The organism is Halopseudomonas sabulinigri, from assembly GCF_900105255.1.
Classification (GTDB): Bacteria; Pseudomonadota; Gammaproteobacteria; order Pseudomonadales; family Pseudomonadaceae; genus Halopseudomonas; species Halopseudomonas sabulinigri.
Window position 1 is genome coordinate 3926784 of the sequence record NZ_LT629763.1, and the last position, 56989, is coordinate 3983772.

47 protein-coding genes and 5 tRNA genes (2 of these 52 only partly in view) are annotated in these 56989 nt (G+C 60.7%); 35 read left to right on the plus strand and 17 right to left on the minus strand.

The annotated features are described in order from the left end of the window. Nucleotides 1-100, plus strand: partial view of an outer membrane protein assembly factor BamD gene (gene bamD, locus BLU26_RS17975; protein WP_157719402.1) — the 3' portion only. It extends 512 nt beyond the left edge of the window; the window shows 100 of its 612 coding nt (coding positions 513-612); the start codon falls outside the window, past its left edge; its stop codon occupies nt 98-100. 352 nt (nt 101-452) lie between these two features. Here the strand turns inward: bamD and rdgC are convergent, their stop codons facing one another. Then, the gene (gene rdgC / locus BLU26_RS17980; protein WP_092288207.1) at nt 453-1370 is read right to left on the minus strand and encodes a recombination-associated protein RdgC; all 918 of its coding nucleotides are present in this window, start codon (nt 1368-1370) and stop codon (nt 453-455) included. Nucleotides 1371-1562: 192 nt separating this feature from the next. On the opposite strand from rdgC, the gene BLU26_RS17985 reads away from it, so the two are divergent. The 3 genes from BLU26_RS17985 (at nt 1563) to BLU26_RS17995 (ending at nt 2592) form a co-directional block, all read left to right on the plus strand. After that, nucleotides 1563-1638, plus strand: a tRNA-Val gene (locus BLU26_RS17985). A 15-nt stretch (nt 1639-1653) separates the two neighbouring features. Continuing rightward, nucleotides 1654-1730 (plus strand) — tRNA-Asp (locus BLU26_RS17990). A gap of 163 nt (nt 1731-1893) precedes the next feature. Next, nucleotides 1894-2592 (plus strand): FKBP-type peptidyl-prolyl cis-trans isomerase, encoded by a 699-nt coding sequence (locus BLU26_RS17995; RefSeq protein WP_092288208.1) that lies wholly within the window; start codon nt 1894-1896, stop codon nt 2590-2592. Between the two features lie 288 nt (nt 2593-2880). Here the strand turns inward: BLU26_RS17995 and BLU26_RS18000 are convergent, their stop codons facing one another. From BLU26_RS18000 to BLU26_RS18010, 3 genes are all read right to left on the minus strand, one after another. Further along, complete coding sequence (locus BLU26_RS18000) at nt 2881-3615, minus strand: substrate-binding periplasmic protein (protein ID WP_092288209.1); 735 nt, start codon at nt 3613-3615, stop codon at nt 2881-2883. Nucleotides 3616-3664: 49 nt separating this feature from the next. Continuing rightward, on the minus strand, nt 3665-5467 hold the full coding sequence (locus BLU26_RS18005; RefSeq protein WP_092288210.1) for a GGDEF domain-containing protein: 1803 nt from the start codon (nt 5465-5467) through the stop codon (nt 3665-3667). A gap of 143 nt (nt 5468-5610) precedes the next feature. Further along, nucleotides 5611-7704: a carboxy terminal-processing peptidase gene (locus tag BLU26_RS18010; RefSeq protein WP_092288211.1), complete on the minus strand. Its 2094-nt coding sequence runs from the start codon at nt 7702-7704 to the stop codon at nt 5611-5613. Between the two features lie 98 nt (nt 7705-7802). Between BLU26_RS18010 and BLU26_RS18015 the strand changes: the two genes are divergently transcribed. After that, a complete protein-coding gene (locus BLU26_RS18015) occupies nt 7803-8756 on the plus strand; it encodes an NAD(P)H-quinone oxidoreductase (RefSeq protein WP_407920334.1) in 954 nt (317 codons plus the stop codon). 81 nt (nt 8757-8837) lie between these two features. Here the strand turns inward: BLU26_RS18015 and BLU26_RS18020 are convergent, their stop codons facing one another. From BLU26_RS18020 to minC, 5 genes are all read right to left on the minus strand, one after another. After that, nucleotides 8838-10133 carry a M18 family aminopeptidase gene (locus tag BLU26_RS18020; RefSeq protein ID WP_092288213.1) on the minus strand — a complete coding sequence of 432 codons (1296 nt, stop codon included), beginning with the start codon at nt 10131-10133 and terminating at the stop codon, nt 8838-8840. Between the two features lie 25 nt (nt 10134-10158). Further along, nucleotides 10159-10794, minus strand: coding sequence for an RluA family pseudouridine synthase (locus BLU26_RS18025; protein WP_092288214.1), 636 nt, complete (start codon nt 10792-10794; stop codon nt 10159-10161). Nucleotides 10795-10837: 43 nt separating this feature from the next. Next, nucleotides 10838-11095, minus strand: a complete 258-nt coding sequence (gene minE / locus BLU26_RS18030) for a cell division topological specificity factor MinE (RefSeq protein WP_092288215.1) — start codon at nt 11093-11095, stop codon at nt 10838-10840. Continuing rightward, entirely contained in the window at nt 11096-11905 is an 810-nt protein-coding gene (gene minD, locus BLU26_RS18035) for a septum site-determining protein MinD (protein ID WP_092288216.1), read from the minus strand. It abuts the gene before it with no gap. A 147-nt stretch (nt 11906-12052) separates the two neighbouring features. Next, nucleotides 12053-12817, minus strand: a complete 765-nt coding sequence (minC, locus tag BLU26_RS18040; protein ID WP_092288217.1) for a septum site-determining protein MinC — start codon at nt 12815-12817, stop codon at nt 12053-12055. 108 nt (nt 12818-12925) lie between these two features. Between minC and BLU26_RS18045 the strand changes: the two genes are divergently transcribed. Next, nucleotides 12926-13882: a lipid A biosynthesis lauroyl acyltransferase gene (locus BLU26_RS18045; RefSeq protein WP_092288218.1), complete on the plus strand. Its 957-nt coding sequence runs from the start codon at nt 12926-12928 to the stop codon at nt 13880-13882. Then, nucleotides 13879-15093 carry a patatin-like phospholipase family protein gene (locus BLU26_RS18050; protein WP_092288219.1) on the plus strand — a complete coding sequence of 405 codons (1215 nt, stop codon included), beginning with the start codon at nt 13879-13881 and terminating at the stop codon, nt 15091-15093. Before BLU26_RS18045 ends, BLU26_RS18050 begins: the two co-directional genes overlap by 4 nt. A gap of 12 nt (nt 15094-15105) precedes the next feature. Here the strand turns inward: BLU26_RS18050 and rapA are convergent, their stop codons facing one another. Next, on the minus strand, nt 15106-17946 hold the full coding sequence (gene rapA / locus BLU26_RS18055; RefSeq protein ID WP_092288220.1) for an RNA polymerase-associated protein RapA: 2841 nt from the start codon (nt 17944-17946) through the stop codon (nt 15106-15108). A gap of 246 nt (nt 17947-18192) precedes the next feature. Between rapA and BLU26_RS18060 the strand changes: the two genes are divergently transcribed. The 19 genes from BLU26_RS18060 (at nt 18193) to BLU26_RS18145 (ending at nt 36425) form a co-directional block, all read left to right on the plus strand. Next, nucleotides 18193-18447: a hypothetical protein gene (locus tag BLU26_RS18060; RefSeq protein ID WP_092288221.1), complete on the plus strand. Its 255-nt coding sequence runs from the start codon at nt 18193-18195 to the stop codon at nt 18445-18447. Between the two features lie 80 nt (nt 18448-18527). Further along, nucleotides 18528-18710: a hypothetical protein gene (locus BLU26_RS18065; protein WP_092288222.1), complete on the plus strand. Its 183-nt coding sequence runs from the start codon at nt 18528-18530 to the stop codon at nt 18708-18710. A 111-nt stretch (nt 18711-18821) separates the two neighbouring features. Further along, complete coding sequence (gene ccoM, locus BLU26_RS18860; RefSeq protein ID WP_331457161.1) at nt 18822-18941, plus strand: cytochrome c oxidase subunit CcoM; 120 nt, start codon at nt 18822-18824, stop codon at nt 18939-18941. Between the two features lie 57 nt (nt 18942-18998). Further along, nucleotides 18999-19625 (plus strand): tRNA-uridine aminocarboxypropyltransferase, encoded by a 627-nt coding sequence (locus BLU26_RS18070; protein ID WP_092288223.1) that lies wholly within the window; start codon nt 18999-19001, stop codon nt 19623-19625. A 198-nt stretch (nt 19626-19823) separates the two neighbouring features. Continuing rightward, nucleotides 19824-20636, plus strand: coding sequence for an SDR family oxidoreductase (locus BLU26_RS18075; RefSeq protein WP_092288224.1), 813 nt, complete (start codon nt 19824-19826; stop codon nt 20634-20636). Between the two features lie 228 nt (nt 20637-20864). Further along, complete coding sequence (locus tag BLU26_RS18080) at nt 20865-22049, plus strand: thiolase family protein (protein ID WP_092288225.1); 1185 nt, start codon at nt 20865-20867, stop codon at nt 22047-22049. Between the two features lie 196 nt (nt 22050-22245). Beyond that, nucleotides 22246-23238: a GlxA family transcriptional regulator gene (locus BLU26_RS18085; protein ID WP_331457162.1), complete on the plus strand. Its 993-nt coding sequence runs from the start codon at nt 22246-22248 to the stop codon at nt 23236-23238. A gap of 74 nt (nt 23239-23312) precedes the next feature. Next, nucleotides 23313-24527, plus strand: a complete 1215-nt coding sequence (locus tag BLU26_RS18090) for an aspartate aminotransferase family protein (RefSeq protein WP_092288226.1) — start codon at nt 23313-23315, stop codon at nt 24525-24527. A 17-nt stretch (nt 24528-24544) separates the two neighbouring features. After that, nucleotides 24545-25564, plus strand: a complete 1020-nt coding sequence (locus tag BLU26_RS18095) for an arginine N-succinyltransferase (protein WP_092288227.1) — start codon at nt 24545-24547, stop codon at nt 25562-25564. Between the two features lies 1 nt (nt 25565). Then, a complete protein-coding gene (astA, locus tag BLU26_RS18100; RefSeq protein ID WP_092288228.1) occupies nt 25566-26576 on the plus strand; it encodes an arginine N-succinyltransferase in 1011 nt (336 codons plus the stop codon). A gap of 208 nt (nt 26577-26784) precedes the next feature. Then, complete coding sequence (gene alaS, locus BLU26_RS18105; protein ID WP_092288229.1) at nt 26785-29406, plus strand: alanine--tRNA ligase; 2622 nt, start codon at nt 26785-26787, stop codon at nt 29404-29406. Between the two features lie 96 nt (nt 29407-29502). Then, a complete protein-coding gene (locus BLU26_RS18110; RefSeq protein ID WP_092288230.1) occupies nt 29503-30738 on the plus strand; it encodes an aspartate kinase in 1236 nt (411 codons plus the stop codon). Nucleotides 30739-30889: 151 nt separating this feature from the next. Next, entirely contained in the window at nt 30890-31075 is a 186-nt protein-coding gene (gene csrA / locus BLU26_RS18115) for a carbon storage regulator CsrA (RefSeq protein WP_083724804.1), read from the plus strand. A gap of 60 nt (nt 31076-31135) precedes the next feature. After that, nucleotides 31136-31226, plus strand: a tRNA-Ser gene (locus tag BLU26_RS18120). A 97-nt stretch (nt 31227-31323) separates the two neighbouring features. Beyond that, nucleotides 31324-31400, plus strand: a tRNA-Arg gene (locus BLU26_RS18125). A gap of 163 nt (nt 31401-31563) precedes the next feature. Next, the gene (gene mgtE / locus BLU26_RS18130; RefSeq protein WP_092288231.1) at nt 31564-33003 is read left to right on the plus strand and encodes a magnesium transporter; all 1440 of its coding nucleotides are present in this window, start codon (nt 31564-31566) and stop codon (nt 33001-33003) included. Between the two features lie 188 nt (nt 33004-33191). Beyond that, nucleotides 33192-33449 carry an OadG family protein gene (locus tag BLU26_RS18135; RefSeq protein WP_092288232.1) on the plus strand — a complete coding sequence of 86 codons (258 nt, stop codon included), beginning with the start codon at nt 33192-33194 and terminating at the stop codon, nt 33447-33449. Nucleotides 33450-33499: 50 nt separating this feature from the next. Next, the gene (gene oadA, locus BLU26_RS18140; RefSeq protein ID WP_092288233.1) at nt 33500-35278 is read left to right on the plus strand and encodes a sodium-extruding oxaloacetate decarboxylase subunit alpha; all 1779 of its coding nucleotides are present in this window, start codon (nt 33500-33502) and stop codon (nt 35276-35278) included. Nucleotides 35279-35288: 10 nt separating this feature from the next. Continuing rightward, on the plus strand, nt 35289-36425 hold the full coding sequence (locus BLU26_RS18145; RefSeq protein ID WP_092288234.1) for a sodium ion-translocating decarboxylase subunit beta: 1137 nt from the start codon (nt 35289-35291) through the stop codon (nt 36423-36425). Between the two features lie 94 nt (nt 36426-36519). On the opposite strand, the gene BLU26_RS18150 is transcribed toward BLU26_RS18145, so the two are convergent. Continuing rightward, a complete protein-coding gene (locus BLU26_RS18150) occupies nt 36520-36846 on the minus strand; it encodes an Arc family DNA-binding protein (RefSeq protein WP_092288235.1) in 327 nt (108 codons plus the stop codon). A gap of 325 nt (nt 36847-37171) precedes the next feature. On the opposite strand from BLU26_RS18150, the gene BLU26_RS18155 reads away from it, so the two are divergent. After that, nucleotides 37172-37248, plus strand: a tRNA-Arg gene (locus tag BLU26_RS18155). Between the two features lie 165 nt (nt 37249-37413). Here BLU26_RS18155 and BLU26_RS18160 read toward each other — a convergent pair. Beyond that, nucleotides 37414-38082: a pentapeptide repeat-containing protein gene (locus tag BLU26_RS18160; protein ID WP_092288236.1), complete on the minus strand. Its 669-nt coding sequence runs from the start codon at nt 38080-38082 to the stop codon at nt 37414-37416. Between the two features lie 47 nt (nt 38083-38129). Next, nucleotides 38130-39986: a quinoprotein ethanol dehydrogenase gene (gene exaA, locus BLU26_RS18165; RefSeq protein WP_092288237.1), complete on the minus strand. Its 1857-nt coding sequence runs from the start codon at nt 39984-39986 to the stop codon at nt 38130-38132. 404 nt (nt 39987-40390) lie between these two features. On the opposite strand from exaA, the gene pedF reads away from it, so the two are divergent. The 8 genes from pedF (at nt 40391) to BLU26_RS18205 (ending at nt 53853) form a co-directional block, all read left to right on the plus strand. Then, entirely contained in the window at nt 40391-40801 is a 411-nt protein-coding gene (gene pedF, locus BLU26_RS18170; RefSeq protein ID WP_231702091.1) for a cytochrome c-550 PedF, read from the plus strand. A gap of 4 nt (nt 40802-40805) precedes the next feature. Next, on the plus strand, nt 40806-41690 hold the full coding sequence (locus BLU26_RS18175; protein ID WP_092288239.1) for a substrate-binding periplasmic protein: 885 nt from the start codon (nt 40806-40808) through the stop codon (nt 41688-41690). Between the two features lie 153 nt (nt 41691-41843). Further along, entirely contained in the window at nt 41844-43892 is a 2049-nt protein-coding gene (locus BLU26_RS18180) for a TonB-dependent receptor (RefSeq protein WP_092288240.1), read from the plus strand. A gap of 168 nt (nt 43893-44060) precedes the next feature. Beyond that, nucleotides 44061-45839, plus strand: coding sequence for a PQQ-dependent methanol/ethanol family dehydrogenase (locus BLU26_RS18185; RefSeq protein ID WP_092288241.1), 1779 nt, complete (start codon nt 44061-44063; stop codon nt 45837-45839). 152 nt (nt 45840-45991) lie between these two features. Beyond that, the gene (locus BLU26_RS18190; protein WP_092288242.1) at nt 45992-48550 is read left to right on the plus strand and encodes an insulinase family protein; all 2559 of its coding nucleotides are present in this window, start codon (nt 45992-45994) and stop codon (nt 48548-48550) included. 166 nt (nt 48551-48716) lie between these two features. Beyond that, nucleotides 48717-49883, plus strand: a complete 1167-nt coding sequence (locus tag BLU26_RS18195) for a porin (protein WP_092288562.1) — start codon at nt 48717-48719, stop codon at nt 49881-49883. 249 nt (nt 49884-50132) lie between these two features. Beyond that, the gene (gene nosP, locus BLU26_RS18200; protein ID WP_092288563.1) at nt 50133-51245 is read left to right on the plus strand and encodes a nitric oxide-sensing protein NosP; all 1113 of its coding nucleotides are present in this window, start codon (nt 50133-50135) and stop codon (nt 51243-51245) included. Continuing rightward, a complete protein-coding gene (locus BLU26_RS18205) occupies nt 51229-53853 on the plus strand; it encodes a NahK/ErcS family hybrid sensor histidine kinase/response regulator (RefSeq protein WP_092288243.1) in 2625 nt (874 codons plus the stop codon). The genes nosP and BLU26_RS18205 overlap by 17 nt, the downstream gene beginning before the upstream one ends. 108 nt (nt 53854-53961) lie before the next feature. On the opposite strand, the gene BLU26_RS18210 is transcribed toward BLU26_RS18205, so the two are convergent. The 4 genes in view from BLU26_RS18210 to BLU26_RS18225 are tightly spaced (each overlapping or abutting the next) and all read right to left on the minus strand, a layout consistent with a single transcriptional unit that may run on beyond the window. Next, nucleotides 53962-54684, minus strand: coding sequence for an LrgB family protein (locus tag BLU26_RS18210; protein WP_092288244.1), 723 nt, complete (start codon nt 54682-54684; stop codon nt 53962-53964). Then, entirely contained in the window at nt 54681-55022 is a 342-nt protein-coding gene (locus BLU26_RS18215) for a CidA/LrgA family protein (RefSeq protein ID WP_231701976.1), read from the minus strand. The genes BLU26_RS18210 and BLU26_RS18215 overlap by 4 nt, the downstream gene beginning before the upstream one ends. Further along, complete coding sequence (locus tag BLU26_RS18220) at nt 55019-55534, minus strand: DUF934 domain-containing protein (RefSeq protein WP_092288245.1); 516 nt, start codon at nt 55532-55534, stop codon at nt 55019-55021. The genes BLU26_RS18215 and BLU26_RS18220 overlap by 4 nt, the downstream gene beginning before the upstream one ends. Beyond that, nucleotides 55531-56989, minus strand: the 3' portion of a protein-coding gene (locus BLU26_RS18225; protein ID WP_092288246.1) for a nitrite/sulfite reductase. The gene runs 212 nt beyond the window's last position; only the last 1459 of its 1671 coding nucleotides appear in the window; its start codon lies off the right edge, out of view; it ends in the stop codon at nt 55531-55533. Before BLU26_RS18225 ends, BLU26_RS18220 begins: the two co-directional genes overlap by 4 nt.

The window sequence follows — 56989 nt, forward strand, 5'->3', positions numbered from 1 at the left end:
GCGCGAGCGCGGTGAAGCACGCTTGCGTTACCTCATCAGGTATTACCCGCGCAGCAAGGCCGCGGTGGAGGCGCAGCACTGGTTGGGTACAACGGATTGAATGGGTTATCTGGGCGCTGCCTTAGGTCAAGCGCGCGGGCCGAGGTCAAGTGTTTTTGCCGCTGAAAAAGCGGCTTTTTTTGCTCTTGTTCGGGGCGCCGTGCCTTGACATTGTGCACAGATACGGGGCGAGCCGTAACAGAACGGTAAGATAGCGCTGTAAGTGCTTGAAATACGGTGTCGAATTTTTAACTTGTTGATTTAATTGAATAAAAATACAGGTTAAAAAATGATCATTTTGAACTCTTGCCCCACTAGGCTTGGCCCCGCGCGCTGTTCATACAAGCTATCCACAAAGTTATCCACAGATATTGTGGATAGCTTTTTGCAAACCGCGCTGGGGCTGGGCTGGTTCAGATTCCCTGCGGAATGTCCTCGCCGCCAAGGGCGTTGGCAAGGGCTGGAATCAATTCGCTGAGCGTGCTTGACATGATGCTGAAGCTGGCGTCCAACTGGCTGGCCATGTCGTCGCCGGCGTTGTCGTCCGCTTCGTCGCGCAGCAGGTCTTCAAATTTCAAGCGTTTGACGGTGAGCTTGTCGTCCAGGCTGAAACTCAACTTTTCCTGCCACTGCAATGCCAGCTGGCTGACCTGCTTGCCCGCCGACAGGTGCAGTTGAATCTCATCGCTGGCCAGATCCTGACGTTTGCAGCGTACAACGCCGCCATCCTCGCTGGTATCGCGCAACTCGCACTCGTCACCAATCACCAGTTGCTCGGGCGCAGTGCCTTCCTTGACCCACTGGGTCATGCACGCGGCGGGGGCCGTCTTCACATTGAGTGGGCGCACGGGCAGGGTGCCGGTGCACTCACGCAGCAGGCTCAGAAGGTCCTCTGCGCGCTTGTGGCTGGAGCTGTCGACAGCAATCCAGCCTTCAGCCGGGCAGAGGCAAGCGTAGGTGGTCTGGGTACGGGTAAAGGCACGTGGTAGCAGCGACATGATGATCTCATCCTTGAGGGTATCGCGCTCCTTCTTGTAAACCTTGCGAGCGTCGCGGTTTTCGATCTCTTCGACCTTCTCTGCCAGTGCCTCCTTGATCACGCTGCCGGGCAGAATGCGCTCTTCCTTGCGCAGGGCAATCAACCAGTAGCCGTTGCTCGACTCAAGGCGGTTTTCCGAATGCCGCCCGTAGGGCGTGGTCCAACCCAGGGTATGGGTTTCCTGGCTGGCGCAGGGGCGTGACGGTTTCTGTTCCAGCGCCTCGAGCAATTCGGTTTCGCTGAAGGGTGTGGGTTGGCTGAAGCGGTAGAGAAGCAGGTTACGAAACCACATGATGCTGTCCTTCTGTTGTTGCCTGGGGCTGGTTGGCCCGAGAAAACGAGCAATATTGCCTGAGCCCATGCGCAACAACCAGTGTTTACGGGGCTGATGAATAAGATATTGAAATAGGCTGATTTTTTTTTGAAAAAGGTATTGCCATAACCGAAAAAGCTGCCTAGAATGCGCCCCACTTCGAGAGCAAACGGGTGATTAGCTCAGCTGGGAGAGCATCTGCCTTACAAGCAGAGGGTCGGCGGTTCGATCCCGTCATCACCCACCACTCGAGGTATATAGCGCAGCGGTAGTTCAGTTGGTTAGAATACCGGCCTGTCACGCCGGGGGTCGCGGGTTCGAGTCCCGTCCGCTGCGCCATTTCCCCCTCAGTTTTACCTCATTATTTTTCCTAATCGTGTAGCAGTTATCACTGCATGATTCTGTCTGTTTCTTTGTCTTCGAGCCAGTAGCCTGACCTTTCAAGCCCTGTTAAGCTGATCGCTTTATTCCGCCCAGCTTGGGCCTGTCGATTGAGGTAAGCATGAAGCGTAATCTGCTGGCAGTCAGTGTTGCAGTCGGTGTTCTTGTATTGGCCGGTTGTGAAAAGGAACCAGAACTCACTACCCCCATCCAGCAAGCCTCCTATGGTATTGGTTTGAACATGGGTCAGAGCCTGCTGCAGGATGGTCTGGATGACATTGACGCACAGGCGCTCGCGCTGGGCCTTGAAGATGCACTGGCCAAGGCTGAGCATCGCGTAGGCGACGAAGAGCTGACTGCCGCCTTCAACACCCTGCAGGAGCGCGCTCAGGAGCGTGCCAAGAGCCTGGCTGACGAAGCAGTGCAAGCCAACCAGAAGTATCTGGAAGAGAACGCTGCCAAAGACGGCGTCACCACCACCGAATCAGGTCTGCAATATGAAGTGCTGAACGCTGGCGACGCCGAAGGCCCGCAGCCAGCGGCGGACGATGTGGTGGTCGTGCACTACGAAGGCAAGCTGGTTGATGGCACCGTGTTCGACAGCTCGGTTGAGCGTGGCGAGCCGGCTGAACTGCCAGTCAACGGCGTGATTCCCGGCTGGATGGAAGCACTTCAGCTGATGCATGTCGGCGACAAGTGGAAGGTCACACTGCCAAGCGAGCTGGCTTACGGTGAGCGCAGCCCGAGTCCGGTTATCCCGCCGAACTCCATTCTGGTTTTCGAGATGGAGCTGATCTCCATCAATCCGCGTCAGGAATAATTGCGGTAACACGTCCCAATGCCCGAGGCAAGGCCCTCGGGCATTCAAGTGTTACCCTTATGCACAATTTGCGGTAACACTTTCTGTTTACTTCCCGGTTTTTTTATGATCCTCGGCGTTCATTGTAACTGGCTGAAAAATATCAATTTTTTCTCTGGTTAAAAACTATCCTGTTTGTCTGCAGCCGCTTTCTTACGGGCGTTTGAGACACTTTTCCTGTTTTTTTGCACAGACTTATCCACAGGTTCTGTGGGTAAGCGGACGCAGACCGCAGAAACGCTGGGTGCGTCAGTCAAAGCGTTTAACTATCTGCTGAATCTGGCCGTTGTTGATCATCTCGTTGATCTGTCTTACCAACTTCTGGCTAGCTCGGTCGGCGGGGTTGGCCACGGCGCAGCGCAGCGCAAAGTGTTCCACCTCCCACTGGCTGATGCGAAAAGTCGCCTGATTCTCGGGCAGTACGTGAGACACCGCGCGGCGCAGGTCTATTACCGCGTCCAGGCGTTCGCGTTCCAGCATCTTTAGCCGCGTGGGCAGATCGCGAACATCATGGCGAACCATCGCCTGCTGGTTGAACGCAGCCGTGATAGCAGGCGAATAGTGATAGCCCAGAGTGGTGCCGATGATGGCGCCTTGCAGGTCGCTTACCGAGTGCGGGGCGGGTTGCGCCAGGCGAGTAATCACGACGTCGGCATCTTCGTACAGGCTTTGGCTCCAGAGCACTTGGTCCGGTGTGTTCAGCCAGGCGGGCAGGGTGTTGCAAATGATCTGGATGCGGCCATTTGCCAGGGATTCGTCAATCCGGTTGTTTGGTGTGGCAACAAAGCTCAGGTCACGCCCTGAAGCGGCTGCAACGGCCTCGCCAATGGCACGGGTTAGCGAGTGCTGGAGTTCGTTAGCCTGGACCTCCACATAAGGTGGCGGATCCGATGGCGAGAAGCCCCAGAGCAGAGGCTCGCTCAGGCAGGGTGGTGCTATCAGGCTGAGGCCGGCCAGTGCCAGTCGAAACGTCGTTGGTGTCACAGCAAACCCGTTATCAGTCGCGCTGGTGTCAGCTTAGCCTATTGCCGCGTCAGCGGGATTGGCAATGCAAATCGACGGGCTCTTCAGGGCTGCTGCGGTCGATGTGCTGCAGAGCATTGGAGAGCGCGATGCTGAAACCGCGGGTTTTCTTGGCTTCATGCTTGGCGCGAGACGCGTGCTCTGCCAGTAGCGCAGGGTCCAGCTTGCGCTGCTGCTGACCGCGTAGCTGCAATACGCCAATAGAGAGATTCAGCAGGTCGTGCTTGCGCCAGCGGCCTTCGCGGTCGGGTGCGCTGAAACCCTGACCCTCGATGTGCTCCGGGCGATAAAGGCTGTGGCATAGCTGCTGAAAGCGCTGGTCCAGCTGGCTGAGGCGTTGGCGCCAGTCTTTGCTGCGCATGACCAGCATAAAGTCATCGCCGCCAATGTGACCGACAAAGTCCTTTTGCGGGTCGCAGAGCTCGCGCAGCAGCTGTGCCAGGGCGAGCAGCAGTTCATCGCCCTTGCCGTAGCCATAGAGATCGTTAAAGGGCTTGAAATTGTCCAGGTCGACGTAGCACAGCTGGGCGTCCACCTGTTGCTCCAGCAGGCGTTCCAGGCACTGCTGGATGGGGATATTACCCGGTAGCAGTGTCAGTGGGTTGGCATGTCTTGCCTGCTGCAACTTGAGTTCGGTGATTTGTCGCAATACATCGATGCCGCGTCCCAGGCCTTTGTAAATGCCCTGGTCAATGATGATGAAGTCATCTTCCAGGCGCTGACGAGCGCGGCTGGTCAGCAGTCGACTGACGCGTTGCAGGCTCTGACGAATATCGACCAGCAGGCAGTCGGCATCCATCAGTTTGCGGATCGGCTTGCGGTTGTAGATCTCCTGCGCAAACGGTTTGAGCATGGTCTGGCTGAGCGCGTGCCGCTGGATGGCGCCGATGGGGCGTTGATGGTCGTCAAGAATGGCCAGCGTATTCAGCATTGGCTGCTGTTGAAAGCACTCGAGTACCTTTTGTACTGGGGTGCTTTCATGCAGACCGGGGATCGGCAGCAGCAGGCTATGAATGGGTGCGTCATCGTTGCTGCCAGCGCGGTCCTGGTTCAGGCGTTGTGCCAGCTGTTCGGGATTGATATCGGGAATATTCGCCGGGCGTCCCAACCAATAGCCCTGTACCCAATCGATGCCGATTTCCTCCAGCACCGCCAGCTCTTCCGCCTGCTCTATGCCCTCGGCAATGACCTGAGCGCGTGAGGCTTTGGCCATTTGCAAGATGGAGCTGACGAATTCACGCTTGATGGGATCTTGATGGATGCTGTCGACAAAGTGGCGATCAATCTTCACGTATTCCGGCTGCAGTTCCGACCACAGTCGCAGGCTGGAATAGCCGGCACCAAGATCGTCCAGCGCGATGGAAAAGCCCATGTCACGGTAATGGTGCAGGGCGGTTTGCAGCAGGCTGACGTCGTCAATGGGAGCTTGCTCGGTGAGCTCGATTACCACGCGATCAGGGGTCAGTCCGCTGGATTCGAGCAGGGCGAGGGTGCCGCCGGAGTAGTGTTGTTGCTCAAGCAGGCTTTCCGGGGAGATGTTCAGAAACAGCTTTCCCGGCAGGCCCAAGGCGCAAAAGCGACTGATAGCACGGCTGCGGCAGAGCATCTCAAGCTCGGTGAGCATGCCGTGATGGCGCGCGGCAGCAAACAGCGTCAGGGGTGAATGCAGAGGGCTGTCGGACGGGCCGCGGCTCAGTGCTTCAAAGCCGATTACCCGTTGCTCCAGACTGGAGACAATTGGCTGGAACAGGGTGGAAACCGCGCCGCGGTTGAGAATGCTGAGCAGCGCTTGGCGTTGTTCGGAAACGGTCATTGGTGATCCCAGGCGATGGATTGTTGCCGTCCTGGCAGCCCGCGATGCGCTGATTGGGCACACTGGCGGGCAGTTGTCCTGACCGGGGCAGTGTGCCATCAGTAAATGACACAAAGGTGACAGCGAGCGCTGTCAGGGAGGGTTCAGTCCGCTTTGGCGACCTGATGTTCCAGTTGCAGCAGGTCGACCAGAATCTGCCCGGTTTCGACCAGGAAGGCATCGGGTTCCTTGTCTGCATCGTTGGTGTTCAGCGCCACCTCGTCAGCCGGATCGTCCTTCTCCAGCGATGCCAGAGGCTCTTCGCCCTTGGCGTTGCGGCGGGTGTTTTCCATGACCAGCAGGCGCGACTCATAGTCATTGAGCTGCTGCTTGCGCTTGGCTTCGTTCAGCGGCAGGGTCTCACGGCCCTTAATCTCGTCGTCCAGCCCCAGGCGAGACAGCGTGTAGATGAAATCGGGGTCCTTGGCAGCACGGGTCTCATGGCTCTTTTGCAGTTGTGCGACAAAAGGCTTGAGCTGTTGGCTGCTGCTGTAACGCGCCGGCGGAATAGTATCCCAGGGCATGGCATGCGGCAGGGCGCTTTCGCCGATTTCCTTGCTGTCCAGCAGCGAGGGGTAGCTGATGTCGGGTACTACACCGCGGTGCTGGGTGCTCTGACCGGAAACCCGGTAGAACTTGGCCAGCGTGAGCTTCAGCTCGCCGTGGTTGAGTGGCTGAATCGACTGTACCGTGCCCTTGCCGAAAGTGGGCTCGCCGATCACCAGAGCGCGGCCATAATCCTGCATGGCGCCAGCGAAAATCTCCGACGCCGAGGCTGACAGCCGGTTGACCAGAACCGCCAGTGGGCCGTTATAGGTGACGCCGGATTCGGGGTCGTCGAGTACCTGTACGTCACCCTCGGTGTTACGTACCAGTACGGTGGGGCCCTGGTCGATAAACAGGCCGGTCAGCTCGGTAGCCTCTTGCAGGGAGCCACCGCCGTTATCGCGCAGATCAAGTACCACGCCGTCGACCTTCTGTTTTTCCAGCTCTTCCAGCAGGCGGCGGACGTCACGGGTGGTGCTGCGGTAATCGGGATCGCCCTGACGATAGGCCTTGAAATCAAGGTAGAAGCCCGGCAGGTCAATCACGCCGATGCGGTAATCGTGGCCCTGATTCTTCAAGTCTATAATCCGCGATTTGGCGGCCTGGTCCTCAAGCTTGATAGCCTCTCGGGTGAGGTTGACTACTTTGCTGCTCATGTCGCCCGGCGGGTTGCTGGCCGGAATGACTTCCAGGCGCACGTTGGAGCCTTTGGGGCCGCGGATCAGCTTGACCACTTCATCCAGGCGCCAGCCAATCACGTCAACCATTTCGTCTTCGGCCTGGGCAACGCCGACGATGCGGTCGGCTGCGGCGAGCTGCTGGCTGCGCTGGGCGGGGCCAGCTGGCACCAAGCGCATGATCTTGGTGTATTCGTTATCACTTTGCAGCACCGCGCCGATCCCCTCCAGCGAGAGGCTCATATTGATGTCGAAGTTCTCGGCATTTTCCGGTGAGAGATATTGGGTGTGCGGGTCGTAAACCTGCGCCAGCGCGTTGATGTAGTTCTGGAAGATGTCTTCCGAGCGGGTCTGGCTGACGCGAATCTGTTGGCCCTTGTAGCGTTTGACCAGCAGGCTCTGAATATCCTCGAGGTTCTTGCCGGACAATTTCAGGCGCAGTACTTCATCCTTCAGTTGCGCGCGCCAGAGTAGATGCAGGGCATCGTCATCCTTCGCCCAGGCAGCGTCCTCACGATCAACCAGAATGTCCTGGTCAGTAGAAAAGTCGAGGTCGGACAACTGGTTTTGCAGCAGCTCCAGTGAAAAGTCCAAACGCTGTTCCAGACGCTGTAGCTGGCGTTTGTGCATGGCAAAACCGACACTCAGGTCTCCGCTGAGCAGGAGGTCGTCCATGCGCAGACGATTCTCGGCAAAGCTGTCGATGTCTTGCTGGGTAAACAGGCTGCGCTGCGCATCCAGGTGCTTCAGGTAGGTGTCATACACCTGCGCGGAAAGCGCATCGTCAAGGCGGGTACGATTGTAGTGATGACGGCGCAGTAGCTCGACCGTGTTAAGGCTGGCGACCACCTGATCCCGCGTGGGCTGCAGCTGATCAAGATCAAGCGGTGCTGCCTTCTCTGCGGCAAAGGTAGTGGCGCTGAAGGTCATCAGAGCTATCAGGCAGGACTGGCGCAGGGTGTTGGAACCTTTCATCTGGGGTATCGTATCCGGAGAGAGTATGCTTTATAGAGGTTGTGCGGGGCACTGAGTTCCCGCCTGTATTCACCTATTGAATGAACTATGGAGGCAGTGTGAGAGGATTGCAAGCCGAGGGCGGAGCACTGGTTTGGCAGCAGCAGACATCGGAAAAGCTGGAGCCGGGTCAGGTTCGCGTCAAGGTCATGGCAGCGGGTTTGAACCGCGCCGACCTGTTGCAGAAGGCCGGTATGTATCCGCCACCCGCAGGTGTCACCAGCGTATTGGGGCTGGAATGTGCAGGTGAAGTCGTTGAAGTCGCCGAAGGCACCCGCTGGCACGTGGGTGATCGGGTTTGCGCGCTGCTGGCTGGTGGCGGCATGGCAGAGGAGGTGGTGGTCGATGAGCGTCACCTGCTCTCGGTGCCCGCCAATCTGAGCTGGGCAGAAGCGGCTGCCATCCCGGAGGTGTTCAGCACAGCCTGGCTCAACATTTTTGAGCTGGCCAACGCCCGCGCGGGCGAAAAAGTTCTGATTCATGCGGGCGCCAGTGGTGTGGGTACCGCCGCGATTCAGTTGTGCAAAGCGCAAGGCAACCCCTGCTGGGTGACCGTGGGCAGTCAGGACAAACTTGATGCCTGCATCGAGCTAGGTGCCGAAGGCGGTGCGCTGCGTCAGGGCGGCATTGCTGCGCTGCAAAGTGACGGCCCCTTTGATGTGGTGCTGGATCCGGTTGGCGCCAACTACGCCGCGGACCACCTTGACCTGTTGGCAGTTGATGGCCGCTGGGTGCTGATTGGTCTGATGGGCGGCCGCGAGGCCACACTGGATCTGGCCAAGATGCTGGTCAAGCGCACGCGCCTGATTGGCTCGACGCTGCGAACGCGCGATGCCGATTTCAAGGCGACCCTGCTGGCAGATATGGAGCAGCGCCTGATCCCGTTGTTCGCCAAGGGCGAACTCAAACCGCTGGTGGCCAAGACCTTCAGCTTTGAGGATGCCGCTGCGGCCTTCGATGAGCTGGCCAGCGACCAAGTGATTGGCAAGGTCATCCTGCTGCGCGAAGTCTGATCCGGAAAAAGAAAACCCCGCCGCGCTCCGAGAGCGCGGCGGGGTTTTTTGTTGTCGCCAGAGCCAGAGCGGCAACAGTCCCTAGATAAGCTGCGCACTGTTGAAAAAGTGCCGCAACACCTCGGTCAGATACCCTGGATCGCGGCTGCCGGCCAGCTCACGGATCGAGTGCATGGCAAAGGTCGGGGCGCCGATGTCCACGGTGCGCACGCCGAGGCGGCTGGCGGTGATCGGACCAATGGTGCTGCCGCAGCCCATGTCGCTGCGTACCACAAAGCTCTGTACCGGTACCTTGGCCGCAGCGCACAGCTGGCGGAAGAAGGCGGCGGTTTCGCTGTTGGTGGCGTAGCGCTGGTTACTGTTGATCTTGATCACCGGGCCGGCGTTCAGTTTCGGGCCATGATTTTCGTCGTGGCGTGCCGCGTAATTGGGGTGCACGGCATGGGCGTTGTCGGCCGAGACCAGCAGCGAGCGCTGAATGACCTGCACCCGCCGAGTGGCATCGGGTATCAGGCGGCAGAGCACATCTTCAAGAAACGGCCCATCGGCGCCGCAGCAAGAGCTGGAGCCGATCTCTTCATGGTCAGTACAGACCAGTAGACAGGCTTGCTCGGGGCTGGCGTCGAGCAGTGCGGTCAGGCCGGCGTGGCAGGACAACAGGTTGTCCAGCCGGGCAGCACTGAAAAAATCGTTGTCCAGGCCGATGGTGGCCGGTGGCTGGGTATCGTAGAAGCTCAGCTCGTAGTCGAGCACGGTCGCCTCGGCGCAATCGGGGTGTTCGCGCTGGAGCTGCTCGGCCAGCAAACTGCGCAGATCGCGCACCGGATCGAGGCTGTGCGCCAACACCGGCGGCAGATCGGTCTGCGCGTTGATCGGCTGGCCGTCGTTGACGCCGCGGTTGAGGTGAATCGCCAGATTGGGGATCACCGCAATCGGCCGTTTGAAGTCGATCAGGCGGCTGGCGATACGTCCTGCGCCATCGCGGAAGCTGACGCGACCCGCCAGCGACAGGTCGCGGTCGAACCAGGGCGCGAGCAGGGCGCCGCCATAAACTTCCACGCCCAGTTGCCAAAGGCCCTGCTGGTTCAGTTCCGGCTGCGGTTTAACCCGCAGGCATGGGCTGTCGGTGTGTGCGCCGACCAGACGAATGCCGCGCTCGAAGTTGTCCGCATCGCCCAGCTGAAAGGCAATCAGCGAGGAGTCATTGCGCGTTACCAGGTATTTGCCGCCAGCCTCGAGTTGCCAGTCTGAGCGCTCATCCAAAGCGGTATAACCCGCCTCCAGCAGCCTCTGGCGCAGGCTGGCGGTCGCGTGGAAAGGTGTGGGTGACTGGCTGATGAAGTCGGCCAGATCCTGATTCAAGGCGGTGTGCGACATGCCGGACTCCTGAATGGCAATTGGTTCAAAACGGGCTGGGGCACTCGAAGGCCATGCGCTCGCCACTTTCCGGGTGGCTGATGACCAGCCGCGCTGCGTGCAACGCCAGGCGCGGACAGGCCTGCAGCGCTGGCTCATGCGCGTAAAGGCGGTCGCCCAGCAGCGGATGGCCGATGGCGAGCATGTGCACACGCAACTGATGCGAGCGTCCGGTAATGGGCGTCAGCTCGACGCGGCAATAATCCTGATACCGCTCGGTCACCCGCCAGAAGGTCTGCGCATGCTTGCCCAGCTCGTGATCTACGATGTGTCTTGGCTTGTTGGGTGGATCATAGCGCAGCGGCAGGTCGATGTGCCCGGAATCCGTTTCCGGTTGCCCCCAGCACAGCGCGATATAGGTCTTCTCGGTCTCGCGGTCGTGAAACTGGCGAGACAGCTCGCGATGCGCGTCAGGATTGCGGGCGATCACCAGCAGGCCGGAGGTTTCCCAGTCGAGGCGATGTACGATGCGCGCCTCGGGGTAACCATTGTCCTGCAGGCGAGTGATCAGGCAATCCTTGTTATCCTCGGCGCGGCCGGGCACAGACAGCAGTAGAGTAGGTTTGTTGACGATCAGAAAGGCCGGATCCTGATGCAGGATGCCGATATCGGTCAGGGGCATGGGGGTTCCGCTGCGCCACCCTTGATCGGGTGGCGCATAGTCTTCAGGGGCGTTCGGGCAGGGTGATGTTCAGCTCGAGGATAGAGCAGTCATCCTGGTTGTCGAGCGCCACATGCACCTGTTCACGATCAATCTGCACGTACTTGCTGATCACGTCGATGATTTCCTGCTGCAACTGTGGCAGGTAGTCGGGCTGGTTACGCTGGCCACGTTCGTGGGCGACTATGATCTGCAGGCGCTCTTTGGCGATAGAAGCCGTCGCCGGCTTCTTGCGGTCGCGGAAGTAGTCGAAGATGCTCATTTAGCGACCTCCGAACAGGCGCTGCAGCAGCCCCTTCTTCTGCAGTTCGAGGAAGCGGTGTGGCATATCCTTGCCCAACAGGCGCTCTACGGCATCAGCGTAGGCCTGACCGGCGTCGCTCTTGTCGTCCATGATCACCGGCACGCCCTGGTTGGAGGCTTTCAGCACCGCCTGGGACTCTGGGATTACGCCCAGCAAGGGGATCGACAGAATATCTTCCACATCGCTGACCGAGAGCATTTCGCCGTTTTCGACGCGCTCTGGGTTGTAGCGGGTCAGCAGCAGGTGTTCCTTGATTTTCTCGCCGCCTTCGGCGCGCTTGGACTTGCTTGCCAGCAGCCCCAGCATACGGTCTGAGTCACGCACCGAGGAGACCTCGGGGTTGGTGACTACAACGGCTTCATCGGCAAAATACATAGCCAGGTGAGCGCCTTTCTCGATACCAGCAGGGGAGTCGCAGACGATGTAATCGAAGGTTTCCTTCAATTCGTTCAGCACGCGCTCGACGCCCTCGGGGGTCAGTGCGTCTTTATCCCGCGTTTGCGAGGCCGGCAGGATGAACAGGTTGTCGGAGCGCTTGTCCTTGATCAGGGTCTGATTCAGGTTGGAGTCGCCGTTGATCAGATTGACGAAGTCATACACCACGCGCCGTTCGCAACCCATGATCAGGTCAAGGTTACGCAGCCCTACGTCGAAGTCGACGATGACTGTCTTGAAGCCGCGCAGTGCCAAACCGGTACCGATGGCGGCGCTGGTGGTGGTTTTGCCCACCCCGCCCTTGCCTGATGTGACGACGATGATCTTTGCCAAAATGACCTTCCTGTCGAATTTCTCTAATGGTGGAGTGCGGCGCTGAAAACGATGCTTGCAACGCGAAAAAGTGCTGTCTTGGGGGAGCCCAGATGTTGGCCAGAAGCCACGTTTGGCGGGCACCCCCGAATGGCTGAACAGTATCTGTTAAAGGCTGGTGATCTTCAAGCTGTCACCGGCCAAAGTGATATGTACTGCCTGTTTCCAGTGTTGCTCTTTGCGCAAATCTTCTGCGACCTTGTATTGCCCGGCGATAGACACCAGCTCAGCCTCAAGGTTCTGACAGAAAATGCGCGCTTCGCTGTTGCCCTGCACGCCGGCCAAGGCGCGGCCGCGCAGGGGGCCGTAGACGTGAATGTGACCATCGGCCAGCAGTTCGGCACCGGCGCTGACCGGCGCCATCACCACCAGATCGCCACCGCGGGCGTAGACCTGCTGCCCGGAGCGAACCGGCTCGGTAATCAACTTGCCACCGCCGAGTACCGGCTGTGGCGCTTCGATTGAGGGCGCGGGCGCCGGCTTGGGCGCCGGCTTGGGTGCCGGGGCCGGAGTCTCGATCACTTTCTCACGCTGGCGCCCGACCGGCACCAGGACCATGCCGGCGCTTTGCGCCAGCGGGCGGAAGTCTTCGCCACCGCGCAGCGCGACTGGCTGCAGGCCGTGCTGACGGCAGGTAGCCAGCAGGGTTTTCAAGGCCGCGGCGTCGATCTTGTCGGCCAGTTTGTCGAGCGCGATCACCACCGGGGTATCAACAAAGAAGTTGGGCGCTTGCTCGACCTTTTCGGCCAGTTGACGCGCAAAATGGTCGTGGGACAGGCGGGCCAATTCGACAACCGTCATGGTCAGCATGCCGCCCTTGAGGTGAAATACCGGGTCGTTGTCGAGCAGGTCCAGCGTGGTGTCAGCAGTCATGATCTTTCCGTTTCGCATTAATGGGCACACTTATATAGATTGACTACGCTGATCGCAAGCCGTGTGCGGCTTGGTTAGAATGTGGCTTTTGCACAAATGGATATCTCAATGGATCACGCGGTTTTTACCCGAGCCCTGTTGCACCCTCGTTATTGGCTATTGTGGCTGGGGCTTGGGCTGTTGTGGCTGGTTGTTCAGCTGCCGTATCCATTGTTACTGGGGCTGGGGCGCGTGCTCGGCAAGCTCATGTACTGGTTCATGGCCGATCGCCGTGAGGTGGCGCGGGTCAATCTTCAATTATGCTTCCCGCAGATGAATCAGCTGCAGCGCGAGCAGTTGCTGCGCGAGAACTTTGCGTCGAACGGCATCGCTCTGTTTGAAATGGCGATGGCCTGGTGGTGGCCCAAGCGCCGGCTGGCTCGCCTGGCGCACATAGAGGGTATCGAGCACCTGCAGAACGCGGCGGCCAAGGGGCAGGGTGTGGTACTGATGTCGTTGCACTTCACCACTCTGGAAATTGGCGCGGCGCTGCTTGGGCAGGTGGTGACCATCGACGGCATGTACCGCGAGCATCGCAATGCCGCGTTCGATTATGTGCAGCGTCGTGGTCGCGAGCGGCATAATCGCGATGCCAAGGCGGTTGAGCGCGAGGACGTGCGCAGCATGATGCGCTCACTGCGCAGCGGTCGGGCTATCTGGTATGCGCCCGATCAGGATTACGGGCGCAAGGCCAGTGTGTTCGTTCCGCTGTTTGGCGTAGAGGCGGCGACCGTGACGGCCACCAGTACCTTCGCGCGGCTCGGCAAGGCGCAGGTGGTGCCCTTTACCCAACGCCGCCTGCCCCATGCGCAGGGCTATCAATTGACTATTCATCCGCCGCTGCAGGACTTCCCGGGCGGCGACGATACCGCCGATGCGGTGCGCATCAATCAGTGGGTTGAACAGGCGGTGGCCGCGCAGCCCGAGCAGTACATGTGGGTGCATCGCCGCTTCAAGACGCGCCCGGAAGGCGTTGCCCGGCCTTACGCCAAGCGCCGCCGGCGGCGTCGGCGCAGCCGCCGATGATGCATATGCAGCGGCCGAGCGATTGCACCGGGCTGATCCTCTCCGGCGGCGGCGCGCGAGCGGCCTATCAGGTGGGCGTGCTGTCGGTCATTGCGGAGTTGCTGCCGGCGGGTGCGAGTAACCCTTTTCCGGTTATCTGCGGCACCTCGGCTGGTGCCATCAATGCGGTGGCGCTGGCCAGTCACGCGCGTGATTTCAGTGTCGGGGTGGCTCGGTTGCAGGAGGTCTGGTCGTCCTTTCATTGTGCGCAGGTGTATCGCAGCGACTGGCTCGGCGTCACCGCACAGGCATGGCGCTGGGCCCGGGCCAATCTGCTCGGGATGCCCAGCAAGCAGCCAACGGCGCTGCTTGATAATGCACCGCTGCGTGATCTGCTGGAGCACACACTCAAGTTTGGCCAGATTGACGACAGCCTGAGCGCTGGCGTATTGCGGGCGATTTCGGTCAGCGCCTTTGGTTATCAGTCGGCTGACTCGGTCAACTTCTATCAGGGGGTGGAGCGCATCTCGCCCTGGGCGCGGCACCGCCGCGTTGGCGTACAGACACGGCTGGGGCTGGAGCACCTGATGGCGTCCTCGGCCATTCCGCTGGTGTTCCCGCCCGTGCTGCTGAACCGCGAATGGTTTGGCGATGGCGCCGTACGCCAACAGGCGCCGATCAGCCCGGCGCTGCACTTGGGCGCCAACCGGGTACTGGTCATTGGTGTTTCCGACAACCTGTCGAGCCAGCCGGCCGGCGGTCGCCGTGGCCCGCGCCTGCGCGCCGCGCTGCCACCGACGCTGGCGCAGATTGGCGGTCACCTGCTGAGCAGTACCTTTGTGGATAACCTGGAAGCTGATGTCGAACTGCTGGAGCGCATGAATCGATTGGCGGGCTATCTGCCGACTGGGTCGCGGCACTCCGGCAAGGGGGTGCGCCAGGTAGAAGTGCAGATCATCTCGCCCAGCGAACCGCTGAACCTGATTGCTGCGCGTCACCGCAAGGCCATGCCGCGCAGCCTGCGCGCTTTCTTGCGGGGCAGTGGTGCGACCCGAGCGTCAGGCGGCAGCGTGCTCAGTTACCTGCTGTTCGAGGCCGAGTATTGCCAGGAGTTGATTGAGCTGGGGCGCCGCGATGCGATGGCCAAGACGGACTCGCTGCAGCGCTTTCTCGGTCTGGTTTGCCCGCTGCAGGAACCGGCCGAAACCGACTCCCACGCGGGCGGCGCCTGAGCCGCGAGGGCGTCAGCCTACTACCAGCACACGAATGGCATCCAGGCGCAGCTTGGCTTGCTGCAGCACGTGGTTGCCCTGTTCGTACTGGCGCTCCAGCGCGCTGATTTCATCGTCACGTACCAGGGGATTGACCGCCTGCAGGGCCTTGAGTCGCTGGATTTCCTCATCCAGTTCACGGCTGAAACGCGCTCTCGCGTCCTGCACCAGTTGCTGGTGCTGACCCTGCGCCGCTGCCTCGGCGTGTTTGAGCAGGTTTTCTACCGGCTCACGCTGGGTCTTGGCGATCTTGGTGGCCAACTGACGCGGCAAGGATTCCACCTGCGCATCCAGGGTATCGAAACTGACCTTGGCGGCCAGGTCGTTGCCGTTGGTGTCCAGCAGGCAGCGAATCGGCGTAGGCGGCAGGTAACGTTGCAACTGCAGGGCGCGCGGTGCGATGGCCTCGCAGACGTAGATGCACTCCAGCAGCATGGTGCCGGGCTTCAGTGCCTTGTTCTTGAGCAGGCCCACGGAGCTGTTGCCCATACTGCCGGACAGCACCAGATCCATGCCGCCCTGCAGCATGGGGTGCTCCCAGGTAAGGAATTGCATGTCTTCCCGGGTGAGCGCCGTCTCGCGGTCGTAGGTAATGGTCACGCCTTCGTCATCGCCGAGCGGGAAGCCGGCATCCAGCATGCGCTCGCCGGGGCGCAGTACCAGGGCGTTATCGGAGTGATCATCGCTGTCGATGCCAAAGACGTCAAACAGCCGCTCCATATAAATGGGCAACTGAAAATCGTTGTCCTGCTGCTCGATGGCGTCAATCATCTGCTCGGAATCCTGGTGGCCGCGCGAATGCAGTTCCAGCAGGCGGTCACGCCCGTTGTGCAGCTCCTGTTCGGTCGCCAGACGCTGGTTGCGCGCAGTGTCCAGCAGCGCTTCCCAGGCCTTGGCATCCGGATGATCCAGTTGCTGCAGCAGGGCACCGCCGAACTCGTGTTGCAGTGCGTTGCCGGCAGGGCAGGTGGCCTGGAAGGCGTTGAGCGCGAGGTGATACCACTCGAACAGGCGCTGCTGCGCGGTATCTTCCAAATAGGGCACGTGCAGCTGAATAGTTTCACGCTGACCGATGCGGTCCAGGCGGCCAATGCGCTGCTCCAGCAGGTCGGGGTGGCTGGGCAGGTCGAACATCACCAAATGGTGTGCAAACTGGAAGTTGCGGCCTTCGCTGCCAATCTCCGAACAGATCATCACCTGGGCGCCAAACTCTTCGTCGGCGAAGAAGGCGGCGGCGCGGTCCCGCTCGATGATGCTCATGCCTTCGTGGAATACGGTAGCGGGCACGCCGCTGCGCACGCGCAGGGCGTCTTCCAGGTCCAGCGCGGTTTCGGCGTGGGCGCAGATTACCAGCACCTTGCTGCGCTTGAGCAGTTTCAGGGTGTCTATCAGCCACTCTACGCGCGGATCTTCCAACCACCACAGGGTGTCGGCGGCATCAAAATCGGCCTGCAACGGTTGCTCTGGGTAAAGCGCGACCCGACCTTCCAGATCCTGGTACAGCGCAGGGCAGGGTAGCGGGTAGGCGTGCAGTTGACGTTCGGGGAAGCCGGAGATGGCGGCGCGGGTGTTGCGGTACAGCACGCGACCGGTGCCATGGCGATCAAGCAGTTGGCGCACCAGGCTGTCGCGCGCCTCGTCTGCCGCTGCGCCGGGCTGGCTCAGGGCGGCCAGCTGCGCTTCGGCGCCATTGCCCAGCCAGTCGACGATGGCGCTGTGGTCGGCGTCGGTCAATTGATCTGCTTCGAGCAGGTGCTGAACCGCATCGGCGACCGGCTGATAACGCTCGGCCTCGGCGATGAACTCGGGCAGGTTGTGGAAGCGGTCGGGGTCGAGCAGACGCAGGCGGGCAAAGTGACTGGCCTGGCCCAACTGTTCGGGGGTGGCCGTCAGCAGCAGTACGGCGGGAATCTGCCGCGCCAGACTTTCGACCAGCTGGTACTCGGGGCTGGGTTTGTCTTCATCCCAGACCAGGTGGTGCGCTTCATCAACGACCAGCATGTCCCAATCGGTCTGCTGCAGGTAATCGCTGACCTTGTCGTTCTCCAACAGGTATTCCAGGGAAATCAGTGCGAGCTGTTCTTCCTCGAAAGGGTTCTCTTCGGCGCCTTCACAGCGGTCGGGGTTGAACAGGGCAAATTGCAGGTTGAAGCGGCGGCGCATTTCTACCAGCCACTGGTGCTGCAGGTTCTCCGGTACCACGATCAGTACGCGGCGGATGCGCCCGGTCTGAATCTGGCGGTGCAGCACCAGGCCGGCCTCGATGGTTTTACCCAGGCCCACCTCGTCTGCCAGCAATACCCGTGGTGCCATGCGGTCGGCCACATCGCGGGCGATGTGCAACTGGTGACCAATCGGTTGGGTACGTACCCCGGCGAGGCCCAACAGTGGCGAGCGCTGTATGCGGCAGAAGTGGCGCAGACTCTCATGACGCAGGCTGAACCAGGGGAGTGCGTCGATCTGGCTGGCGAACAGCCGGTCACTGGCAAGGCGGAACTGGATGAAGTTGTCGAGCATGGTTTCGGCGAAGGTTGCCTCGCTGCCATCCTCGCGCAGGCCGCTGTAGACCAGCAGGCCATTCTCTTCACCGACATCGTTGACGGTAATGCTCCAGCCCTCGTGGTGGCTGATGTTGTCGCCGGGGCTGAAGCGCACCCGGGTGAGCGGCGCATTGCGCAGAGCGTAGTGACGAGTCTCGCCGCTGGCGGGATATAGCACCACCACCAGTCGATCGTCCTGAGAGAGGACTGTGCCCAGCCCCAGTTCCGATTCGCTGTCACTTACCCAGCGCTGTCCCGGGATAAAACCTGCCATGCCTCTCTCCTGACCGTGCGAAAAAAAGGGCGCACATCTTACCCGATCACCCCGCCGGCAGAAACCTTGGGTTTGTGCGGCTGGGGCCCTTTTCGCCTTTACAGCTGGTTAAAAAACATTCAATTATGTGGCGTAGATCACAGTTGTTGCAGTAAAGGCGCGATCTTTGCAGTCGATACAGTGTAGACAACTTTGCTACAGAGCCGCTGACAGGGTGTCGAGTCGGCTTTCACGAGGCTACACATTATGCTGATTCCAGGGCTTCCCCCCGCGGGGGCGCAGCATGACCCGGTCAAATTCAAGCGGCAGGTGGAACCGACGCGCGAATCGACCGCGGTCGATCAAACCACGGCTGCACCGGTTGAGCGTCGTCAGCGCGACAAAGGCCGCTGGCCTGAGCGGCGGCGCAAGCGTCGGCGCTTCACGCGTCAGGAGCAGGCGCCGGAGGAGCGCAACTTCGACCTGCCAGAGAAGGGGCTGCTGGTTGACATAGAAGTCTGATGCGGTGATAGGCTGAGCGAATGAAGCAACCCTTGTGCGCCATCGCACCCCAGTGAGGCCTCCGGTCAGAGGTGTAATGCATGTCTGATAAATCCGATTCTGCCGTGGTTATTGATCTTGCCAAGGCGCGCCGTGAGCGCATTCACGATATTCACGATGCCAAGCTGGATGCAATGCGCAGTGCGTTTGCCAAGGCCTTGCCGTTAGCCAACGCCAAGGCGGCGAGCAAAAAAGGCAAGAAGCGCAAGAAAAAGCCACGCTGATAAGCGGCGCCAGTCGCCTGCCGGTTAGATTGTGGTTTCGTTGATACCGGTCAATATTTCCCGTTGGGTGTCGGCATAACCTGTGTACATGGATAACGCAGGAGGTGCCCCATGTACATTGATGCAGCGGTAATAGCAGGTTTGATTACAGTCGGCCTGATACTGGCTTTTTTTGGTGGTGTTGGCCTATTCATCTGGAAAGATATCCAGAAAACCAAGAACAAGCCCTGAGTCAGGCTGCCATAAGTTGAGGCATAATGAGCGCTCTGTGTACAAAGGCGGCTCATTATGTCCAGCTCCAGCCCATCGGCTGCTCGCCCGCGTTGCGAGCGTTGCTTGCGTTCCGCGCAGCAGTGTTTGTGCCCACTGATCCCCAATCTTAATAGCCACACCCGGCTGCTTATCGTGCAGCACCCATCCGAGCGGCATCACGCGCTCAATACCGCCAGACTGCTGGCGCTCGGGCTGCAGCAGGCCGAGTTGCTGGTCGCCGAATCCCTTGCCGAGCACCCGCAGTGGCTTGCCGCCCTGCAGGACCCGCACTGGCGTACCGAGCTGTTGTTTCCCGGCCCTGACGTGCCGCTGGTCAGTGCGCAGCCTGAGGATTCGCGGCCGCGACGCCTGGTATTGCTCGATGGCACCTGGCGCAAGGCGCGTAAATTGATGCACGTGAATCCGGCTTTGCAGGCGCTGCCGCGGGTTAGTCTGCCCGCGTCGCTGCGCAGTCGTTACCGGCTGCGCAAGGTGCCGCACCCAGGGGCGCTGTCGACTATCGAAGCGGGCGTCGAGGCGCTGCGAATTCTGGAGCCTGGCCTGCCTGTAGATCAATTGCTGGCGCCGTTCGATGCCTTGATTGATGCCCAGATCAACGCCATGGGCGCTGATCTTTACGCGCGTAATTACCGCACGCACTGAGGCGCTTCGCAATGCAGTATGTGGACCATCGTGCAGTCGTGTAGTGTGCTTGATTCATGCCGTTTATAACGCGCTTTTCTCCCTTCCTGTGCCCCCGCTTGTCGCTAGACTGAGGCCACGAGCCATCTGCTCGCCGTGAACAAAACAACAAAAACAGCGGTATTCGATAGTTAAGGGACTCTCATGGAATCAACAGGCATGCAGTCAACAGGACAACGGGTCGTTATTACCGGCGCCGGCAGTGGGCTGGGGCGCGAACTGGCGCTGCGCTATGCCCGAGAAGGCGCGCGTCTGGCGCTGGCCGACATTAATGACGACGGCTTGAAAGAAACTCGCCAGTTGGTGGCGGATGCCGGCGGCTGGAGCTTCAGTCAACGCTGCGATGTGCGCGATTTCAGTCAGTTGGCGGCGCTGGCGCAGAGCTGTGAAGAGCGCTTTGGTGGTGTGGATGTGTTGATCAACAATGCCGGAGTGGCCTCGGGTGGCATGTTCTGGGATCTGAGCCTGGAAGACTGGGACTTTCAGATCGGCATCAATCTCATTGGCGTGGTCAAGGGATGCAAGGCTTTCATGCCGTTGCTGCTGGCCCAGGGTAATGGCCGCATCATCAATATTGCCTCGATGGCGGCGCATATCCAGACACCGGGGATGAGCAATTACAACGTTGCCAAGGCGGGCGTGGTGGCGTTGTCGGAGAGTCTTCTGGCTGAGTTGCAGCCGCTGGGCATCAAGGTCAGTGTGGTTTGTCCGTCTTTCTTTCAGACCAACCTGCTGGACTCCTACCACGGGCCGGATCATCAATCGAAAAACGACATGGCGAAGCTGCTGGAAAGCTCACCCATCAGTGCCGCCGATGTGGCCGACATCACCTATCGCGAAAGCGAGGCAGACCGCTTCATGATTCTGCCGCACGAACGCGGCCGCCTGGCGCTGGAGCAAAAGCGCGCCGACCCGCAGGTGATCTATCAGGAAATGTTCAAACTGGCGGCGCGGCGCCTGCAACAGGGCTGAGCTGCAGGCATGCGCCTGACCGATCAGTCGCGGCTGGTGGTCGGGCGCTGCGCTTCAAATGGCGCTTTATCACGCCGGTCTATTGTGTTTACCCCGGCCCTTCGGGTCATTATGCTTGTTCGCCTCTGGTAGCCGCGGCGGGTGTCGCGCGCAGCCTTTTTCCACGAATACTCGGCCTGCACGGCAGTCGGTATTCGTTACACCCCCTGCTGATGTGAGGTTACAAGCATGCGTGACGTCGTTATTGTCGACAGTGTACGGACCGGTCTGGCCAAGTCATTCCGTGGCAAGTTCAACATTACCCGCCCGGATGACATGGCGGCGCATTGTGTCAACGCGCTGATCGAACGCACCGGTATTGATCCCAAGATGATCGACGACTGCATCGTTGGTGCCGGCTCCAATGAAGGCGCACAGGGCCACAACATCGGCCGTAACGTTGCCGTGCTGTCCAAAATGGGTATCGACGTCGCTGGCATGACCTTGAACCGTTACTGCTCCTCGGGTCTGCAATCCATCGCCATCGCGGCCAACCAGATTGCATCGGGCTGCTCCGATGCCATCGTTGCCGGTGGTGTTGAGTCCATCACCATGACCGCCAAGAGCCGTAACACCGATAACTTCGTCAACCCGATTCTGGAAAAAGACTTTCCGGGTATCTACTACCCCATGGGCCAGACTGCCGAGATCGTTGCGCGTCGTTACAACGTCACCCGCGAGCAGCAGGATGAGTACGCGCTGCAGAGCCAGCAACGCACCGCGCGTGCCCAGGCTGAAGGTCTGTTCGACGACGAAATCGTACCGATGAACGTCAAATACCAGGTGCAGGACAAGGCCACCGGCGAAGTCAGCGTGGTTGATGGCGTGGTTGACCGTGACGAGTGCAACCGTCCGGAGACCACCCTGGAAGGTCTGAACAGCCTCAAGCCGGTCTTCGCCGAAGACGGTTCGGTAACTGCTGGTAACGCTTCGCAGCTGTCTGATGGTGCGTCCATGACGCTGCTGATGAGCCTCGACAAGGCGCTGGAGCTGGGTCTTAAGCCGCTGGCTTACTTCCGCGGTTTTGCGGTAGCCGGTTGCGAGCCCGACGAAATGGGCATCGGCCCGGTCTACTCGGTGCCCAAACTGCTGAAAGCACGCGGTCTGACCGTGGAAGACATCGACCTGTGGGAGCTGAACGAAGCCTTTGCTTCCCAGTGCCTGTATGCGCGCGACTTCCTCAAGATCGATAACGAGAAGTACAACGTCAACGGTGGCTCTATTTCCATCGGTCACCCCTTTGGTATGACCGGCTCTCGCCAGGTTGGCCATCTGGTACGCGAGCTGCAGCGTCGCGGCAAGCGTTACGGTGTGGTAACCATGTGTGTTGGCGGCGGCATGGGCGCAACCGGCCTGTTCGAAGCCTACCAGTAACACCGCAATCACAGCCGGCCAGCAGGCCGGCTACGTTGCCAGGGCGTGCCATGTGCACGCCTTTTTTGTGCGCGCGATTTTTGCTGCTGGTGGGCTGTGTCAGGCGCGCGGCGCTGTGGCACAATGCGGAGACTATTCAGGGGACAGGATCGCGGCGGCTCAATGCGCGGGTTTCAGCTTATCAGCAGGCTTTGCCATGGCGACTGACGTCCGCCGGGTCGGTTTTGTGCTGCTGCCCGGCACGCACCCGGGCGCGGTCATGCCGGCGTTGTCGGTGCTGCTCTCGGCCAATCGCATGGCCGAGCAACAGTGTTACGCGGCTGAAAGTTATACGCTGGACGATGGGCTGCTGCAGGCGGACGATGGTCTGAGCCTGGCGGCGGCGCCTTGGCAGGCGAACGTTGAGGGCTTGGCGCAATTGTGGTTGGTGGCCGACCAACTGTCGGCGGTCGACTTGCTGTCTGCCCAGTTGCTCGGGCAACTGCGACAAGTAGCGGCGACCGGTGTGTTGCTGGGCGGGCTGGAGGCGGGAGCGGCGGCCCTGGCCCAGGCCGGGTTGCTCGACCAGCACCGCTGCGCTGTGCACTGGCGCATGCTGGACGAGTTTCGTGAACGCTTTCCGCAGGTGGAGGCCACAACGCACTTGTTTGAGCTGTCGGGCCAGCTGGGTTCCAGCAGCGGCGGGCATGCCACCACGGACCTGTTTCTGACGCTGGTGGCGCAGGAGCAGGGGCAGGATCTGGCCGCGCTGGTGGCCGAGGACCTGGTGGTCGAGCGCATTCGCGATGGTAGCGAGCGTCAGCGCATGCCGCTGCGTAACCGGTTGGGCAGCAGCCACCCGAAGCTGACCCAGGCGGTCATTTTGATGGAGTCGAACATCGAGGAGCCGCTCACTACCGATGAAATCGCGCGCCACGTGTGCGTCTCGCGGCGTCAGCTTGAGCGCATTTTCAAGCAGTATCTCAACAGCGTACCCTCGCAGTATTACCTTGAATTGCGCCTCAACCGGGCGCGGCAAATGCTGTTGCAGACCAGCAAGTCGATCATTCAGATCGGCCTGTCCTGCGGTTTTTCGTCGGGGCCGCACTTTTCCAGTGCCTACCGCAACTGCTTTGGCGTCACACCGCGAGAGGATCGCAACCAGCGCCGCGCCCAACAGGCCGCCGAGGGCGCGGTGAAAGAACCCTGAAACCCGGCGGGTGGCGTCGGGTGACTAACGAATTTAACGCGCGTCACTGAAGACGCGCCCTGCAGAGAAAGGAGATGACAGTGTCAGCAGAGATCGGTCGGTCTGATTTTGATCGGGTTATGGTGCCCAATTATGCGCCGGTGAACATGGTGCCCGTCCGTGGTGCCGGTTCGCGCCTGTGGGATCAGCAGGATCGAGAATATGTTGATCTGGCTGGCGGCATTGCTGTCAACGCGCTGGGGCATGCTCATCCAGCGCTGATCGAAGCGCTGACCGAACAGGCCGGGCGTCTGTGGCATGTCTCCAACATCATGACCAACGAACCGGCGCTGGTGCTGGCCGATAAACTGGTAAAGGCTACCTTTGCCGACAAGGTCTTTTTTGCCAACTCGGGCGCTGAGGCCAATGAAGCGGCGTTCAAGCTGGCGCGGCGCTGGGCGCACAACCTGCACGGTGCGCAGAAGCACCAGATCATTGCCTGCAGCAACAGTTTTCACGGGCGCTCGTTGTTTACCGTCAGTGTCGGCGGTCAGCCCAAGTACTCCGAAGGCTTTGGCCCGGCCCTGGGTGGCATCAGCCATGTGCCCTACCAGGATATCGCCGCGCTGGAAGCGGTGATGTCGGAGCACACCTGTGCGGTGGTGCTGGAGCCGGTGCAAGGCGAGGGCGGGGTGATTCCCGCCAGCGACGACTACCTGCGCCAGGTGCGGGCGCTGTGCGACAAGCACAACGCGCTGCTGGTATTTGACGAAGTGCAGAGTGGCATGGGCCGGACTGGCAAGCTGTTTGCTTACATGCACAGTGGCGTGCAGCCTGACATTCTCACCAGTGCCAAAAGTCTGGGAGGCGGCTTCCCGGTGTCGGCCATGTTGACCACCGCGGCGGTGGCCGAACACCTGGCCGTCGGCACCCATGGCAGTACCTATGGGGGTAACCCCTTGGCCTGTGCAGTTGCCGGTCGCGTGCTGGATATTGTCAACACGCCCGAGGTGCTGGACGGCGTGGTGCAGCGCAATGCGCTACTGGTGAACGAGCTTGAGGCCATGGCCAGCGAGTTCGGGGTTTTTTCCAGCATTCGCGGGCGTGGTCTGCTGCTGGGCGCCGTGATGGCTGAGCAGTGGCGCGGTAAGGCCAAGGATATTCAGGTGCTGGCGCAGGAAGAGGGCTTGCTGGTGTTGCAGGCCGGGCCGGATGTGATGCGGCTGGCGCCCAGTCTGATCATCGATGAGGCGGATATTGCCGAAGGCATGCTGCGGCTGCGTAATGCGCTGCAGCGGCTGGTCGGCTAGCACACGGAGAGTACGCGATGTTGATCTTGCGATTGGCCAAACGCAGCGATTTGCCGCAGATCGAACGACTGGCGACTGCCAGCCCGGTCGGCGTCACCTCATTGCCGGCCAACCGTGAGCGTCTTGAGGAGATTCTCTCCGCTTCCCAGGCGTCGATGGCCGAAGAGGTAACTTTCAGCGGTGAAGAGCGCTACTTCTTCGTGCTGGAAGACACCCTCAGCGGCGAGCTGGTTGGCTGCAGCGGTATCGTTGCGGCCTCGGGGTTTCGTACGCCGTTTTACACGTTCCGCAATGAGATGTTTGTGCATGCCTCGCGCGAACTGGGCTTGCACAACCGCATCCACGTGCTGTCGCTCTGTCATGACCTGACCGGTCACAGCCTGCTTGCCGGTTTTCACTTGGCCGCAAGCCAGACCGACCCGGCGGCTATGCAGCTGACGGCGCGTGGTCGACTGCTGTTTATGGCCAGCCACCCGCAGCGTTTCGCTGAGTCCACTTCGGTAGAAGTAGTCGGCGTTAGCGATGGTGAAGGCAATGCGCCGTTCTGGGACGCGGTTGGGCGCCACTTCTTCGCAGTCAGTTACTCCGAAGCTGAGCGCATTGGCAGCGAGCGTGGGCGCAGCTTTCTGGCGGAGTTGATGCCGGGTTATCCGATCTACGTGCCGATGCTCTCGGATGAAGCGCAGGAGGTGATCGGTCAGGTCAATCCGTCGGTGCAGGATGTGTTCGATATCCTGATGAACGAAGGATTCGAGACCGACAACTACGTCGATATCTTTGATGGCGGCCCGGTGGTGCACGCCAAGACCGCGCTGCTCAATAGCGTGCGCAACAGCGCGCTGGCGCAGGTACAGATCGGTCAGGTCGCACCCGGTGGCGAGCTGTGGCTGGTGGCCAACACCCGCGTCTGCGAGTTCCGCGCTTGCGCGCTGCAGCTCGACTGGCAGCCGGGTCAGCCACTGGTGCTGGATGCTGAGTCAGCGGCCCACTTGTGTGTAGCCGAAGGCGATCAGCTGCGTTTGGTCAGGGGGGATTAGGATGCTGGTGCGCGCTGCGGGAATGCAAGATCTGGATGCGCTGCTGGCGTTGGCGGCCAGCGCTGGCTCAGGGCTGACCACGCTGCCAGCCAGCGAAGACCGCTTGGTTGAGCGCCTGCAGCGTGTCGAGCAGAGCTTTCGTGGCGAGGCGCCGCAGGCCGACGCCGACTATCTTTTTGTGCTGGAAACCGCCGAGGGTCAGGTTGTCGGGACCAGCGGCATGCTCGGTGCCGCCGGTATGCGTGAACCCTGGTACAGCTACCGGATGGGGCTGACGGTGGCAGCGAGCCGCGAGCTCGGGGTCTACCGCCAGCAGCCGACGCTGTTTCTGGTTAATGACATGACCGGCGCGACCGCGCTCTGCTCCTATTTTCTCGATCCGGCGTATCGACAAGGCGACAGCCCGCGGTTGTTGTCCAAAGCGCGCTTCATGTTCATGGCTGATTGCCCTCAGGACTTTTCCGCACGGGTGATTGTCGAAATGCGCGGCGTCTCCGATAGTGCCGGGCGCTCGCCGTTCTGGGACAGTCTGGGACAGCACTTTTTCCGCATGGATTTCGCCCGTGCCGATTACCTTACCGGGATCGGCAACAAGGCGTTCATCGCCGAAATGATGCCCAAGTTTCCGCTCTATGCCTGTTTTCTCAGTGATGATGCACGTGCCGCCATCGGCCAGGTACACCCTGACTCCGAGGCCGGGCGTGCGGTACTGGAAGAAGAAGGCATGTGCTATCAGGGTTACGTGGATATCTTCGATGGCGGCGCGACGCTGGAGGCGCAGCGCAGCCAAGTGCGCGCGATTCGCGACAGCCGCACCCTGCTGCTGGCCGTGGGCACACCTGGCGATGAGGCGGTTCCCCATCTGATCTATAACCGGCTGCGCGACAATAGCCGCATGATCGCGGCGCAAGCACGCGTTGCGGCAGGCACGCTGGTCGTGTCGGCGGCCTCTGCCGAGCTATTGAAGCTGCGTGCCGGCACACCGGTGCGGGCGGTTGCGCTGCAGGGTTGAGCTGGCGGCTACCGTCGCGCGCTGATCGTCTATGGTGAACATAGAGAATATCAACCGTACAGATAATGCATCCTGTGGGCTGATGCCTATATAATGCCGCTCTTTGCCTAGCTTCAGCAGCTCTCCGGGTAATCACCCTCTCACGCGGCGCAGACCGCGAAGCACCCTCCGATCTGCAGCAGGCCGACCAGTTTGTGGTAAGGGACTTATGAAAAGCGCAGAAATCCGTGAAGCCTTCCTCCGTTTCTTTGAAGAAAAGGGACACAGCCGCGTTGCCTCCAGTTCGCTGATTCCGGCGAACGATCCGACTCTGCTGTTCACCAATGCGGGCATGAACCAGTTCAAGGACTGCTTTCTGGGTCTGGAGAAGCGTGCCTACACCCGCGCTACCAGCAGCCAGAAGTGCGTGCGGGCCGGTGGCAAGCACAACGACCTGGAAAACGTGGGCTATACCGCGCGTCACCACACCTTCTTCGAGATGCTCGGCAACTTCAGCTTTGGTGACTATTTCAAGCGTGATGCCATTCATTACGCCTGGGAGTTTCTGACTTCCAGCCAATGGCTTGGCCTGCCACAGGAAAAGCTGTGGGTCACCGTGTATGCCAGTGACGATGAAGCTTACGATATCTGGACCAAGGAAGTCGGCGTGCCGGCCGAACGTATGGTGCGCATTGGTGACAACAAGGGCGCGCCTTATGCATCAGACAACTTCTGGGCCATGGGCGACACCGGACCGTGCGGCCCCTGTACCGAGATTTTCTTTGATCACGGCGCCGACATCTGGGGTGGCCCGCCGGGCAGCCCGGAAGAAGACGGCGACCGTTACATCGAAATCTGGAACAACGTCTTCATGCAGTTCAACCGCACCGCCGATGGCGTGATGCATCCGTTGCCGGCGCCCAGCGTGGATACCGGTATGGGCTTGGAGCGCATCAGTGCGGTGTTGCAGCATGTGCATTCCAACTATGAAATCGACCTGTTCCAGAGCCTGCTTGAGGCTTCGGCCAAGGCGATCGGCTGTGCCCAGGACAACGCCGCTTCCTTGAAAGTGGTGGCTGACCATATTCGGTCCTGCAGCTTCCTGATTGCCGATGGTGTGCTGCCGTCGAATGAAGGGCGCGGCTACGTGCTGCGTCGCATCATTCGCCGCGCCTGTCGGCACGGTAACAAGCTGGGCGCCAAGGGTGTGTTCTTCCATCAGATCGTAGCGGCACTGGTTGCCGAGATGGGCGCAGCCTTCCCCGAGCTGAAGACCCAGCAGGCGCATATCGAGCGTGTGCTGAAAACCGAAGAAGAGCAGTTTGCCAAAACCCTGGATCAGGGGCTGAAAATTCTTGAGCAGGATCTGGCAGAGCTGCAGGGCAGCGAGATCCCTGGTGAGGTGGTGTTCAAGCTGTATGACACCTACGGCTTCCCGGTAGATTTGACTGGCGACATCGCCCGTGAGCGTGAGCTGACCATCGACGAGGCCGGGTTTGAAGCCGCAATGGACGCACAACGCGAGCGCGCCCGCTCGGCCAGCCAGTTCGGTCTGGATTACAACAGCTTGGTCAAGGTCGACGCCGAGACCCGCTTCCAGGGCTACGCTGGCACGCAAGGGCAGGGCAGCGTGGTCGGGTTGTACTGCGACGGCCAGGCGGTTGAACAATTGAAAGAAGGCGAGAGCGGTGTTGTCGTGCTGGATCAGACGCCGTTTTATGCTGAGTCGGGCGGCCAGGTGGGCGATACCGGGTACCTTGAATTCGATGGCACGCGCTTTGAAGTCAGCGATACCACCAAAGCCGGCAATGCGCACCTGCATCACGGCAAGGTGTTGCAGGGGGTTCTCACTAGCGGCGCGACCGTACAGGCGCGAGTCGACGATAGCGTTCGCCAAGCGACGGCACTGAACCACTCCGCCACCCACCTGTTGCACGCGGCTTTGCGCCAGGTGCTGGGTGATCACGTGCAGCAAAAAGGCTCCTTGGTCGACAGTCAGCGCCTGCGCTTTGACTTCAGCCACTACGAAGCAATCAAGCCCGAGCAGCTGCGTGAGCTGGAAAATCTGGTCAATGAGCAAATCCGGCAGAACTCTGCCGTCGATATTGAAGTCACAGATATCGAGACCGCCAAGGAAAAGGGCGCGATGGCGCTGTTTGGTGAAAAGTACGGCGACGAAGTTCGCGTACTGACCATGGGCGGCGGTTTCTCTGTTGAGCTTTGCGGCGGGACCCATGTGCAGCGCACCGGCGACATTGGGCTGTTCAAGATTCTCGCTGAAAGCGGCATCGCTTCCGGTGTGCGGCGGATCGAAGCCGTAACCGGTCAGGGCGCACTGGCCTTTGTAGCCCAGACTGAAGAGCGTTTGCGCGAAGCAGCCCAACTGGTGAAGGGTGGCCGCGACACGTTGATCGACAAGCTGTCGGCACTGGTAGAACGTACCCGTCAGCTGGAGAAAGACGTCGAACAGCTCAAGGCCAAGGCAGCCAGCGCAGCTGGTAGCGATATGGCCGCAGAAGCACAGCAGGTCGGCGAGCGTACCGTATTGGTCAAGCGCGTTGACGGCATGGACGGCAAGGGCCTGATGGCACTGGTCGACCAGTTGAAGAACAAGTTGGGCTCAGCCGCTATTCTGCTGGGTGGTGAGGCCGACGGTAAGGTTGTATTGGTGGCGGGCGTGACCAAGGATCTGTCAGGTCAGGTCAAGGCTGGCGACTGGATCCGTACCACCGCCCAGGCGGTTGGCGGCAAGGGCGGCGGTCGGCCTGATATGGCGCAGGGCGGTGGTACCGACATCGCGGCGCTGGATCAGGCGCTGAAGGATGCGGTCAACTGGGTTGGCCAGCAATAAGGTCTGCTGTTACTGCAGATGATTATGGAGGCACCTTAACCGGGTGCCAGGCAATGGTCGGCTAGCCGATCTCCGGGTGAGGATAGACGTAGCAAAATGGCGCTTATTGTCCAGAAGTTTGGTGGTACCTCGGTTGGCAGCGTTGAACGCATCATGCAGGTCGCCGAGAAAATCAAGGGCTTCAAATCCAACGGGCATGATCTGGTGGTGGTGGTATCGGCCATGAGTGGCGAGACCAACCGTCTGATTGATCTGGCCAAGCAGATTCAACCCGAGCCGGATGCGCGCGAGATGGATGTCATCGTGTCGACCGGTGAGCAGGTCACCATTGGCCTGCTGGCCATGGCGCTGAAAGCGGCTGGTGTGCCAGCGGTCTCCTTTACCGGGTCGCAGGTGCGCATTGTTACCGACAGCTCCCATGGCAAGGCGCGCATACAGCAGATTGATGACGATCGCTTGCGCGCCGAGTTGGCTGCAGGTCGCGTGGTTATTGTGGCGGGCTTTCAGGGTGTGGATGAAAACGGCGCCATCACAACCCTGGGTCGCGGTGGCTCGGACACCACCGGCGTGGCACTGGCTGCAGCGCTGAAGGCAGATGAATGTCAGATTTATACTGATGTGGATGGCGTCTACACCACTGATCCGCGGGTTGTTGAGAGTGCTCGCCGTCTGGACAAGATTACCTTCGAAGAAATGTTGGAAATGGCCAGCCTGGGCTCCAAGGTGCTGCAGATCCGCTCGGTCGAGTTCGCCGGCAAGTACAACGTCCCCCTGCGGGTGCTGCACAGCTTCAAAGAAGGCCCTGGTACCCTTATTACCCTTGAGGAAAATGTGTCGATGGAACAACCCGTCATCTCCGGCATTGCATTCAACCGTGATGAAGCCAAACTCACCATTCGTGGCGTGCCGGACACCCCCGGTGTGGCTTTCAAGATTCTGGGGCCGATTAGCGCGGCAAACATTGAAGTCGATATGATCGTGCAGAACGTATCGCAGGATAACACCACCGATTTCACATTCACCGTGCATCGCAATGACTTCCGCAAGGCAGAGACTATCCTGAAGGAAACGGCCACCAGTATTGGTGCCCGCGAAGTGGCTGCCGATGACAAGATTGCCAAGGTATCCATCGTCGGTGTGGGTATGCGCTCTCACGCTGGTGTGGCCAGCAGCATGTTCGAGGCCTTGGCCAAGGACAGTATCAATATCCAGATGATCTCTACCTCTGAAATCAAGGTATCGGTGGTGATCGACGAGAAGTATCTGGAGCTGGCAGTGCGCTCGTTGCACACTGCCTTTGGCCTCGACGCGGAAGCCGCGCAAGAGGCTTGAGGTTTACCTGATTCTCGCAGGCCGGTAACGGTCTGCGTGCAAGGGCACGGTCTCTGGCTGCCGTGTCCGCCTGTGACCCTTCAGGGCCGGAGGCAGCAAGCCGGTTTTTTTGCAGACTGTTGTGTCCTGATCATGAGCAAGGAGAAAAGGAATGCTGATACTCACTCGACGGGTTGGTGAAACCCTGATGGTAGGTGATGAAGTGACCGTGACCGTTCTGGGTGTCAAGGGCAACCAGGTACGAATCGGCGTGAACGCCCCGAAAGAAGTGGCCGTGCACCGTGAAGAGATTTACCAACGGATTCAGAAAGAAAAAGACGAAGAACCAAATAACTAATTTTATTGGGTTTTTCCTTGCATTACGCAAAGCGCGCAGTTAATATTCTGCGCGTGTTACGGAGAGGTGGCCGAGTGGCCGAAGGCGCTCCCCTGCTAAGGGAGTATACCTCAAAAGGGTATCGCGGGTTCGAATCCCGCCCTCTCCGCCACTTTGTGGCTTATGGGTTGTCAAGCGTTAGTTTCTGAAATTTAAAGAAAAAAATGTTTGACAGGTTAAAAAAACAGCCTATAATTCGCACCCACAATGCACTCGTAGCTCAGCTGGATAGAGTACTCGGCTACGAACCGAGCGGTCGGAGGTTCGAATCCTCCCGAGTGCACCAAACAGAAAAACCCACTGATTTCAGTGGGTTTTTTTTTGCTGTCACAAAAGTACAGCTGAGTGCGCTGGCAAAGCCTGCTAGGCTGGAGCGCAACCCCATTGGCGCGATCTGCGTGATCCGCTTGTGCTGAATCCCGCGCCGCGGGGCTGCCAGGAATGCTGCCATGCCGGACCTCAATCGAAAGTCTCCCGAAAGCCTGCAGGATCGCCTTGAGCAAGTGCAGGAGCTGTTGAGTCGTCAGCGCCTGGTCGAAGGCTTGGTACACAAGCAGGAAGGGCAGCACCAGGAGCTGGTGGAGCATCTGGTGCATCAGCAGAATCTGGTCAAGCTGCAGCGCAAGCTGGACGAACTGCATCCCGCCGACGTCGCCTATATTCTTGAATCGCTACCGCTCGGCGAGCGCCTTGCCGTGTGGCAATTGGTCAAGGTCGAGCGCGACGGCGAAATCCTCCTCGAAGTCTCTGACGCGGTGCGTGAAACGCTGATCGCCGACATGGACAGCCACGAAATCATCGCGGCGGCCAATAGTCTGGACGCCGATGAGCTGGCTGACCTGGCGCCGGACTTGCCGCGCGATGTTGTGCGCGAGTTGATGGATACCCTGGACGCGCAGCAGCGTGACCGCCTGAAATCGGCGCTCTCATATGACGAGGATCAGGTCGGTGCGCTGATGGACTTCGACATGATCACCATCCGTGATGATGTCAGCCTGGAAGTGGTCAGCCGCTACCTGCGGCGCTTCGATGCATTGCCCGATCACACCGACAAACTCTTCGTGGTAGACACTGAAGGTCTGCTGAAAGGGGTGTTGCCGATCAAGAAGCTACTGGTCGGTTCGCCGGATGACATGGTCATTGATGTCATGGCAGACGACCCGGTGGTATTCGACCCGGCTGACGATGCCGGTGAGGCTGCGCAGGCCTTCGAGCGTTACGACCTGGTCTCGGCACCGGTGGTGGATACGCTGGGGCGCCTCTGCGGCCGTCTGACTATCGACGAGATGGTTGATTACATCCGCGAGGAAAGCGAAGCAGAGGTGCTCAACGCAGCGGGTCTGCGCGAAGAGGAAGACATCTTTGCCTCGGTCTGGAAGTCGGTACGCAACCGCTGGGCTTGGCTAGCGGTGAATCTGTGCACCGCGTTGATTGCATCGCGGGTGATCGGTCTGTTCGAGAATGCCATCGAGCAACTGGTGGCGCTGGCGGCGCTGATGCCCATTGTGGCGGGTATCGGCGGCAACTCCGGCAACCAGACCATCACCATGATTGTGCGCGGGGTGGCTACCGGCCAGGTTCAGGTGGCCCATGGCAAGCGGCTGCTGCGCAAGGAGGCGAGTGTTGCGCTGATCAATGGCGTGTTCTGGGGGGTGGTGCTTGCGGGTATTGCCTATGCGCTCTATGGCAGCGCACCACTGGCGATAGTGCTGATGTCGGCCATGACCCTGAATATGTTGCTCGCCGCCTGTATGGGGGTATTCATCCCTTTGATTCGGCTGCGTCTGGGTGGCGATCCCGCGCTAGGCTCCAGCGTATTGATCACGGCGATCACCGATAGCGGCGGCTTCTTCATCTTTCTTGGGCTGGCGACTATCTTTCTCCTGTGAGGTTGTGACGGTCCGCACGGGCGGTGTCGCCTTGATTGCCAAAAATGTCACATCAGGATACATTGAGCCGTTTTTCCGTGTGGGAAGGCTGCCCGATGGCCGTCAATTGACGCCAGCGCCCACTGACGCTTTTCAACTAACTATAAGCAGCATGGCCTCAACCCATGCCCAGAGCTGCAGGAGATAAAATGGAACCGACCAACATGGTTGCCGAAGGAGTGGAACTGATGTTCCTTGGGATGGGATCCGTTTTCGGGTTTCTGATTCTGCTGGTCGCCTGTACCAGTGCGATGTCCTTCATCTTGTCGCGTTATTTTCCTGAGGCGCTGCCCGCGCCGAAAAAGACAGCACGTAAGCCCAGTGCAGCCCCTGCCAGTGTTGACCCGGATGTTGTCGCCGCCATCGGCGCTGCGCTCAAGCAGCATCGTGCGCGTCGCAGTTCCTGACACCCCTTTCGCGGTTTTCACCATTAAAAAAATATAAAGGCCATACCACTATGACCGATAGCAAAAAGCCCCTGGGCATTACCGATGTGATCCTGCGCGATGCGCATCAATCCATTCTGGCTACCCGTATGCGACTTGACGATATGCTGCCGATTGCCGGCAAGCTCGATCAGGTTGGTTTCTGGTCTGTTGAATCCTGGGGCGGGGCGACCTTTGATGCCTGCATTCGTTATCTTGGCGAAGACCCATGGGAGCGCATCCGCGCGCTGAAGCAGGCGATGCCGAACACGCGCCAGCAAATGCTGCTGCGCGGCCAGAATCTACTCGGCTACCGCCATTACGCCGACGACGTGGTAGAGAAGTTTGTCGAACGTGCTGCCGTCAATGGCGTAGACGTATTCCGCGTATTTGACGCGATGAACGACCCGCGCAACCTTGAGACCGCACTCAAGGCCGTCAAGGCGCAGGGCAAGCACGCTCAGGGCACCATTTCCTACACTACCAGTCCGGTACACACGCTGCAGATGTGGGTGGACTTGGCCAAGCAGATCGAAGACATGGGCGCCGACTCCATTGCGATCAAGGATATGGCCGGCATTTTGAACCCCTATGTGGCGTTCGATCTGGTCACCCAGCTCAAGAGCACCCTGAGCATCCCTGTACACATGCAGTGCCACGCTACTGCAGGCCTGTCGACCGCCGCGAACATGAAGGCGGCCGAAGCCGGTATTGATAACGTCGACACCGCCATTTCGTCCATGTCGATGACCTACGGGCACTCGCCAACCGAGTCAGTGGTCGCCATCTTCCAGGGCAGTGAGCGCGACACCGGGTTGAATCTGGAGTTGCTCGAAGAAGTGGCAGCCTACTTCCGTGAAGTACGGAAGAAATACGCCAAGTTCGAAGGCAACCTCAAAGGGGTTGATTCACGCATTCTGGTTGCTCAGGTGCCCGGCGGCATGCTGACCAACATGGAGAGCCAGCTGAAAGAGCAGGGCGCCAGTGACAAGTTTGACGATGTTCTGGCTGAAATTCCGCGCGTGCGCGAGGATCTGGGCTTCATTCCGCTGGTTACCCCAACCTCCCAGATCGTAGGGACTCAGGCGGTCATCAACGTGCTGACCGGTGAGCGCTACAAGTCGATCACCAAGGAAACCGCGGGCATTCTCAAGGGTGAATACGGCGCGGCGCCGGCTCCTTTCAATGCCGAGCTGCAGGCCCGTGTGCTGGACGGCGCTGAAGCGATCAGCTGCCGCCCGGCAGACCTGCTGGAAGCCGAGATGGACAAACTGACTGCCGAGCTGAAAGGCCTGGCCAGTGAGAAAGGCATCAAGCTCGCCGACAATGAAATAGACGACGTGCTGACCTATGCACTGTTTCCGCAGATTGGCCTCAAATTCCTGGAAAATCGCGGCAATCCGGACGCCTTCGAGCCAGCCCCAACAGGTAACGAGCTGCCTGCTGCGGCCAAGGGTGCAGGCCCTGAAGCCTACACCGTCAGCGTCAATGGCAAGGAGTATGTGGTTCAGGTGACCGACGGTGGCGACATTTCCGGCATCAAGCCAATCGGTGACAGCGGCGCAGCGCCTGCAGCAGCCGCAGCGCCGGTAGGCGAGGGTGATGCACAGGGCGCACCGCTGTCCGGCAACATCTTCAAGGTGCTGGTCAATGTGGGTGATCAGGTTGACGAAGGTGAAGTTGTGATGATCCTCGAAGCCATGAAAATGGAAACCGAAGTGCGCGCTGTTCGCGGCGGTACTGTCGTCTCCATCGACATCAAGGTTGGCGACGCAGTAGCGGTCGGCGATACCTTGCTGACCATCGGTTAAGGGGAAGTCAATGGATAAGCTCCTCCAACTGTGGCAAACCACGGGTATCTATCACATGGCTTGGGGACAGGCGGTGATGATCGTGGTGTGCTTTGGTCTGATCTATCTGGCCATCCGCAAGGGCTTTGAGCCGCTGCTGCTGATCCCCATCGGCTTCGGCGGTATTCTGGCCAACCTGCCGGTGGCCAATATGGCGCAGGGCAGCGGTATTCTGCACCTGATCTACGAAGTAGGTTTGCCTACCAGTGTGTTCCCGCTGCTGATCTTCATGGGCGTGGGTGCGATGACCGACTTTGGCCCCATGCTGGCCAACCCCCGCACGCTGCTGCTGGGTGCGGCTGCGCAGTTTGGTATTTTCGGCACGCTGCTTGGCGCCCTGGCGCTGACGTCGGCCGGTATCCCGGGCTTTGAGTTCACCATGAAGGAGGCGGCCTCCATCGCCATTATCGGCGGCGCGGATGGCCCCACCTCGATCTTTGTGACCTCCAAGTTGGCGCCAGATCTGCTAGGTCCCATTGCCGTAGCAGCCTATTCCTACATGGCGCTGGTACCACTGCTGCAACCGCCAATCATGCGTGCGCTGACCTCGAAAAAAGAGCGTGGCATCGTCATGACCCAACTGCGTGTTGTCAGCAAGGCCGAGAAGATTATCTTCCCCCTGTTGCTGCTGATGCTGGTTGCGCTGCTGCTGCCTGACGCGGCCCCATTGGTGGGTATGCTGTGCTTCGGTAATCTGATGCGCGAATCCGGTGTGGTAGAACGCCTGGCCGATACTACCCGCAACGCGCTGATCAACATCGTGACTATCGGTCTGGGCCTGGCGGTTGGCTCCAAGCTGTCTGCAGAGTCCTTCCTGCAGCTGAAGACACTGGGCATTCTGGTGCTGGGCATGCTGGCTTTCTGTGCCGGTACGGCGGCAGGCGTATTGATGGCGAAGCTGTTGAACCTGTTCAGCAAAACGCCGATCAATCCGCTCATTGGTTCAGCCGGCGTGTCTGCGGTGCCTATGGCGGCCCGGGTATCGAACAAGATTGGTCTGGAAACCAACCCGCACAACTTCCTGCTGATGCACGCGATGGGGCCAAACCTCGCGGGTGTGATCGGCTCGGCGGTAGCGGCCGGTATCCTGCTCAACTTTGTTGGCTAGGTTGACGTCAAGGCACAAAAAACCCGCTCAGTGAGCGGGTTTTTTATTGGCCAATTTCCGGTGTAATCGGGGCCGGAAAAAACGAGTGTGAAGCTTACTGCTGCTCGTTAGCCAGCAACGCCAGCAGTGCGTTTTGCTGTCGGCGGCTCATTTCACGGAAGCGCACCAGCAATTCCTGCTCTGGCGAAGACAGGCCGTCGAGCTGCTGATCATTCAGTGCCTGGCGGGAGGGCTGCGTCTGCTCGGGCAAAATCGGCAGGTCGAGCAGGCTGTGCTCCAGACGTGCAATGATTTCGGAGTTCATGCTGCGGTGATGCTGCTTCGCGACGTCGGCAATGCGGTCGCGCATGCCCTGCGGCAGACGTACCACAAACTTATCTGCGGTGCGGCTGGTGTAGTGTTGTTGGGTAGCAGTTTTCATAGGGCAACAGTAATCGCTTGTATGAAGTGAATCGATACCTGCCAGGCTACGAAATGCTCTGAACTGCGTGCGGCAGGCACGGGACGCGGTTGAATAATAGTAGTTATAGACAACATATTCCCGTTTAGTTGCCTTAGTTAAACCTGTTTTTTAGCAGTATGCCAGTATGCGACAAAAAAATGTCTTCGTTTTGTGACGGATTTACGACGAATGGCGTTTTGCCATGCTTTTTTGCGTAGTGGTCAAGGCTGCTCAAATTCAGTTAACATGCGCGTCATCTCATTGAATTCAACGGGTTGGCGCTGCCAGCTCGGCACTTTCTTACGCGCTTGTAGCTCAGCTGGATAGAGCAACCGCCTCCTAAGCGGTAGGTCCCCGGTTCGAATCCGGGCTCGCGCGCCAGTAAAAACAAAGGCTTGCACGGTGTTAATCGGCAAGCCTTTTGTGTTTCTGTGATTTGGTCCCTCTTTTGCTCATGCGGCTTTTTGGTCCTCATGTTGCTCATGCTGTGGTGCTGAATAGGTGCCTTTTGGTGACCTGCCGAGCCCGCAACCTGGGCAACGCTAGCTATTCCCAGTCTGTTGGGCAGGCGGTGCAGCCTTGCATGGTGACGTTCAAGAAATTGCCGTAATGCAACCGCGCGCCGCTGAGGTCGGCGTCGCTCAGGTTGGCATGGTTGAGCTTGGCTTCCTGCAGGTTGGCATCCCGCAAGTCGGCGCCGGCCAGATTGGCCTTGGGTAGCCAGGCCATCTCCAGATTGGCGGCGTGCAACACGCTGCGCTGCAGGCTGGCGCCGCTGAGCTTGGCAAACTCCAGGTTGGCGCCGGTAAAGTCGGCGCGGTTGAAGTTGGCGCCCTGTGCGGTGAGGTTCCAGCCGGCAATGCCGAGCAAGCTGGCGCCTTCGGCATTGGCACCGCGCATGGCGGTCTGCTGCAGGCTGGCGCGGTTGAAATTGGCGTCGGCCAGTTGTGCCCGATCCAGCTTGGCTTGATCCAGTTGGCTGTGACGCAGGTCGGCACCGCGCAGATCCGCGCCGGTTAGATCTGCTTTGCGCAGGTCCAGGTGGCGTAGGTCGGCGTTGCGCAGATCCACGCCCGGGCAACGGGTACCGGGGATCAGCGCACAGCCGTTCAGGGTCTGGATGTCCTCGGCGGCAATGTCAGCACTTTGCGCTGCCGCCTGCATGCCAGCGGCGCTCAGGGCGCAGGCCAGGAGCAGTTTCTGTACAGGTGTCATGTTGCTCTCCAGAGCTCCACCCGGCTCGCGGGTGGGGCCGGTGGCGGTTAGTCGTTGGCCCATTCGGGTAGCTTGAATACCCAGAAGGAGCCGCCTTGCGCGACGGGTTTGGTCAGCTCGGCCATGTCGCCGCCCCAGAGCGGTACGGCGCCACCGTAGCCGGTAGTAACGCCAATGTACTGCTCGCCGTCCTGTTCCCAGGTAATGGGTGGCGAGATCACACCGGTGCCGGTCTGGAACTGCCACAATTGCTCGCCAGTCCTGGCATCAAAGGCCTTGAAAAAACCGTCGCCTGTGCCAGTGAACACCAGATTGCCGCCAGTGGCGAGTACGCCCGCCCAGAGCGGCAGCGGTTCTTTGTGCTCCCAGGCGATCTTGCCGGTTTGCGGGTCCATGGCGCGCAGCACGCCCACGTGATCGTCAAACATGCGCTTGATGCGAAAGCCCATGCCCAGGTAGGCGGAACCCTTGTTGTAACTGACCTCTTCGGTCCAGTAATCCTCTTTCCAGTGGTTCGCGGGTACGTAGAACAGGCCAGTATCCTGGCTGTAAGCCATGGGGTTCCAGTTCTTGCCGCCGAGGAACGGCGGCGAAACCTCAACGGCCTCGCTGCGTTCTTCACCCGGCTTCAGACGCGGCGGACGCTGCCCGGGGTTCTCGACCGGCCGCCCGGTTTCCAGGTCGATGTGGCTGGCCCAGGTGATGTTGTCGACGAAGGGAAAGGCATTCATCAGCTTTCCGTTGTCGCGATCCACTACATAGAAAAAGCCGTTGCGGTCTGCGTGCGCGGTGGCAGGGACCTGCTTGCCGTTTTTCTCATAGTCAAACAGCACCAACTCGTTGTTGCCGGAGAAGTCCCAGGTGTCGTTGGGTGTGTGTTGGTAGAACCATTTCACCTCGCCGGTACTGGCATCCACGCCAACCTGACCCGAGGTGTACAGGCTGTCGTAATCAGCCGGTTGGCCGTCCTTGGGCGTGCGCGCCCAGCCATTCCAGGGCGCCGGGTTGCCGGCTCCGATGATGATGGTGTTGGTGGCAGCATCGAAACTGGCGCTCTGCCAAGGCGCGCCGCCGCCCTGACTCCAGGCCTCGACCTTGCCGGTAGGTGAATCTGGGTCATCCGGCCAGGACGGCGCCTTGATGTCGCCGGTCGGTGTGCTGTCTTGCCCGTTGAGACGGCCCATGTGACCTTCGACGAACGGGCGCATCCAGACTTCTTCACCGGTTTCCGGGTCGCGGGCAAATAGCTTGCCGACCACGCCGAACTCGTCACCCGAGGAGCCATGAATCAGCAGCGCCTTGCCGGTGACCTGATCGTGCACGATGGTCGGTGCGCCGGTCATGGTGTAACCGGCTTTGTGGTCGGCAAATTTCTTGCGCCAAACCACTTTGCCGGTGTCCTTGTTGAGCGCCACTATGCCGGCGTCCAGGGTGCCGAAAAAGACGTTGTCGCCGTAGATGGCGGCGCCGCGATTGACAACATCGCAGCAGGGGCGAATGTCGTCTGGCAGGCGGTGCGAGTAGCTCCACAACCGGCGGCCGGTCTTGGCATCCAGGGCGAACAACCGTGAATAGGAGCCGGTCACGTAAATCACGCCGTCGTGCACGATGGCCTGGGATTCCTGGCCGCGCTGCTTCTCATCGCCGAAGGAATAGGACCAGGCCGGCGTCAGCTTGAACACGTTCTCACTGTTGACCTGTTGCAGCGGGCTGTAGCGCTGGGCGTTGGTGCCCATACCGTACATCAGTACGTTATTGGTGCTCAGGTGGTCGTTGGCAATGTCGTCCCAGCTTACCGGTACGGCCGCTACCGGCGCAGCGGCGAGGCCCAGTCCGGCGGCAATAACAATGCCTTTGATGGCCTGGCTGACGGGCGTCAGCACGGGGTGTCTTGTTGTTTTCATGGCAGGGTTCCTGTTGATCGTTGGAAGGCTCAGCGGGGCTGATCCACGGCTCATGGTGGGCATGCTGCAACAGGAGCGATACGGAAAAACGCCCGGTCACGGGGGGATAAATTCCCGTGCCATTGGCGCTTGGTAGGGGGCGAAGAAGACTGCGCCTTTGGGGGCGGCGGATTACATCCAAAGGCCAACAAGGATGCTATTGCCTCAGCGCAAAACGCTCTGGGGTGAGGGTTATGGCGACGCATGCGGGCGTCACCTACTACCAACGAACTACCCCCGGGCCACCAAAGCAGCATTGGGTCGACTGCGGCGGCTTCCTACCATGGCCATCGACAGCAACGCTTTTCCGTTAGCGACACGGCCAAGAGGTACGCAGTATGACCCATTACAAGAACACACTGAAAATGACCGCCTGCACGCTGGCGCTGGTTGCCGGACAGGTGCTGGCCCACGGCAATGTTACTCCGCAATCGGTAGACACCAAGGGCCTGGAAGCCCTGGGCGAGGAGTGGCGAGATACCAATCCCTACCGCGAGGGCCATCCGCAGCATGAACTGGCGATCAAGGTCGGCGCCTCGGCCTATAACCAGAACTGTGCGGCCTGCCATGGTCTGGAAGGTATTTCCGGTGGCATCACCCCGGACCTGCGCTATCTGGAAGTCGGCGATTACGGCGATGAGTGGTTCAAGGAGCGGGTGATCAACGGCGCCGTTCGTGATGGCCGGGTGTACATGCCGAAGATGGCGGACTTCCTCAGCCAGGAAGCGCTCTGGTCAATCCGTACCTGGCTGGAAAGCATCGCGGTAGAGGAGTAAGCCCATGCTGCGCCGCTGCCTGTTGCTGGCCTGCTTGCTGCTGGCGCTGCCGGCGCAGGCGTTCAACATTACGCATATCCGTGATTACGATGAGGTAGTTGCCTCTGGCGTGCTGCGGGTGGCCTTGTATCAGGACTTTCCGCCCTACAGTTTCATGCAGGACGACGAGCCGCGAGGGGTCGATGTAGAGCTGGCGCAGACGCTGGCAAGCGAGCTGGGCACCCGGCTGGAGATCCAGTGGATGCTGGCAGACGAAACCATCGACGGCGACCTGCGCAATCATCTGTGGAAGGGGCACTACCTGCGCCCCGGCCAGGTGGCCGATGTGATGCTGCGGGTACCCTACGATAGCGAGTTCAGCAACAAGCGGGACGAGTTGGGGCTGCCGGCACACGAGTTGGTGCATATGTTTGGGCCCTATCAGCGTGAACGTTGGCAGGCAGCCTACGACCCGCGCAAGATCGACTCGGTGCCCAGTATCGCGATATTCCAGTATTACCCGGTGGGGGTAGAGGAAGATTCGGTGCCTTCGTTCTATCTGGGCTCGGTGATGCGCGGGCAGCTGGCCGCTTCCACGCACCACTACCGCACCCTGGGCCTGGCCTTTGATGCCATGCTGACTGGCGAGGTGAACGCGGTGATGGGCACCCAGGCCGAAATCGACTGGCTGCTGGCCCAGCACCCCCAGGCGGGCATGCGGCTGACCGAAAATGCCTACCCCAGCATCGGCAAGCAGGTGTGGGAGCTGGGCATGGCCGTGCACGATTCCAACCGTCAGCTGGCCTATGCGCTGGCTGATGTGGCCGAAAGCATGATTCTGGATGGCCGCATGGAGCAGCTCTATTCCCGCTATGGTTTGCGTTATCTGCGCCCCGAGCTGTATCAGTAAATCGCCGGTGGATGCCCTGGGCAGTGCTCGGGGCAAACGGCGAATACAAAATGAAACAGCTTTTGAGGTTTATTTGTTATGTTATAACAAATAATATCTGCTGCCGCGGCACCGCAAGAGTGCCGTTGCCAACCAAAAATCAAGGGAGCAGATATGACGTATCGCAAGACACCACTGGCCGTCGCACTGACCATGGCGACCTTCGGCGCACTCAGCAGCCTGCTTGCCCAGGAGAAGGTGCAAGCGCTGCCGTCGATGACAGTCAGTGCCAGCGCGCTGGCGCAAAGCGCGGAAGACATGATCCAGCCCAGCGCTGTGCTGCAGGGCGATGGCTGGGTGGGGCAGCGCGAAACCGCGCTCGGCGATAGCCTGGAGTCCTTGCCGGGCGTGCGCGCCAGCGGCTTTGGACCGGGCGCCAGCCGGCCGGTGATTCGTGGGCTGGATGGCGCGCGGGTGCGCGTCTTGAGCGACGGCGCGGATGTGCTGGATGCCTCGGCCATCAGCCCGGATCACGCCATCACCGCAGACACCGCGCTGCTGGAGCGCGTTGAAGTGCTCAAGGGGCCATCTACCCTGCTCTACGGCGGTGGCGCCATTGGGGGCGTGGTCAACCTGATCGACCGCCGGGTGCCGACCTACGTACCTGAGAATGGCTATGAAGTCGAGTTGGACCTGCGCGGCAACAGCGTGGCCGATGAGCGTGCCGGCGCACTGGGTGTGACCCTGGGTAGCGGCCAGTTTGCCGCCCGTTTTGAGGGCAGCCGCAGCGCTGCCGACCCCTACCGCATACCCGGCCACCCCTCGCGGCAGGCCGGGGCCTACAACGACACCGACAGCGCGGGCATGGGCCTCAGCTGGATTACCGAGCGTGGTTATCTCGGTCTGGCCTACAGCCAACAGGATCGTGAGTACGGCCTGCTGGCGCATGAGCATGCCGACTGCCACACCCACGGCGTCGCCGACTGGCACTGCGTGGAGGAAGACCATGACCACGATGACGCCGATGATCACGACGACCATGAACATGAGCACGCCGAAGGCGATGCCTATATCGATATGCGGCAGCGCCGCTGGGATCTGCGCGCGGACTACAGCGATCCGTTCAGCGGCTTTGAACGCATTCGTCTGCGCGTAGCTGACACTGACTACGAGCACCGCGAAATGGAAGGCGTCGAAGTGGGCACCCGCTTTACCAACCGCGGCACCGATGCGCGCGTCGAGCTGACCCACAACCCGGTTGCCGGCTGGCGTGGCGTGGTGGGCAGCCAGCTGACGCGTCGGGATTTTGCCGCCGTGGGCGAGGAGGCCTATGTGCCGCCATCGCTGACGCATAATCGCGCGCTCTTCCTGCTGGAAAGCTACGAGACCGGCAACTGGCGTTACGAGGTTGGCCTGCGTCAGGAATGGCAAGACATTGAGCTCAAACAGGGTGGCGATGACGCCAATCATCGCGGCAGCTCGGTATCCTTTGGCGCCAGTTGGCAGTGGCAGCCAAACCTGGCGCTCTATGGCTCCCTGTCACGTTCGCAGCGCCTGCCGGTCGCCGAGGAGCTGTACGCCAACGGCCCGCATGCAGCTACGCGCACCATTGAGTTGGGCGACCCGGATCTTGATGAAGAAACCTCATTGAACCTGGAGCTGGGGCTGCGCCGCACAGCCGGTCCGGTCACCTTTGATCTGAGCGTGTACCGTAACCAGGTAGATGACTTTATCTACGCTGCCGATACTGGTCATTCGCCTGGCGCTGGTTACCGTGAGGTCGCCTACACCCAGGCCGATGCGGTACTGCACGGCATGGAAGGGCGGGTGGCCTGGCAGGCGACTGCCAACACCGGTCTCAGCCTGTTCGGCGACCATGTGCGCGGCAAGCTGGAGTCGGGCGGTGATCTGCCGCGTATTCCGGCCGACCGCATTGGCGTGCGCGTGGATCAACGGCTTAGCCAGGCGCTGCGCGGCTTTGTTGAAACCAGCCGCATTCTGCGCCAGGACGATACCGCCGAGTACGAAACCGCCACCGATAGCTACACGCTGCTCAGTGCCGGGCTGGGTTGGCGCGGGCTGCTGGGTGAAAGCGATTACCTGCTGTACCTGCGTGGCAACAATCTGCTCAACGAGGAGGGCAGGCAGCACACCTCTTTCATCAAGGATGAAGTCTTGTTGCCCGGGCGCAACCTGACCGTAGGCGCGCGTTTCAGCTTCTGAGACGCCGCCGGGCAGGGCGGGTAGTGCTACCAAGTGATGAGATAAATCACCCCTGCGGTTAATTGTTGGCAAGGGCCTGTCAGCCAAGAATCGGTATCGGACGCGGGAAAATTTCCCGTTTCACCGCTGACTTGACCAACACAACAATACACCTCAGAGGTAGCAGCAATGAATCAACGTGCCCGCTCTCCCTTTCTGCTGACAGCACTGGTCGCCGCCATGAGCCTTTCCGGCCTGGCGGTGGCCAATGTCACCAACGACGACATCCTCAGCGATGCCACCAATACCAGCCAGGTCGTGACCAACGGCCTGGGCACTCAGGGTCAGCGCTACAGCCCGCTGACGCTGCTCAACACCGATAACGTCGACAAACTGCAGCCGGTCTGGGCCTTCTCGCTGGGTGGCGAGAAACAGCGTGGCCAGCAGTCGCAACCGATGATCAAGGACGGTGTGATGTACATCACCGGCTCCTACTCGCGCGTGTTTGCCGTCGATGCCCGTACCGGTACCAAACTCTGGCAGTACGATGCGCGTCTGCCGGACGGCATCATGCCGTGCTGTGATGTGATCAACCGCGGCGTCGCACTGATTGATGATCTGGTGATCTTTGGCACCCTCGACGCCAAGCTGGTCGCGCTTAACAAGGACACCGGCAAAGTGGTCTGGCGCAAGACCGTCGCGGACTACAAGGCCGGTTACTCGATCACCGCCGCGCCGCTGGTGGTTAACGGCAAGCTGATTACCGGGGTATCCGGCGGCGAGTTTGGCGTGGTCGGCAAGATCGAAGCCTATAACCCGAGCAACGGTGAGCTGCTCTGGACCCGCCCGACCATCGAAGGGCACATGGGTTACACCTACAAGGATGGCAAACCGGTGGAAGCCGGTATCTCCGGTGGCGAGGCCAATCGCAGCTGGCCGGGTGATCTGTGGAAGACCGGCGGCGGCGCACCCTGGTTGGGTGGTTTCTACGACCCGGAGACCAACCTGCTGCTGTTTGGCACCGGCAACCCGGCGCCGTGGAACTCGCACCTGCGCGAGGGCGACAACCTCTATTCCTCATCGCGCCTGGCGCTCAATCCGGACACCGGCGAGATCGTCTGGCACTTCCAGACCACCCCGCACGACGGTTGGGACTTTGACGGTGTGAACGAGCTGGTGTCGTTCAACTATCAAGAAGGTGGCAAGGAAGTGAAAGCGGCGGCAACGGCTGACCGTAATGGCTTTTTCTACGTGCTCAATCGCACCAATGGCGACTTCATCCGTGGCTTCCCCTTTGTCGACAAGATCACCTGGGCCAAGGGCCTGGATGACAAGGGTCGGCCGATTTACGATGACAACTTCCGCCCCGGCTCACCCACCGAGTCAGGTGATGCCGGCAGCCAGGTGTTCACGGCACCGGCGTTCCTCGGTGGCAAGAACTGGATGCCCATGTCGTACAGCCAGGATACCGGCCTGTTCTATGTGCCCTCCAACGAGTGGGGCATGGATATCTGGAACGAGTCTACCGCTTACAAAAAGGGCGCCGCCTATCTGGGCGCGGGCTTCACCATCAAACCGCTGAACGAAGAATACATTGGCGTGTTGCGCGCCATGGACCCGAAAACCGGCAACGAGGTGTGGCGGGTAGAAAACCCCGCGCCGCTTTGGGGTGGTGTGCTCAGCACCAAGGGTAACCTGGTGTTCACCGGTAACCCGGAAGGTTACCTGATGGCGTTCAACGCGCAGAGCGGGGATAAACTCTGGCAGTTCAACACTGGCTCCGGGGTTATCGGCTCGCCCATAACCTGGGAAATGGACGGCGAGCAGTACGTCTCCGTCATGTCCGGCTGGGGTGGCGCCGTACCTCTCTGGGGTGGCCACGTCGCCGAACGGGTAAAGAACTTTACCCAGGGCGGTACCCTCTGGACCTTCAAGCTGCCCAGCAGCGCGGCGGTCAGCCAGCGCTAAGGCGCCGGCAGCAACATCAGGGTCGGCATCGCCGGCCCTTTTTTTGGCTCCTGCTTTGGTTCAGGTCACTTACTACTTTGGTGCTGGTGGCGCCGCCGTCAGGGGCGCGCTGCGGTACCCTTGTGTTCACCCCCTGTCTTCTGTGAACGCCCGTGCACGCACTTCCGTTGTCTTACCTCCCTACTGCGCAACAAGAGTATCGCCTGTACCGCGCAGCCAATGGCCTGCTCTGCCTGTTGATCAGTGATGCTCAGGCCGCGCAGGCAACGGCAGTGCTGCAGGTAGTTGTGGGTAGCCACGCCGAGCCTGAGCAGTTGCCAGGGTTGGCCCATCTGCTGGAGCACCTGTTGTTCATGGGCTCGGATGGCTACCCGCAGCCGGGATCCTTTCCGGCGCGTATTGCCCGCTGGGGAGGGCGCTTCAACGCCAGCACCGGCAACCAGGCCACGCGCTACTTTTTCTCGCTGGCACCGGCGGGCCTGGATGAGTCTTTGCACCAGTTGGCCGACATGCTCGCAGCGCCGTGCTTCGATCCGCTGCAGGTCGCCAGTGAGCGCGAGGTAATCGAGGCGGAATATCGCACCCGGCTGGCCGATGATGCCCTGCACGAACAGGCGGCACTGGCACAGGTATTCAATCCGGCGCATCCGTTGAGCCGCTTTACCGCAGGTAATCGCCAGAGCCTGCGTGGCACGCCAGAAGCCTTGGCCAGCGCGCTGCACCACTGGCATGGTCGACACTACCGAGCGGGCAGCATGGCGCTGGTAATTCACGCGCCACACTCGCCTGAGCAATTACGCCAGTTGGCCGAGCGCACGGCCGCGCAGCTGCCGGCCGGTGCCGCGGAGCAGCCGCGATTACCGCCGCTGTTCCGCGATGGCGCACTGCCAATCCAGCTTGACTGGCGAGGCCCAAGCGCGCAGGACGACTGCACGCTCTGGTACCCGTTGAGCGACTGCGCGCCAAACAGTATTGCCCTGCGCTGGCTGTGCGAATGGCTGAACAGTGCGGCGCCGGCGGGTGCGCTCGGCTACCTGCGTCAGCGTGCTGGCCTGGCTGAACTGAGTGCCAGGGTAGAGCAGTGCGGGCAGGGCCAGGCGCTGCTGCGCATTGATCTGGTCAGCCTGCCGCAGTGCCCCATAGCGCCCTTGCTGGCCGCGCTGGACGCCTGGTTGCAGGCGATGGCAGAGCAGGACCCTGCCAACTGGCCGCAGGCCCATCGCCAACAGTTGGCGCAGCAGGCCGGCAGCAGTGGCCCGCCGGGCGAGCCGCTGGACTGGTGCAGGCACTACGCCGAGCGCCTGCTGACGCTGCCGCCGGAGCAGGTGCTGGATCTGGCCGGTACGCAGCTGCCGCAATTGGCCAGCCTGGCATGGCAGCAGTTGGTGCGGCAGCTGCGGCCCGAGGCTCGGCTGTTGGCCTGTCGTCGTGCAGCGCTGGATTCGGCCGCCCAGGCGCTATGGACTGCCACGCCCTTTACCCTGAGGCCATTGACGCTATTGCCTGATCAGCTGCGGGTCGACCTTGCGTTGCTGCCCTGGGCCAACCTAAATCCTTTATCACCGGTGTCGACTGGCTTGCCCTGGGGCGGTTATCTGCCGGGGCTGCGCCTGGGGCGGCTCGCGCGGCCGGCCGGGAACCGGCTGCGCACACGGCTGGCCTGGGTCTGGCCGGCGAACGAGTGCAGTCAGGCTGAGCGCAGTTGGTTGCTGGCCTGTTGGTCATTGCAGGGGCAAGCGCTGCAGCAATGGGGGGAGCTGCTGGGGTTCACCCTGCAGTGGCAGCTGGTGGGTGAGCTGTTGCAACTGGATGTGGCCGGGCCAGCCGAGCAGCTGCCCGGCTTTCTGCGGGAGCTTGTGACTAGCTTGCAACCGCCGCCGACAGCCGAGCAGCTGGCGCTGATTGAATATCGCCGGCAGCAATGGCAACACCAGCAGGACCACGCCTTGCCAGCCTACCGTTTGTTGCAGCAGCTGGAGGCCGCAGATGCGCCGCAGCCGGCGGTGTCGGCCGAGCGCTGGGCGCTGCTGTGCAGCACTGCGCAGTTGTATTGGTTGAAGCCGCAGGGCTGGCCGGAGGCGGAGCGCTCCATGCTGGCCAAGCTGCTGATCAATCTTTACCCGGCGCTGCTGCGGCCGTTTCGGGTGGATGCTCCTGCCGCGCTGGCGCCCAGGGTGCAGGCCAGCGATGTGCCCTGTCAGCACGCCGATCGTGCGCAGTTGCTGTACTTGCAGGCCGAGCATGCCAGTGCCGAGGAGGACGCCTGTTGGCGCCTGTTGCACCATTGTCTGGCCGATGCCTTTTTTGCCGAACTGCGCACTCGACAGCAACTCGGCTACTGGGTCGTTGCGCGGTTGCGGCGACAGCATGGGCGGGCAGGCCTGTTGCTGTTGGTGCAGTCACCGAGCCACCCACACGCCGCCATCGAGGCGGCAATCAGCGATTTCCTGCAGCATCAGGGCGCGCAGCTGGCGGCGCTGAGTACAACGCAGCTGCAGCAGCACTGCACGCACTTGGCTGACCTGCTGCAGCAGCAACGGCAAGACCCCGCGCAGCAGTTTGAAGCCGCCTGGCAAGATTGCCTGCAGCAAACCGACGACCATCTCGGCGCTGAACAGGCGGCGTTGCAAACCCTGTCGCTGGCGGCCTGGCAGAACTTTATGGCGCGGTTACCGCGCTGCCCGCGCTGGCACCTGCGCAGCGCCAACTAGTTCCTCGGTAGGTTGTAAATACAACCTGCCGGCGGAGGTGCGCAGTGTCGCTTGGTCGCACACACCAAAGCGCAAGATAACCGCCGCTCTCGGACAATGGGGCAGGGCAGTGGGCTTTCTGATAATCGGCTGGACGCTTCAGTCACTGATTACATCGGAGAGCATCATGTACAAGAACAAGATTGCCTGCACCCTGCTGACCCCCATCGCGCTGGCCTTGCTCAGCACCCCGGCCGCGGCCGCGATTACCCTATACGACGAAGACGGCACCACCTTTTCTGCCGACGGCTATGTCAACGCCTTTTACGTGCAGACCGACACCGACAACATCAACGACGATCTGGACCGCGATCAGGCGCGGGTAAAGATGGGCTTTCTGCCCAACTACATCGGCTTCAACATGGGCAAACAGGTTGGCGACCTGACCCTGGGTGCGCGCTCCTCGTTCTGGGTCACCATCAACGACAGTGAAACCAATGGCACTTCCAGCGCCATTGACGTGCGCCAGTTCTACGGCACCATCGCCGGCGACTGGGGTGAAGTGTTGGTGGGCAAGGACTTTGGCCTGTTCTCGCGCTCCAACATCTTGCTCGATGAGATGCTTGCCGGTTATGGCCAGGTCAGCGACACCCTGGGCCTGGTGGATGGTGGTGGCGTGTCCTTCGGCAACATTGGCAGCGGCTACCCGTACCCGTTCCCCACCGCACAGATTACCTACCGTTCTCCATTAATGGGTGGCCTGCGCATTGCTGCCGGCATCATGGACCCGGTGGACACCACCGATGATTCTGCGGTCGGCAAGAACTACCAGGATGCGCCGCGCTTCGAAACCGAGATCACCTACCAGTTCGATCTCGCCGGTGCCGAGATCTACAGCTGGATCAACGGCGGCTACCAGACTTCGGAAAACACCGACGACAGCGTCGACGATGTGACCTCGCAGGGGATTGGTTACGGCGTGCAGGCAAAGATGGGCGCCGCCTCGCTGGTGGCCTCTGGTTTTGATGCCGAGGGCATCAACCCGTTCTTTACCAACAACGCCGGTGAAGCTGTGCTGCGGGAGATCGACAGCACCGGCTACCTGCTGCAGGGTTCCTACACCTTCGGTGGCAAGACGCGTCTGGCGCTGTCATACGGCAAGACCGAGGACGACGGCAACGGCATCGGCGTGGCAGCAGACTACGAGACCCGCGCGGTGGGCCTGTTCCATAGCATCAATGACAACCTGACGCTGGTGGCCGAGTACAACCAGTACGAGATCGACGATCGCACCAATAGCCAGAAAATCGAAGAAACCGACACCGTGGCGCTCGGTGTGGTGCTGAACTGGTAAGCCGGCGTCTTCGCTAAAAAGCCCCGCCAAGCGCACCGGCGGGGCTTTTTTGTGCAGCCAATATCCGCCTCTGTTTCTCGCTTCACAACTGATCCGCTAGTGCCCAAGGCTTACCAAACCAGTACTCAAGTAGCATAGGGTCTGCCGCGGGGGCTTTCTAGAATCGGTTGTATGACCCCTTATTCCGACTTTGAACCAGGCCCTGCAGCATTCGACCGGCAACCACTCGGCGACTGCTTTCGCACCGCCATGTCCAACGCCAGCGACCCCGACGCGGCAGCGCAGGATCTGGCGCGCCAACTGTTGCACCCGCACCTGGGCTTTGTGCTGTTTTTCTGCTCCGCCGAGTACTCGCTGGCAGAACTGGCCACCTCGTTGGAGCAGCACTTTGGCGGCGTCACCCTGTTAGGCTGCACCAGCGCTGGCGAGATCAGCAGCGCCGGTTACGGCCGTGGCTGCATCAGCGCCGTGGGCTTTGATCTGCGTGCCTTTGCCGTGGACTGCACGCTGATCCATGCACTCGACAGCTTCACCCTGGTTGAGGCCCAGCAGGCGGTTGAGCGTATGCTGGGCCACTGCCGTCAGGTCAATCTGGCGCCGGTAAAGGACCATACCTTTGCCCTGACGCTGCTCGACGGCCTATCGAGCCGCGAAGAGGTGGTGCTCAATACCCTCAGCGCTGCGCTCGGCAGCATCCCGCACTTTGGCGGCTCCGCCGGCGACGACAATCACCTGAGCCATACCCACGTTTACTATCAGGGGCAATTCTTTACCGGTGCAGCGGTGGTGGTGATGGTCAATACCTGGCTGGATTTCGAGGTATTTACCACCCACCACTTGCAGCCTTCTCATACCAAGCTGGTGGTCACTGCCGCTGACAGCGCCAGCCGCACGGTGCTGGAGCTGAACGCCGAACCCGCCGCCGAAGAGTACGCGCGCCTGGTGGGTGTGCCGCTGGAGCAGCTCAAGCTCGCCACCTTTGCGCTGAATGCCCTGGCGGTGCGTATTCGGGATCAGTTTTATGTGCGCTCGATCCAGCGGGTAAACGACGACCACAGCCTGACCTTTTACTGCGCGGTAGACACCGGCATCGTGCTCACCGCCATGCAGCCGGGCGAGCTGTTGCCCAATCTGGACGCGACCTTCGGGCAGCTGCGCGAGCGCCTTGGCGAACCGGTGCTGATCCTCGGTTGTGACTGCTTTCTGCGCCGTATGGAGGCCGAGCTGCGCGGTGAGGATCGGCTGATGTCGGACTTTCTCGCGGCCAACCGGGTAATCGGCTTCAATACCTACGGCGAGCAGTTCAACGGCATGCACATCAACCAGACCTTCACCGGGGTGGTGTTTGCCTTCCCGCGCTGAGTGGCAGGCAGACAGCAAGCTGTTGGCCGAGCTGCAGGCGCTGCGCGCCGAGAACAACAAGTTGCTGCGCATCAACGCGGCGCTGATCGAGCGGGTCGAATCCAGCTCCAGCCAGCGCACCGAAAGCTACGCAGCGTTTCAGCACTCGGTAGAACTGGCCGAGCAAGTGCGTGAACGCACCCAGGCGTTGAATGACACCATGGCTGAACTGCAGGCCAGCAATCGCTTGTTGAGCGACGCCAGAGCCCGTGCAGAGAAGGCGCACCATTACCTGATTGATGCCATTGAAAGTGTTTCCGACGCCTTTGTGTTGTTTGATGAAAACAAGCGCATCGTGCTGTTCAACAGCCGCTTTGCCGCGTTCTGGCAGGGCACTGGCGTGCGGGTGACGGAGGGCACCACGCTGGGCGAAACCAAACGTATGGCGCTGGCCACCGGGCTGATCGTCGAGACCGATTCCGCCGATGGTCACCTGTTGCACCAGTTGCGCGACCAGCGCTGGATGCAGGTCAGCGAGCGACCCACCCGCGAGGGCGGGCTGGTGATCATGTACACCGATATCACCGATCTGAAGCAATCAGAAAAGGCGCGGCGTGAAAAAGCCCTGGAGCAGAAAACCCGCCTGCTGCAGCGCACCGTCGACAGCCTGTCGCAGGGTGTGGCGGTGGTCAACGGCGAGGGCGCGCTGGAAGTCTGGAACGGGCGCTTTCTGGAGCTGGCCGGCCTGGCGCCAATTGCCGCGCACCGGCCGTTTACCGAGGTGATGGAAGACAGCGAGCTGGCACTGTTCACGCCGCACAGCCGCAATGAGCACGGCGCGCCACAGCTGACCTGCGAGCAGCAGCTGTCCAACGGCCGGGTGCTGGAAATCCGTACCCACCCCATGCCCACGGGCGGCTTCGTCAACACCTTCACCGATATCACCGAGCGTGAACTCTATGCCCGCGCCCTGCAGGAAAGTGAGCGCTGGGTGAGGCTGATCACCGACCACGTGCCGGCCTTGATCGCCTACGTGGGCGAGGACCTGACTTACCAGTTCACCAACAAGGTCTATGAAGACTGGTACGGCTGGGGCCATGGCGAAATTCTTGGCCAGAGCCTGCACCGGGTGCACAGTGCCGAGCAGTTCAGTCGGCTGGAACCCTATATCGCGCGGGCCTTTCGCGGTGAAAGCGTCAGCTTCGAGTTTGCCGAAGCCAATCTGGAGGGCAAGCAGCGTTACCTGCTGCGCTCCTATGTCCCCAACCGTGATGCTAGCGGCGCGGTGGTCGGCATCTTCGTACTGATCCGCGATATTACCGAGCGGCGGCGCACCTCCGAGGCACTGCATCAGGCCTATCAGCACCTGGAGCAGCGCGTGCGCGAACGCACCCAGGAGCTGACCGAAGTGAACGGCCAGATGCGTCAGGAGATCAGCGAACGGGCCCAGGCCGAAGCACGCCTGCGTGAAGCCAAGCGCGAGGCCGAGCAGGCCAACCTGTCAAAAACCAAATTTCTTGCCGCCGTCAGCCACGATCTGTTGCAGCCACTGAATGCAGCGCGGCTGTTTACCGGCGCGCTGCTGGAGCAAACCGTGGCGCAAAGCACCGGCGCGCTGGTACGCCAGGTCAGCCACTCGCTGGAAGATGTAGAGAACCTGCTGGGCACCCTGGTGGACATCTCCAAGCTGGACGCCGGGGTGATCAAGCCTGACATCAGCGCCTTCAACCTGGGCGACCTGCTGGATAATCTTGGTAATGAATACGCGCAACTGGCCGCCAGCGAAGGTCTGCAACTGAGCTTTGTACCCTGCCACGCGGTGGTGCGCAGCGACGCCCAGTTGCTGGTACGCATTCTGCGCAACTTTCTCACCAATGCCATTCGCTATACCGGCAGCGGCCGCATCCTGCTGGGTTGCCGGCGCCACGCCCATGGTCTGCGTATCGAAGTATGGGACACCGGCATGGGCATCCCGGAAGACAAGCTGCAGGAGATCTTCCAGGAGTTCAAACGCGTTAACCCCAGCGCCAATACCCGTGACCGAGGGCTGGGGTTGGGGCTGGCCATCGTCGACAAGATTGCCCGCATGCTGGGGCATCGCATTCGCGTGCGCTCGGTCGAAGGGCGCGGTTCGGTGTTCAGCGTCGATGTACCCTTTGGCCGCCTGCAGCCGACCGTGGTGCAGGACGAACCGGTCACCGCGCGCATCGGCGAGCGGCTGCCGGGCGCCACCGTCTGGGTGCTGGATAACGACGCAGCCATCTGCGCCGGCATGCGCACCCTGCTGGAAGGCTGGGGTTGCCGGGTGATCACCGCGCTATCGGAAGAAGACCTGGCCAGCCAGGTCGACAACTTCCATGCTCCGGCTGACCTGCTGATTGCCGATTACCACCTGGATAACGACGTCAACGGGGTGGATGTGGTCGAACGCATCAATGCGCGGCGCGGGCAGCCGCTGCCGGTGCTGCTGATTACCGCCAATTACAGCAACGCACTGAAGTTGCAGGTGCGGGAGCTGGGCTACGTGATGCTGCACAAGCCGGTCAAGCCAATGAAATTGAAGACAGCGATGAGCCATTTATTGGCGGTAGAACGCTATGAAAGCCTGCCGTCCCTACCAAGAGGCTAGGCGGTAAGCGCGTCACAGTGCTTGGTCATAGCCGGTTATCTTATCGCTGCAATGCTGAACACCTTGTCACCTTGTCACCTTGCTGTCTTGCCGCTCGCGCAGGGTTCATTACCAACCCAGCGCCGCCTTCAGGAGCACTACCGCCAGCGGCAGCAAGACGGCAGTCATGGCCCCCAAAGCGCCCATGGCCAAGGCCGCGAAGGCGCCACATTCATCGCCTTCCTCCAGGGCCTTGGCGGTTCCCACCGCATGGGCGTTCATGCCGTAGGCCATACCGCGTGCGGCGGGGTGCTGCACGCCACAGAGATTCAACAAGGGCGGCAGCAGGGCAGTGCCTGCCACGCCCGTGAGCATCACCAGTACCGCAGCCAAGGCGGCGATGCCACCAAGTTGTTCCGCCAGCGGCATCGCGATAGGCATGGTTACCGACTTGGTCGACAGCGTCATCAGCACGGGCAGGTCGGCACCCAGCCAGTGCGCGAAAAGTAGCGTCAGTGCGACGATGGCGAACCCGCCCACCAGTAATGTAAGGAACACCGGCCATAGCGCCTGCCGGATTCGCTGCACGTTGCGATAGAGCGGCACCGCCAGGGCAACGGTCGCCGGGCCCAAGAGCCAGGAAATGGGCAGCACAGCTTCGCGATAGGCTTGATAATCCAGCCCCAGCAACCGAATAGCGCCAATAATTATCAGCATGGTCACCAGCACCGGCTGCAATACCAGCCAGCCGCTGCGGCGGTACAACCAGATGGCACACAGAAACGCCGCGAGCGTCAGCGCGATCGCGGTGACCGGCGAGTGTATGACCTGCAGCAGCGGATCAGGCATCATCGCTTGTCGCCGATCAGCCGTTGCATCAGCCAGCCGCACAGGGGAATGCACAGCAGCAACGACAATAACAGCGCACCGCTGATCGCGGGTAACTGTGCGAGCAGCACATCACCGCCCAACAGGATGCCGGTGGCGGGCACCGCCAGTAGCAGCGGCAAATACTGGAACAGCACAGCGCTGATCTGCTCCAGGCACGCGGGAATGCGCCCCAGTATCAGTAGAAATACCAGCAGAATTAACAGGCCGATCACCGGCCCTGGCAGCATTGGCAAGTACCACAGCTGCAGCAAGGCGCCAACAGCCTGCATCACCAGCAACAACAGCAACCCCTTGATCACAAGCCACCTCGGCGCCGAAACAGCGGACGTGGCTCGATAGCCGAGCGCCCGTAGAGCACGCTCATGCCAGCCAGCCCCTTGAGGGCGTCGTCAGCCGACTTGTCTTCACGCACCGCAAAGGCATCAAAACCGCACTGGCGCATATGGCTGAGCTGGTCGCGCAGCACGTCGCCCACGGCCCGCAATTCACCTTGCCAGCCCAACCGGGTACGCAGCAGGTAGGCCTGGCTGTAACCGCGACCATCACGAAAGGTAGGAAAGTGCACCGCGATCAACGGCAGCACGGCTAGATAGGGCGCCAGCTGTTCTGCTTCATCGTCCGGTTGCAGGCACACTGCATCTGCGCTGGGTTGCTCGCCCCGCAACACCGCCTCCGGTTGACGCCCCAGCCAGTCGCTGAGCGATAGAATCAGCGGCGCAGTCGGCACCTCGGGCGCAGTCAGCGCCAATATCCAGGGATCTGCGGTTGCCAGCTCGGCACCGTCGCTGCCCAGGCGTATCAGGTTGTTCATGCGCGTACCTCCTCACGCTGGTAGACCCGCGCCTTGAACGGCTCCAGGCCAACCCGCGCGACGGTATCCACAAAGCGCTCGCTCTCGATGCGCTGTTCGCGATAGACGTCAGCCAGATGCGCAATTACATCCGGTACCTCGGCGGCGCTGAACGCCGGGCCAATCACCTTGCCCAAGGCGCTCTCTTTGCCCTGCGCGCCGCCAATGGTGAACTGATACCACTCGCTACCATTCTTATCGACGCCAAGAATGCCGATATTGCCAATATGGTGGTGCCCGCAGGCGTTCATGCAGCCGGAGATATTCAGGCTGATCTCGCCCAAATCCTGCAGCAGCGTCTGGTCGGCAAAGCGCTGCTGGATCGCCTGCGCCACTGGAATGGATTTGGCATTGGCCAGGGAGCAATAGTCGCCGCCGGGGCAGGCAATCACATCGGTCAGTAGCCCAATGTTGGCCGTCGCCAAGCCGGCTTCACAGGCCGCCTGCCAGAAGCGGTAAAGGTCGGCCTTGGCAATGTCCGGCAGCACCAGATTCTGCTCATGCGCCACGCGAATCTCACCAAAGCCGAAGCGCTCCGCCAGGTCGGCAACCTGCTCCATTTGTGTCGCAGTGACATCGCCGGGCGGCGTATCGCCACCGGGCTTGGTCGAGAGTGTGACGGACACATAGCCCGGTACCTTGTGGGCATGGGTGTTGCGTTGCACCCATTGGGTGAACTGGGCATCCTGCGCCAGTGCAGTGCCATACCCGAGGTCAGTTGCCGGTTGCGGCAGATAGGCTGGTGGTAAAAAGTTGGCGGCAACGCGGCTGAACTCGGCCTCGGTCAGCTCCGCCGGGCCGTCCTTGATATGCAGCCACTCGGCAGCCACCTCACTGGCGAAGGCTTCAATCCCCAGCGCCTTGACCAGAATCTTGATACGCGCCTTGTACTTGTTGTCGCGTCGGCCATGCCGGTTGTACACCCGCAATATCGCCTCGACGCACGACAGCAGATGGCGCCAGGGCAGCGCCCGGCGGATCGGCTGCGACAGAATAGGCGTACGCCCCAGGCCGCCGCCGACCATGACATCAAACAGCATCTCGCCGTTTGCATCGCGGTAAAGGTAAAGGCCGATGTCGTGCATCATCACCGCCGCGCGGTCTGCGCTGGCCGAGCACAGCGCAATCTTGAACTTGCGCGGCAGGTAGAGAAACTCCGGATTCACGGTCGACCACTGCCGCAGAATCTCCGCGAGCGGGCGCGGGTCGAGCACCTCATCGGCTGCCACACCAGCGAAGGCGTCGGTGCTGATGTTGCGCACGCAGTTGCCCGAGGTCTGAATGGCATGCATATCGACCTGCGCCAGGCGTTCGAGAATATCCGGTACCTGCTCCAGCTCAATCCAGTTGTACTGGATGTTCTGCCGGGTGGTGAAGTGGCCGTAGCCGCGGTCAAAGTCACGGGCGATGCTGGCC

Excerpts from the sequence above, each read along its gene's own strand:
- oadA (WP_092288233.1), top strand. The coding sequence starts at position 33,500 with ATGACCGATAGCAAAAAGCCCCTGGGCATTACCGATGTGATCCTGCGC.
- rapA (WP_092288220.1), bottom strand. The coding sequence starts at position 17,946 with ATGGCAGGTTTTATCCCGGGACAGCGCTGGGTAAGTGACAGCGAATCG.
- minE (WP_092288215.1), bottom strand. The coding sequence starts at position 11,095 with ATGAGCATCTTCGACTACTTCCGCGACCGCAAGAAGCCGGCGACGGCT.
- BLU26_RS18095 (WP_092288227.1), top strand. The coding sequence starts at position 24,545 with ATGTTGATCTTGCGATTGGCCAAACGCAGCGATTTGCCGCAGATCGAA.
- nosP (WP_092288563.1), top strand. The coding sequence starts at position 50,133 with ATGTCCAACGCCAGCGACCCCGACGCGGCAGCGCAGGATCTGGCGCGC.
- BLU26_RS18110 (WP_092288230.1), top strand. The coding sequence starts at position 29,503 with ATGGCGCTTATTGTCCAGAAGTTTGGTGGTACCTCGGTTGGCAGCGTT.
- BLU26_RS18080 (WP_092288225.1), top strand. The coding sequence starts at position 20,865 with ATGCGTGACGTCGTTATTGTCGACAGTGTACGGACCGGTCTGGCCAAG.
- BLU26_RS18075 (WP_092288224.1), top strand. The coding sequence starts at position 19,824 with ATGCAGTCAACAGGACAACGGGTCGTTATTACCGGCGCCGGCAGTGGG.
- BLU26_RS18160 (WP_092288236.1), bottom strand. The coding sequence starts at position 38,082 with ATGACACCTGTACAGAAACTGCTCCTGGCCTGCGCCCTGAGCGCCGCT.
- BLU26_RS18085 (WP_331457162.1), top strand. The coding sequence starts at position 22,246 with ATGGCGACTGACGTCCGCCGGGTCGGTTTTGTGCTGCTGCCCGGCACG.
- ccoM (WP_331457161.1), top strand. The coding sequence starts at position 18,822 with ATGTACATTGATGCAGCGGTAATAGCAGGTTTGATTACAGTCGGCCTG.
- BLU26_RS18210 (WP_092288244.1), bottom strand. The coding sequence starts at position 54,684 with ATGATGCCTGATCCGCTGCTGCAGGTCATACACTCGCCGGTCACCGCG.
- BLU26_RS18220 (WP_092288245.1), bottom strand. The coding sequence starts at position 55,534 with ATGAACAACCTGATACGCCTGGGCAGCGACGGTGCCGAGCTGGCAACC.
- BLU26_RS18005 (WP_092288210.1), bottom strand. The coding sequence starts at position 5,467 with ATGACCGTTTCCGAACAACGCCAAGCGCTGCTCAGCATTCTCAACCGC.
- BLU26_RS18025 (WP_092288214.1), bottom strand. The coding sequence starts at position 10,794 with ATGCCCCTGACCGATATCGGCATCCTGCATCAGGATCCGGCCTTTCTG.
- BLU26_RS18050 (WP_092288219.1), top strand. The coding sequence starts at position 13,879 with ATGATGCATATGCAGCGGCCGAGCGATTGCACCGGGCTGATCCTCTCC.
- csrA (WP_083724804.1), top strand. The coding sequence starts at position 30,890 with ATGCTGATACTCACTCGACGGGTTGGTGAAACCCTGATGGTAGGTGAT.
- BLU26_RS18090 (WP_092288226.1), top strand. The coding sequence starts at position 23,313 with ATGACAGTGTCAGCAGAGATCGGTCGGTCTGATTTTGATCGGGTTATG.
- exaA (WP_092288237.1), bottom strand. The coding sequence starts at position 39,986 with ATGAAAACAACAAGACACCCCGTGCTGACGCCCGTCAGCCAGGCCATC.
- BLU26_RS18180 (WP_092288240.1), top strand. The coding sequence starts at position 41,844 with ATGACGTATCGCAAGACACCACTGGCCGTCGCACTGACCATGGCGACC.
- astA (WP_092288228.1), top strand. The coding sequence starts at position 25,566 with ATGCTGGTGCGCGCTGCGGGAATGCAAGATCTGGATGCGCTGCTGGCG.
- BLU26_RS18070 (WP_092288223.1), top strand. The coding sequence starts at position 18,999 with ATGTCCAGCTCCAGCCCATCGGCTGCTCGCCCGCGTTGCGAGCGTTGC.
- BLU26_RS18135 (WP_092288232.1), top strand. The coding sequence starts at position 33,192 with ATGGAACCGACCAACATGGTTGCCGAAGGAGTGGAACTGATGTTCCTT.
- minC (WP_092288217.1), bottom strand. The coding sequence starts at position 12,817 with ATGACTGCTGACACCACGCTGGACCTGCTCGACAACGACCCGGTATTT.
- BLU26_RS18020 (WP_092288213.1), bottom strand. The coding sequence starts at position 10,133 with ATGTCGCACACCGCCTTGAATCAGGATCTGGCCGACTTCATCAGCCAG.
- BLU26_RS18145 (WP_092288234.1), top strand. The coding sequence starts at position 35,289 with ATGGATAAGCTCCTCCAACTGTGGCAAACCACGGGTATCTATCACATG.
- BLU26_RS18195 (WP_092288562.1), top strand. The coding sequence starts at position 48,717 with ATGTACAAGAACAAGATTGCCTGCACCCTGCTGACCCCCATCGCGCTG.
- BLU26_RS18185 (WP_092288241.1), top strand. The coding sequence starts at position 44,061 with ATGAATCAACGTGCCCGCTCTCCCTTTCTGCTGACAGCACTGGTCGCC.
- BLU26_RS18150 (WP_092288235.1), bottom strand. The coding sequence starts at position 36,846 with ATGAAAACTGCTACCCAACAACACTACACCAGCCGCACCGCAGATAAG.
- pedF (WP_231702091.1), top strand. The coding sequence starts at position 40,391 with ATGACCGCCTGCACGCTGGCGCTGGTTGCCGGACAGGTGCTGGCCCAC.
- BLU26_RS18065 (WP_092288222.1), top strand. The coding sequence starts at position 18,528 with ATGTCTGATAAATCCGATTCTGCCGTGGTTATTGATCTTGCCAAGGCG.
- BLU26_RS17995 (WP_092288208.1), top strand. The coding sequence starts at position 1,894 with ATGAAGCGTAATCTGCTGGCAGTCAGTGTTGCAGTCGGTGTTCTTGTA.
- rdgC (WP_092288207.1), bottom strand. The coding sequence starts at position 1,370 with ATGTGGTTTCGTAACCTGCTTCTCTACCGCTTCAGCCAACCCACACCC.
- BLU26_RS18010 (WP_092288211.1), bottom strand. The coding sequence starts at position 7,704 with ATGAAAGGTTCCAACACCCTGCGCCAGTCCTGCCTGATAGCTCTGATG.
- BLU26_RS18175 (WP_092288239.1), top strand. The coding sequence starts at position 40,806 with ATGCTGCGCCGCTGCCTGTTGCTGGCCTGCTTGCTGCTGGCGCTGCCG.
- BLU26_RS18045 (WP_092288218.1), top strand. The coding sequence starts at position 12,926 with ATGGATCACGCGGTTTTTACCCGAGCCCTGTTGCACCCTCGTTATTGG.
- BLU26_RS18060 (WP_092288221.1), top strand. The coding sequence starts at position 18,193 with ATGCTGATTCCAGGGCTTCCCCCCGCGGGGGCGCAGCATGACCCGGTC.
- mgtE (WP_092288231.1), top strand. The coding sequence starts at position 31,564 with ATGCCGGACCTCAATCGAAAGTCTCCCGAAAGCCTGCAGGATCGCCTT.
- alaS (WP_092288229.1), top strand. The coding sequence starts at position 26,785 with ATGAAAAGCGCAGAAATCCGTGAAGCCTTCCTCCGTTTCTTTGAAGAA.